The organism is Streptomyces sp. NPDC002018 (genome assembly GCF_042890865.1).
Classification (GTDB): Bacteria; Actinomycetota; Actinomycetes; order Streptomycetales; family Streptomycetaceae; genus Streptomyces.
Window position 1 is genome coordinate 1 of the sequence record NZ_JBIASO010000034.1, and the last position, 43,586, is coordinate 43,586.

Below are 43,586 nucleotides of genomic sequence, written 5' to 3' on the forward strand. Positions count from 1 at the left end.
GCGTTGACTTTTGGCACGCTGTTGAGTTCTCAAGGAACGGACGCTTCCTTTGTACTCACCCTCGCGGGCTTTCCTCCGGGCTTCCCTTCGGTCCTACTGTTCTACTTGTCTTGCTGTCTTGCGTCTCCGACTTTACCAGATCCATTCGGCGTGTTCCGCCTCGTGAATTCCAGTGACCTTTGGATTGGTCTTTTGCCTTTCGGCTTCCGCTACTTTAACCGAATCCCCGCCCGGCTCATAATCGAGCCGCCGGGACTGAATTTCGGCATGCCGAAATCACACCCGTCAGGGTTTGATCGTCAGTAGTGGGTGGCCGCTCCGGGGGCTGCTGAACAGCAGGACCCGTGTCAAGCGGCTCGGGCTACGTTAGGCGGATGAACGGTACGAGTCAAGTTCGGCGGCGCCGGGGCGCATGGGCCCGATAAGGGCTCACCGAAGGGTCGCCGTCGATCCAGAAGCGCCAGGGGTGGACCGCTCCGTCACCGCCCACCCCTGTGCGGGGGCCGCTGCGGACCTGGTCAGTCGCTACGGGGGTGCCGGCCAGTATCGCCAGCGGGGCGTCGGGGCCCGCGCAGACATCCGCGCCGTCCAGGGCACGGTCGACATCGAGTGCGGTGGCCAGGCGGGCCGGTCCTTTGGCGAGTTCTCTGTCGTGCCGGGCCGAGAATCGACGTTTGTGCGCCAGCTCGGCGCCCACCACGATCTCGCCCGCACGGAGCAGGACTCCGCTCGCCATGCCCTCGGGTCCGCACACCAGGTTGAGGCAGTGCCACATCCCGTAGGTGAAGTAGACATACGCGTGACCGGGCGGGCCGAACATCACCCCGTTACGGGCCGTCCGGCCGCGGAAGGCGTGCGATCCCGGGTCGATCTCGCCCGCGTACGCCTCCACTTCGGTCAGCCGGAGCTCGATCGGGCCGTCGTCCGTGGCGCGTACCAGCGTGCGGCCGAGGAGGTCGGGCGCGACCTCCAGGACCGGGCGGTCGAAGAAGTCCCGGGGCAGCGGCATACGGTCGGGGCTCTCCATGGCGTAGGAGCGTACCGGGGAACCGGCTACGGTCGGAGCGCGTATGTAGGGGTCAGGACCTAGAAGGAGTGAACATGGGCTTCAAGAAGCTGCTCGCGAGCCTCGGCGCCGGTGGTGCGTCCGTGGAGACGGAGCTGACCGAGCTGAACGTCGTGCCGGGCGGGGTCGTCCAGGGCGAGGTGCGGCTCCAGGGCGGCTCCGTCAACCAGCAGATCGAAGGGCTCTCGGTCGGCCTCCAGGCACGTGTCGAGGTCGAGGGGAACGACCAGGAGCTCAAGCAGGACATCGAGTTCACCAAGCAGAGCATCGGCGGCGCCTTCGAGGTGCAGGCCGGAGCGGTGCATGTGGTGCCGTTCGGTCTGGAGATCCCGTGGGAGACCCCGATCACGACCATCGACGGTCAGCAGCTGCGCGGGATGAACATCGGTGTGTCCACGGAGCTGGCGATCGCGCGGGCGGTGGACTCCGGCGATCTCGACCCGATCAATGTCCACCCGCTGCCGGCGCAGCAGGCCATCCTCGACGCCTTCATCCAGCTCGGGTTCCGCTTCAAGGCCGCGGACATGGAGCGTGGTCACATCCGCGGGACGCGGCAGCGGCTGCCGTTCTACCAGGAGATCGAGTTCTTCGCGCCGCAGCAGTACCGCGGGCTCAACCAGGTCGAGCTGACCTTCGTCGCGGACGACCGTGAGATGGACGTGATCCTGGAGATGGACAAGAAGCCGGGGCTCTTCACCGAGGGCAGCGACTCGTTCCGGGCCTTCCAGGTCGGGTTCGACAGCTTCCGGAGCACTGACTGGGCCGCCTATCTCAACCAGTGGCTCGCCGAGGTCGGTGGCCGTCGTAACTGGTTCTGAGCGGGGGTTCTAGGCTCGGAGTCACAGGGCGGATCCGCCGGCACACCGGCCGACGGGACACCCGATTCGGAGGTTCAGACGTTGACCGAGGGCAAGAGGGCTCCGCTCCCTCATGACTTCCATCCGCAGGTGCCGTCGTTCACGGTGGTGAGTGATGACCTCGCACCCGGGGCCGTACTGAAGGACGCGCAGGTGTACGCGGCCGGGAACACCTCGCCGCATCTGCGGTGGGAGGGTTTTCCCGCGGAGACCAAGAGCTTCGCCGTCACCTGCTTCGATCCCGACGCGCCGACCGGCAGCGGGTTCTGGCACTGGGTGCTCTTCGACATCCCCGCGTCGGTGACCGAGCTGCCGGCGGGCGCGGGCACCGGCTCGTTCGAGGGGCTGCCGAAGGGCGCCGTGCAGGCACGCAACGACTACGGTTCGAAGGACTTCGGGGGCGCCGCGCCGCCGGCCGGGGATCCGGCCCACCGCTATGTGTTCACCGTGTACGCGGTGGACACCGAGCGGCTGGGGCCCGAGAGTGACGCCTCGCCCGCGTTCGTCGGTTTCAATCTGCGGTTCCACGCGCTCGCTCGTGCGCAGCTCATCGGTGAGTACGCCGCCCCGGCCGGGAGCTGACCGTTTGCTTTTTGTTTGCCCTGCCCTGGTCTTGGAGAGACCAGGGCAGGGCACTTTTTATTGTGTTGTCCCCCTCGGCGTGCCCGGCCAGAGTTGATCCCAGCCCGCCAGGCGGTGGGCCGGGCACACGGGAGGTGGGCGGGATGCGGGACACGCTGGTGCTGAATGCGAGCTTCGAGCCGCTGTCGACGGTGACACTCAACCGCGCGGTGGTGCTGGTGCTCCAGGACAAGGCCGTCGTCGAGCAGGCCCACCCCGGTCTCCGTGTCCGTGCGGCCGCCGTGGAGCTTCCGGTGCCCCGGGTGATCAGGCTCTGCCGGTATGTGCGGGTGCCCTTCCGAAGACAGGCCCCGTGGTCGAGGCGGGGGGTTCTGGTGAGGGACCAGCACCGCTGCGCGTACTGCGGCAGACGGGCGACGACGGTGGACCATGTGGTGCCGAGGTCCCGGGGTGGCGCCGACAGTTGGCTGAATACGGTCGCCTCCTGCGCCGAGGACAACCACCGGAAGGCGGACCGTACACCGGAGCAGGCGGGAATGCCGCTGCTGCACGAGCCGTTCGTACCGTCTCCGGCGGACGCGATGCTGCTGTCGCTGCGGGCGGGTGAGCGTTCCGAGCTGCCGCAGTGGCTGATAGGCGTGCGGTCCGCCGCGTGACGGACCGGGCCGGTGACGGCGTACGGCGAGAGAGCCCGCTCCTGGGTCGGGGGCGGGCTCCTGTGTGTCTCCGTGCGGGCTCCTTTGTGTTTCGGTGCGGGCTTCTGTGCGTCTCGGTGCGGCGCTCTCCCCGTCAGCCGTAGCGGCGGATCAGTAGCTGTGCGATGGCGACCGCGCCGACCGTCACGATGAGCACGCGCAGCGCGGTCGGGGGAAGCCGGCGCCCGACCCTGGCGCCGAGCTGGCCGCCCAGCGCGGAGCCGACGGCGATCAGTACGACGGCCGTCCAGTCGAAATGGGCGACGAAGAGGAAGTAGAGCGCGGCGACGCTGTTGACGACGGCGGCGAGGATGTTCTTGACGGCGTTGAGGCGTTGCAGGCTGTCGTCGAGCAGCATGCCCATCAGGGAGAGGTAGATGATCCCCTGGGCCGCCGTGAAGTAGCCGCCGTAGACGCTGGCGAGCAGGAGTCCGGCGAACAGAGCCGGGCCGCCGTTGCGGCGGGTGCTGGTGCCTCTGCGGGCGCGGCGGGCCTGGACGGCCCTGGTGAGCCGGGGCTGGAGGATGACCAGGACGAGGGCGATGGTGACCAGGACGGGCACGATCGTCTCGAAGGCCGTCGAGGGCAGGACCAGCAGCAGGGTGGCGCCGCCGAGGCCCCCGAGGAGTGCGGCGACGGCCAGGCGCAGGACGCGGTCCCGCTGGCCGGCGAGTTCGGCGCGGTAGCCGATGGCTCCGCTGATCGATCCCGGTATCAGCCCGAGGGCGTTGGAGACGGTCGCGGTGACCGGGGGGAGGCCGGTCGCCAGCAGGACGGGAAAGGTGATGAGGGTGCCGGAACCGACGATGGTGTTGATGGTCCCGGCGCTGACCCCCGCCGCGAAGACGGCGAGCATCTCCCAGATGGTCACAGTGCGCTGCCCCTTCGGTGATCGGTGCGGGATGCACCGATCATGCACGAAGGGGCGGACGGTTCAGTCCAGCGGGGGGTCCTGTCGGCGCTCCTTGCCGGTGTCGAAGCCGGGTACACCGCCGCCGAGGTTGCCGAAGGCGCCACTGAGTCCCTTGAGCGCGTCGCCGATCTCGCTGGGCACGATCCAGAGCTTGTTGGCATCCCCCTCGGCGATCTTGGGGAGCATCTGGAGGTACTGGTAGGAGAGCAGCTTCTGGTCGGGGTCGCCCGCGTGGATCGACTCGAAGACCGTACGGATCGCCTGGGCCTCGCCCTCGGCGCGCAGGGCCGCGGCCTTGGCCTCGCCCTCCGCGCGGAGGATCGCGGACTGCTTCTCGCCCTCCGCGGTGAGGATCTGGGACTGGCGGATGCCCTCGGCGGTGAGGATCGCGGCGCGCTTGTCACGGTCGGCGCGCATCTGCTTCTCCATCGAGTCCTGGATGGAGGTCGGTGGCTCGATGGCCTTCAGCTCGACGCGGTTGACGCGGATGCCCCACTTGCCGGTGGCCTCGTCGAGGACGCCGCGCAGGGCCGCGTTGATCTCCTCGCGGGAGGTGAGGGTCCGTTCCAGGTCCATGCCACCGATGATGTTGCGCAGGGTGGTGACGGTGAGCTGTTCGATCGCCTGGATGTAGCTGGCGACCTCGTAGGTCGCCGCGCGGGCGTCGGTCACCTGGTAGTAGATGACGGTGTCGATGTTGACGACCAGGTTGTCCTGCGTGATCACCGGCTGCGGCGGGAAGGGGACGACCTGCTCGCGGAGGTCGATCCGGTTACGGATCGAGTCGATGAACGGGACCACGATGTTCAGGCCCGCGTTGAGCGTTCGGGTGTAGCGGCCGAACCGCTCCACGATGGCGGCGCTTGCCTGCGGGATGACCTGGATCGTTTTGATCAGGGCGATGAATACAAGCACCACCAGGATGACCAGGACGATGATGATTGATGGCATCGCGTATCTCGGGCCCTTCGCTGCCGGATGTTCTGATGATCGAGTTTCTCAGACCAGGAGCGTGCGTGGGGAGCGTTCCACAGGGTTGGTTCACATCACCACGGCTGTCGCTCCGTCGATTTCGACCACATCGACCTGCTGGCCGGGTTCGAACGACATCTGCTCGTCGAGGGCGCGTGCCGACCAGATCTCGCCGGCGAGCTTGATGCGGCCCCCTCGGCCGTCGACCCGTTCGAGGACGATGGCCTGACGGCCTCTCAGCGCGTCAATTCCCGTGGCCGCGCCGGGATTCGAGCCGCGTTGCCGGCTCGCGATACGCCGTACCACCGCGGTGAGCGCGACGGACACCACGACGAACACCAGGACTTGAGCCACCACCGTGCCGCCCAGCGCCGCGGTGACGGCGGCGGCGACCGCCCCGGCGGAGAACATTCCGAACTCGGGCATCGCGGTCAGAACAAGCGGAATTCCCAGACCGACGGCGCCGATCAGCCACCACACCCACGCTTCGATTTCCACCTGGTCATGGTAGGTCCGGCGGTCCCTGTCGGGACAGGGGTGATATCCGGTCAGCCGAGCGGCAGTCCCTGTGCCGTCCAGCGCTCGCCGGTGCGCTCGACGACGAGGGGGAGGCCGAAGCAGAGCGAGAGGTTGCGGGAGGTCAGTTCGGTCTCCATGGGGCCGGCGGCGAGCACCTTGCCCTGGCGGATCATGAGGACATGGGTGAAGCCGGGCGCGATCTCCTCGACATGGTGGGTCACCATGATCATGGAGGGGGCGTACGGGTCGCGGGCGAGGCGGCCGAGTCTGCGGACCAGGTCCTCGCGTCCGCCCAGATCGAGACCGGCGGCGGGCTCGTCCAGGAGCAGCAGTTCGGGGTCGGTCATCATGGCGCGGGCGATCAGGGTGCGCTTGCGCTCGCCCTCGGAGAGGGTGCCGAATTTGCGGTCGAGGTACTCGGTCATGCCGAGCCGGTCGAGGAAGGCTCGGGCGCGCTGCTCGTCGACCTCGTCGTAGTTCTCGTGCCAGGTCGCGGTCATGCCGTACGCGGCGGTGAGGACGGTCTGGAGCACGGTCTGGCGCCTGGGCAGCTTCTCGGCGAGGGCGATGCCCGCGATCCCGATGCGCGGGCGGAGGTCGAAGACGTCCACCTTGCCGAGCCGGTCGCCGAGGATCCGCACCGTCCCGCTGGTCGGGAAGAGATAGCTGGAGGCCAGATTGAGCAGGGTGGTCTTGCCGGCGCCGTTGGGGCCGAGGATCACCCAGCGCTCTCCCTCCTTGACCGACCAGGAGACATCGTCCACCAGAGCGCGTCCGTCGCGGACCACGGATACGTCCACCAGCTCCAGTACATCGCTCATGAGCGCGTTGTCTCCCCATGCAATCGTCTTGAGGTTCCGGGTGCGCCTGTAGGCGCAGCTCCCAGGAAAATCTACGCCACCGGTCGAGTGGTCCGGCCTTGAGGTCCGTTCCCTAGGCTGGGTCCATGCTTTCGCAACCACGCTCAGGACTGCTGGCCGCTTGGGGAAATGCCCTTCTGGCCGGGTTTGTATCGCCGGACGACGCCGTGCTCGCCATAGTCGGCGAGGACGCCCTGCACCGGGTGGAAGGGCTGCCGGGCGAGGCCGGGCCCGTCGGGCTCACGCTGGCACTGGGACGGCTGCGGGCGCTCGGGGTGACCGGGTACCGGGTGGCGCTGCCCGTACCGGGGCATCCGCTGGGACTCTGCGGACCGCCGGAGTTCAACGCCCGGGCGCTGGAGGCCGAGGAGGCCGTGATCGCCACGGGCGCCCCGTACGGTCTCGTGCCCGAGATCACCTCGGTGGGTCCGGAGGGGGACCGTCATACCGAGGTCCTCTGGCACTGTCTGCCGGTACGGCAGGCCCCGCCGGCGGACGTGCCCTCGCTCGGGGAGGCGGAGCGTGAGCTGGCCGAGGCGCTGCGGGAGGCGACGGAGGTGCTGTCACGGCTGGATGTGGCGGCGTCGGGCCCGGTGGCGGAGGCGGCGCTGGACGCGTACCGGGCACGGGCGGAACGGGGCCGCGAGGTGCTGGCGCCCGGCTATCCGCCGCGCGCGGTCCGGGTTCTCGAACTGGCGCAGCGGATCGGCCTGCTGGTCTCTCTGGCGTACGAGCACGGGCACGGTAGTGCGGTGAGCGCGTCGGAGATGGCGGCGCGGGGCGCGGCCCTGCGCCCGGTGGAGCGGGTGGCCCGCCGGGCGCAGGTCGCCTCGTACAACGCGTATGTGGAGGAGCGCCAGCGACAGGAGCCGCGCTTCTAGCTTTTTTTGGGGCGCGGTTCGCCTCCGGGGCGCTTTATGTCGGTGCCGACAGTCGACCGTGCTCGACCGCTCGTTCCTCACGGCCTCCGCGCGCTCTCCTTTTCGGCACCGACGCGCCCCTTCGGCTCACTCGCCTTCTTTTTCGGGGCTCGGTTCGCCTCCGGGCGCTGGATGCCACTGTCGACGGTCGACCGTGCTCGGGTCCCTCGTCCCTCGGAACCCTCCGCGCGCTCTCCCTCTCGACAGCGGCGCGCCCTTCGGCTCACTCGCCGGCGGCCGACAGCGGCCGGGGCGTCAGCGCGGCCCGGGGGGCCGGGCGGGCGCGGGCGGCGTGGGGATCAGTGGTTGATGGCGTGGTTGCCGAACGCCGGGTTCAGCAGGCCGATCACATTGACCGTGTTGCCGGTGACGTTCACCGGAATGTGCACCGGGACCTGGATGGCGTTGCCGGAGCCGACACCCGGGGAGTTCTTCGCCGTGCCGGCGGCGTGGGCGCCGCCGTCGGTGGCGAACGCGGCACCGGCGGAGGCACCCGCCGCGAGACCGGCGGTGACGAGGACCAGAGCGGCCTTCTTGGCAACCTTCATGGGATGTTCCTTAATCGTGTGATCAATGACCCCGGCAGTACGCCGTGGTTACGCCATGAAGAACGCCCGAGCGGCGATCAGGATGCGCCGTGTGGGTGACATACACACGACGGTATGAATCTCAGACCGGAGGACGACGGTCCGGTTCGGCCGCGTCAGCCCGCCGCCCCATGCCGTACGGCCCAGAGCGCCGCCTGCGTACGGTCCGAGAGGTCCAGCTTCATCAGGATGTTCGAGACATGCGTCTTGACAGTCTTCTCCGAGAGCACCAGCGCACGCGCGATCTCCCGGTTGGAGCGCCCGTCGGCGATCAGACCGAGCACCTCCCGCTCCCGTTCGGTGAGCGAGGTCCCCCTGCCCTGGCCGCCGCCCAGGTCGTCCTGGGCCAGCAGCGCGCCCGCGACCTCCGGCTGGAGCAGCACGTGGCCCGCGTGGACGGAACGGATCGCGCCCGCCAGCGCCTCGGGGTCGACGTCCTTGTACACATAGCCGGAGGCCCCGGCCCGCAGGGCGGGGACCACGGTGCGCTGCTCGGTGAAGCTGGTGACGATCAACACCCTGGCCGGATTGTCCAGTTCGCGGAGTTTGCGCAGCGCCTCGATACCGTCCATCCCCGGCATCTTGATGTCCATCAGCACGACGTCGGGGTGCAGTTCCCCGGCTCGGGCGACCCCCTCGCCGCCGTCGGACGCCTCGCCCACCACCTCGATGTCGTCCTGGATCTCCAGGAACGTGCGCAGTCCGCGGCGCACTACCTGGTGGTCGTCGACCAGCAGAACGCGGATCGTCCGGCCGCGACCGTCCGCCGTCCCGCCGCCGGAGCGTTCCGCGCCGCCTCTGCCCTCTTCAGCCACCGGGCACCTCCATCTCGATCGTGGTGCCCTGGCCGGGCGCCGATTCCACCGTGAGTCTGCCGCCCGCGCCGCTCGCCCGGTCGCGCATCGAGACCAGTCCGAGATGGCGGCCGGCCCTGCGGACCGTCCGGGGTTCGAAGCCCCTGCCGTTGTCGGTGACGCTGAGGACCGCGCCCTGCCCGCGGCGGGCGAGGGCGACCTCGACCCGGTCGGCCCCGGAGTGCCGCAGCGCGTTGTGCAGTGCCTCCTGGGCCACCCGCAGCAGCGCCTCCTCCTGGGCGGCGGGAAGAGCGCGCATGCCGGAGGTGTCGAAGGTGACCTTCGCCGAGTGGGCGCGGTCGAGCACCTGGACATGGGTGCGGAGCGTATGGACCAGGCCGTCCTCGTCGAGGGCCGCGGGGCGCAACTCGACGACGGCGGCGCGCAGTTCGTCGGCGGCGTCGGCGGCGAGCGCGGCGACCTGCTGGAGTTCGCCCTTGGCGCGGGCCGGGTCGCGGTCGACCAGGGCGGCCGCGGCCTGGGCGGTCAGCCGCAGCGAGAAGAGCTTCTGGCTGACGGCGTCGTGGAGTTCGTGTGCGAGGCGCGAGCGCTCCTCGGCGATGGTGAGTTCCCGGCTGCGCTCGTAGAGCCGGGCGTTGGTGAGGGCGATCGCGGCGTGCTGGGCGAGGATCGCGAGGAGTTCCTCGTCCTCCTCGGTGAACCCGCAGCGCTCGCCGCGGGCGGGCGCGGGCTCCGGGCAGCGCTTGTTGGCGAGGAAGAGCGTGGCGATCGTCTCGTCACCGTCCCTGACCGGCAGTCCGATGAAGTCGGACATCTCGGGATGGGCGGAGGGCCAGCCCTCGAAGCGCGGGTCCCGGCGCACATCGGCGAGGCGCTCGGCCTTCTCCTTGTGGAGCATCGCCGCGAGGATGCCGTGCTGGCGGGGCAGCGGGCCGATGGCCCGCCACTGTTCGTCGGTGACGCCGTCCACCACGAACTGGGCGAAGCCGCCGTGGTCGTCCGGCACACCGAGCGCCGCGTACTCGGCGTCGAGCAGTTCGCGGGCCGAGGCGACGATCGTCTTGAGGACGTCGCGCACCTCCAGACGCCTGCTCATCGCCAGAAGCGCGCTGCTCACGGCCGCGAGACCGGAGCGGGGTCGGTGACTCATCTTTTTACCGTACCGGCGGGCCGGACAGCCCGTATCCGCCTCGGGACCGCCTCCGACCGGGGCGGACGACCTAGGCCCTGTCCGGACGACCTAGGCCGAACTGCCCTCGGCGGACCGGTCCGCTGTCCGAGGCGGGGACGGGGGCGGCGTTCCTACGGTGGGCGGCATCGGCGGACGTCCTGGTGCGCCGGTACGGATGCGGAGGAGCGGATGTCATGCCGGTAGCGATCATCACGGGGGCTTCGAAGGGGCTGGGGCGTGCGCTGGCCGTGGCACTGGCCCGGCGCGGCTGGGATCTGGTGCTGGACGCCAGGACCGCGCGCGTACTGGAGGGGGCGGCCGGGGAGGCCAGGGCGTACGGGACCCGGGTGGTGGCGCTCGCGGGGGATGTCACCGACGCGGCGCACCGCGAGGAGCTGGTGACCGCGGCCGCCGGGCTGGGGGCGCTCGGTCTCGTGGTGAGCAATGCCAGCGCGCTGGGCGCGGAGCCGCTCGTACGGCTGGAGGCGCTGCCGCTCGACGGGCTGCGGACGGCGCTGGAGACCAATGTGGTCGCGGCGCTGGGCCTGGTGCAGCGGGCTCTGCCGTTGCTGCGCGCGGGTATGGCGGGCACGGTGATCATGGTGAGTTCGGACGCGGCGGCGGAGGCGTACGGGACCTGGGGCGGATACGGGGCGTCGAAGGCGGCGCTGGACCAGCTCGCAGCCGTGCTCGCGGTCGAGGAGCCGGAGCTGCGGGTGTGGGCCGTCGACCCTGGCGACATGGGGACCGACCTTTATACGGCGGCCGTGCCGGACGACCCGGATCCCCGGCCGGCTCCGGAGTCGGTGGTCCCCGGTTTTCTGCGGCTGCTGGAGCAGCGCCCGCCGAGCGGCCGGTACACGGTTGCCGCCCTGCGGGACGTGACCGTATGAGGTACCCGACGGCGGTGGGTACGGGGTCCGGGGCGCCGCGGGTGCCCGAGGAGCTGTCGGCGCGGGTCCCGGCGGAGCAGCGCGGATCGGGCCGGGACGATGTACGGCTGCTGGTCTCCCGGGGCACCGAGGTGACCCATCACACCTTCCGTGAGCTGCCGCGTCTGCTCCGGGCGGGGGATGTGCTCGTGGTCAACACGTCGGTGACGCTGCCGGCCGCGGTCAACGGGCGGCTGGGCGGCGCACGGGTCGTTGTGCACTTCTCGACGCGGGGTGACGACGGCCGGTGGGCGGTGGAGCTGCGGACACCGCGCGCGGCGGCCGGGGCGGGGGCCGGCGGACGGGTCGGCAGCACCGGACCGGGGGGCGCCACCGGACCGGCGGACGCCGCCGGGCCGGGAGGCGCGGGCACGACTCTGCCCCGGCGCGGGGGTCCGGTGGGGGCGGTCGTACGGCTGCCGGGCGGTGAGCATCTCGTGCTGGAGGATCCGCTGGACCCGGAGGGGGCCCGGCTGTGGTGGGCGCGGGTCTCCTGCCCCGATGTGCCGGGGCTGCTGCGGCGCCGCGGGCGGCCGATCCGGTACGGATACACGGACCGGGACCAGCCGCTGTCCGCGTACCAGACGGTCTTCGCGCTCCCCTCCCCCGACGGCTCGGGGTCGGCGGAGATGCCGAGCGCGGGCCGTCCCTTCACCGCCGTGATGGTCGCGGAGCTGGTGAGCCGCGGTGTGGGGTTCGCGCCGCTGACCCTGCATACGGGGGTGGCGTCGGCGGAGGCGCACGAGCCGCCGTACCCGGAGCGGTTCGCGGTGCCGGAGGCGACGGCCCGGCTGGTGAACGCCGCCGCGGCGGGGGGCGGGAGGATCATCGCGGTCGGCACCACGGCGGTGCGGGCCCTGGAGTCGGCGGCCGGGGCGGACGGTGTGGTGCGGGCCGCCTCGGGGTGGACGGATCTCGTGGTCACGCCCCGGCGGGGGGTGCGCGCCGTGGACGGGCTGCTGACCGGGCTGCACGAACCGGAGGCCTCGCATCTGCTGATGCTGGAGGCGATCGCCGGGCGGGCGGCGCTGGAGCGGGGGTACCAGGAGGCGGTGGACCGGCTCTACCTCTGGCACGAGTTCGGGGACGTCCATCTCGTCCTCCCGGACGAGAATGCTCACCCTTCGCATTGCTGAAGCAACGAGCGGTCATATCGCACCGCCCTCAATGTGAGCCCGCGCATAGGACGTGGATCACTTACGAACGTCTTTAGTCGCTGGACAAAGAGGTGTGAGCTTGGCGTAAACGGGCATTTGGGCGCCGCTGGGGCGCCCCGGTGCACTACCCGAAGTCGTAGGTCACACCTTTGCCAGCGCATTTTGCTGCCGCTAAGAATTGCGTTCGTCGCCGCCGAGCTGGCTGGCCACCCGGCCTTCGCGACTCCCCGCAATTCGAAGAGGTACGTCTTTCATGTTCTCGTCACGCATCGCTGATCTCCGTAGCCTGAACAGGACCACGACCCGCAAGGCTTCGATCGCAGGCATCGCCGCCGCCGGTTTCGCGGCCGTCACCTTCACCCTGGTTCCCGGTGGCAACACCGCCGCGGACGCCCATGTCGCCACCGCACCGGTGGCCTACAGCGCCCAGGCCTCGACCGTGAAGGCGAGCACGGCCAAGCAGGAGATCGCCACCGTCAAGACGGCCGACAGCAAGCCCGCCAAGGCCACCTACCCGAACAACCTGGACGGGTGGATCCGTGAGTCCCTGTCGATCATGAAGAAGAACGGCATCCCCGGCTCGTACGAGGGGCTGCACCGCAACATCATGCGCGAGTCCAGTGGTAACCCGAAGGCCATCAACCTCTGGGACATCAACGCCAAGAACGGCATACCGTCGAAGGGCCTGCTCCAGGTCATCCCGCCGACGTTCAAGGCGTACCACGTCAAGGGCACGCCGTTCGACATCTGGGACCCGGTCGCCAACATCGTGGCCGCCGCCAACTACGCGGCGGACAGGTACGGCTCGATGGACAACGTCAACAGCGCCTACTGAGCCGGGCCGCACCGACGCCCACCGGAGCGCGCCACAGCGCACCGAGCGCACCGAGCGCACGATGCCGGAGGGCGGCACCCCCACTGCGGGGTGCCGCCCTCCGGCGTACGTGTGTATGCGTGTACGTGTGTATCCGGGTACGTGTGCCGCGCTACTTGCGCATGACCTCGGGCTCATGACGGCGCAGCAGCCGCGACACCGCGAACCCGCACACCACACCGATGAGCAGCAGGATGCCGATGTTCATCCCCCACTGGCTCGCCGTGTGCTCCCACAGCGGGTCCAGATTGGTGGGGTTGTCCTGGTCCCACGGCGGCATGAGATGCGCGAGGTCGAGGGTCGAGCCGGCGCCCGCGATGGCCCAGCGGGACGGCATCAGCCAGGCGAACTGCTCCAGCCCCGGCGAGTCGTAGACCTGGAAGAGGATGCCGGTGAAGACGACCTGGACGATCGCGAACATCACCAGCAGCGGCATGGTCTTCTCGGCCGTCCTCACCAGCGAGGAGATGACCAGTCCGAACATCATCGAGGTGAAGCCGAGGGCGATCACCACCAGGCAGATCTCCACGGCCGGCGGCATGATCAGGCCCTCTTCGGGCAGCGCCCGGGTGGCGAAGCCGATGCCGCAGATGATGACGCCCTGGAAGGCCGTGATCACACCGAGCGTGATCACCTTCGACATCAGATAGGCGGAGCGGGACAGACCGGTGGCCCGTTCCCGTTCGTAGATCACCCGTTCCTTGATCAGTTCTCGTACGGAGTTGGCCGCGCCCGAGAAGCACATGCCGACCGCGAGGATCAGCATGATTGTGCCCGCGTCACCGTTGAACCGGGACGGCGCCTCCGGCGGGCCGAGGCCGAACTCCGCCGGAATGACGACGCTGACCACACCGAGAACGGCCGGCAGGATCACCATCAGCGCCAGGAAGCCCTTGTCGGACGCGATGACCGCGGAGTAGCGGCGGATCAGCGTGAGCAACTGGGCGAGCCAGCTCTGCGGCTTCGGCGGGCGCATCTGCTGCGGGGGCGGCATGTGTACGGACTGCGCGGCGACGGCGTCGATGTCCGCCGCGTACATCTGGTAGTGCTGCGAGCCGCGCCAGCGGCCGGCCCAGTCGTAGTCGCGGTAGTTCTCGAAGGCGGAGAAGACATCGGCCCATGTGGTGTAGCCGAAGAAGTTGAGCGCCTCCTCCGGAGGGCCGAAGTACGCCACGGAGCCGCCGGGCGCCATCACCAGCAGCTTGTCGCAGATCGCCAGTTCGGCCACGGAGTGGGTGACGACCAGGACCGTACGGCCGTCGTCGGCGAGACCGCGCAGAAGCTGCATGACATCGCGGTCCATACCCGGGTCGAGACCGGAGGTCGGCTCGTCCAGGAAGATCAGCGAAGGCTTGGTGAGCAGCTCCAGGGCGACGGAGACCCGCTTGCGCTGGCCACCGGAGAGCGAGGTGATCTTCTTGCCCTTGTGGATGTCGAGCTTCAGCTCGCGCAGCACCTCGTCGATACGGGCCTCGCGCTCGGCCTCGGCGGTGTCGCCGGGGAAGCGGAGCTTGGCCGCGTACTTGAGCGCCTTCCTGACGGTCAGCTCCTTGTGCAGGATGTCGTCCTGCGGGACCAGACCGATGCGCTGGCGCAGCTCCGCGAACTGCTTGTACAGATTGCGGTTGTCGTAGAGGACATCGCCCTGGTCGGCGGGGCGGTAGCCGGTGAGCGCCTTGAGCAGGGTGGACTTGCCGGAGCCCGACGGGCCGATGACCGCGATCAGCGACTTCTCCGGGACACCGAAGGAGACGTCCTTGAGGATCTGCTTGCCGCCGTCGACCGTGACCGTGAGATGACGGGCGGAGAAGGAGACGTCACCGGTGTCGACGAACTCCTCGAGCCGGTCGCCGACCAGACGGAACGTCGAGTGGCCGACACCGACGATGTCGTTGGGCCCGATGAGCACGGTGCCCGACTTGGCTATCGGCTGGCCGTTGACGTAGGTGCCGTTATGGGACCCGAGGTCACGGATCTCGAACCGGCCGTCGGGGGTCGCGGTGAACTGCGCGTGCAGCCGCGAGACCTGGAGGTCGGAGACGACCAGTTCGTTCTCCAACGCACGGCCGATGCGCATCACCCGGCCGAGGGAGAGCTGGTGGAACGTGGTCGGGCTGCGGTCCCCGTACACCGGCGGGGCCCCCGCGACACCGCCGGCGGCCGGGCCCTGCTGCGGGAAGGAGGCACCGGGACCGCTGCCCTGCCGCGGGCCCTGCTGGTGCGGAATCCGACCGTGCTGCTGGGATGCCTGCGGCTGCTGCCGGCCCTGCTGCCCCTGGACGGGCGCCTGCTGGTGAGGCTGCTGCCAGGCCTGCTCGGCCTGCTGCGCCTGGGCCGTTCCCTGTCCGCTGTACGCGCCCGCACCCGCGGCTCCGCCGTCGGTGAGGCTGAGCCGGGGTCCGTCGGTGGGGTTGCCGAGATACACGGCCGAGCCTGCACCGATGTCGAGCCGCTGAATACGCCTGCCCTGCGCATAGGTGCCGTTGGTGCTGCCGTGGTCCTCGATGACCCAGTTCCGGCCGCTCCAGCTGATCGTGGCGTGGCGCCACGAGACCCTGGCGTCGTCGATCACCAGGTCACCCTGGGGATCGCGGCCGAGGGCATACGACCTGGACGGATCGAGCGTCCAGGTTCTTCCGTTCAATTCCAGTACGAGTTCCGGCACTCCATGCCCCACTTGTTGTCCCCCGATTGTCCCCCGTCGCAGGGAGTCCGGGGATGGCGAACATCGTGAGGAACTATTTCAGGCTCGCTCCCACCAGGGAAAGCCGGGCCTCGCGAACGCCTGGTACAACCCCGTAACAGCCCGCGTGGCAGGATCGTTGACGGGGGGAGAAAGCCACCCGGAGAGTGGTAACCGCGTATGAGTGCCTACGGATCATGCGTGAACACGAGGAACGATCACAAGGCGGGCACGGCCGTCGGGGATCGGGGGGCCTGAATGAACGCGCGGGACGACGACTGCGGCGGTACGGGCGTGCTCGATGTGCTGCTGGCCTCGGTCGCCGCCGTGAGCTGGGCCCTGGCCGGGATGGCGGGGATCGCGGCGCTCGGTCTGGTTCTCCTGGACGCCGACGCGGCGGGCTCGTTGGGGCCGATGACCGCGGCGCTGGTGGTGCTGGGGGCGGGTGGATCGGTCACGCCTTCCGGTGATGTGTCCGTCTTCGGCATGGACAGTGTGGAGGCGCGCACCGCGGTGGACTTCACGCCCCTGGGCGTGGGGCTCACGGGGGCGTTGATCCTCGCGTTTCTGTTTCTGCGGTCCCTGCGGTCCCCGCGGCGCGCGGGCGCGTATGTCCCCGTCGCCGAACTCGCCCTGCGGGCGGGGACGGTGGCCGTGCTGTTCGTCGCTCTGGTCGGCGGGCTCGCGTGGGCCGGGCGCGATGTCGTCACGGTCGACGGGAGCGGGCTGGGGCCCGACGGGGTGCCGGGCACGGCCGGTGACGGCTCGGGGATCGAGGTACCGGGGCTGGGCGAGGTGCCGGGGCTCGGCGAGGTGCCGGGGCTCGGCGGCCTCGGTGAGCTGCCGGGCATCGGGGGGCTGCTGCCCGACCGGCTCGGGGATCTGATGGACGCCGAGGCGACGGTGGGGTTCCGGGTGAACACCGCCGGCTCACTGGCGGGTGCGCTGCTGTGGGTGCTCGGGGTACTGGCCGTGGCCCTGCTCGTCTCAGGACGTACGCCGCTGCCGCGCGGCTGGGAACGGGCGCACCGGATCGTGCGGCCGGCGGCCTCCGCCCTGGTCACCGTCGTGCTGATGGCGGTGGTCGCGGGGCTCGCGGCGGCCGGGTACGCGGCGATCGGCGACGAACACCCCCGGCGTGTCGCGGGCGCGGCCCTGCTCGGGGCGCCGAACGGTGTCTGGCTCGGCATTCCGCTCGGTCTGTTCGTGCCCTGGGACGGCAGCGCGTCGGGCCCCCTGGCCACGGTGCTTCCCGATCCGCTGGACCGGCTGCTCGGGCCGTCGGGCGGTGAGCCGCTGACGGTCGGCGGGCTCGCGGAACTGGACGGACGGATCTGGCTGCTGGTGGTGGCCGTCGCCGTGATGATGCTGTACGCCGGGGTGCTGACGGCGGTGCGTACGGTCCGGGCCGGTCAGGGCGCGGACCACGGCGGTCCGGCCGCCTTCGCCGGGCGGTGCGCCCTGAGGCTGGGCGCCGTCACGGCACTCACCCTGCCGGTCCTGGTGTGGCTCACGGATGTGTCGGCGGGCGCCTCGCTGTCCGTGCTCGGGATCAACGCGTTCGACGCGGGCGTCGAGCTGCACGGCGGAGCGGGTGCGGCCCTGCTGCTCGGGGCGGTCTGGGGCACGGGCGCGGGCGGTGCGGGAGCGCTGCTCGCGTACGCGGCGGGCAGGGGTACGGCCGCGGCGGGGCCGATGCCCGGAACGGACGTACGGCCGGGCCCCGTCCCTGGGACGGACGCATGGCCGGCAACGGACGTACCGCCGCCGCGCGGTCCGGGGCCCCGGACCGCGGAGCTGCCGCCGGCCGGTCCGGGCGCGCCGCCGGACCCGGGGCGGGCGCCCGGACCGTACGCCCCGTCCGTGCCCTGCCGGCCCGCCGGCCCCGGCACCCGTCCGTATCTGCGCCTGCCCGAGGACGAGCCGGGACCGCCGCCGCCGGGGTCGCCGCCGGACGGCCGCTGACAGAGACTGGTACCGCTGTCCGGTACGCGGGACGGCCGGTCACCGCCCATGCCCCGCCCGATACGGTGGAACCACCATGAGTGCATCGCAGCCCCCTCGGACCGCCGACGTCCCCACTCTTCTCGTCAAGATCTTCGGGAAGGACCGTCCCGGGATCACCGCCGGGCTCTTCGACACCCTCGCCGCCTACTCCGTCGATGTGATCGACATCGAGCAGGTCGTCACCCGTGGCCGTATCGTCCTCTGCGCGCTGATCACCGCTCCGGCCCCCGGCGGCGCCACCGAGGGCGAGCTGCGGGCGACCGTGCACACCTGGACCGAATCCCTCAAACTCCAGGCGGAGATCATCTCCGGTGTCGGTGACAACAGGCCGCGCGGCAGCGGCCGTTCCCATGTCACCGTGCTCGGCAATCCGCTGACCGCCGAGTCGACGTCGGCCATAGCGGCCCGTATCACCGCGACCGGTGGCAATATCGACCGGATCTTCCGGCTGGCGAAGTACCCGGTCACCGCTGTGGAGTTCGCGGTCTCCGGGGTGGAGACCGAGCCGCTGCGCACCGCGCTGGCCACCGAGGGCGCGGAGATCGGGGTGGATGTCGCGGTCGTCTCGGCCGGACTGCACCGCCGGGCCCAGCGGCTGGTGGTCATGGACGTGGACTCCACCCTGATCCAGGACGAGGTCATCGAGCTCTTCGCGGCCCACGCGGGCTGTGAGGCCGAGGTCGCCGAGGTGACCTCCAGGGCCATGCGCGGGGAGCTGGACTTCGAGCAGTCCCTGCACGCGCGGGTGGCGCTGCTCGCCGGGCTCGACGAGTCGGTGGTGGAGAAGGTACGGGCCGAGGTACGGCTCACCCCCGGTGCCCGCACCCTGATCCGTACGCTCAAGCGCCTCGGCTATCAAGTAGGGGTCGTCTCGGGCGGATTCACCCAGGTCACCGATGCCCTCCAGGAGCAGCTCGGGCTGGACTTCGCCGCCGCCAACACCCTGGAGATCGTGGACGGCAAGCTCACCGGGCGGGTGGTGGGCGAGATCGTGGACCGCGCGGGGAAGGCCAGGCTGCTGCGCAGGTTCGCCGCCGAGGCGGGGGTGCCGCTGGCGCAGACCGTCGCGATCGGCGACGGTGCCAACGATCTCGACATGCTGAACGCCGCGGGACTGGGTGTCGCCTTCAACGCGAAGCCGGTGGTCCGCAAGGCGGCGCACACGGCGGTGAACGTACCGTTCCTGGACACCGTGCTGTATCTCCTGGGCATCACCCGCGAAGAGGTGGAGACCGCCGACGGCGGGAACTGACCCCCGGACCCCACAACAGAAGAAAGGTCCCGGCACGGGCTCCGTGCCGGGACCTTTCCGCCGTCCTGGGCCCGGTCAGTCGCGCGGGGTCCAGAAGTCGACGAGCCTGCCCACTCCGTGCTCCACCGACTTCCAGCTCCCGTTGAAAGCGATCACGGCCAGCGAGGCGGTCGGGAATCCCGTCCGGGTCATCCGGGCGATGGCGTCCCCCTCCCCCGCACCGGAGAGGGCGTCGGCCAGCGCGTGCATTCCGGGGTTGTGACCGACCAGCAGCAGATCGTTCACATCGTCGGAGGTCTCGTTGACCAGCGCGAAGAGATCACCGAGGGTGGCATCGTAGAGCCGGTCCTCATAGACGGTCCTGGGCCGCACGGGCAGCTCGTGCACCGCCAGCTTCCAGGTCTCACGCGTCCTGGCGGCCGTCGAGCAGAGAGCCAGATCGGCGACGAGTCCGCTGTCGGCGAGCCTGCGGCCGGCGATGGGCGCGTCCGACCGGCCACGATCGGCGAGCGGCCGCTCATGGTCGGGCACGTCCGGCCAGTCCGCCTTCGCATGTCGGAGGAGGACGATCCTGCGAGGTGTATCGACGCTCATGCATCCCAGCTTCGCATGAAATGAGCCAGCGGGCAGAGGGTGTTGGCGCGCTGTCCCGGCACGGGTGAACCGCGCTGGCGACTGCTCGCCGTCAGCGCACCAACGTCAGATGGATCTGCTCCAGGATGCGGCCCACCGCGGGATCACTCGTCGCGGCACGGGCCTGGCCGGAGCCCGTCATCAGCAGAAGCAGCGCGGCGAAGGCCAGGGCGGGAAGGGCGACGGACCACCACGGCAGCCGGATCTCGATGCTGTCGGAGGCGGCACGCCGAGGGGACCGGGAGTGGGTTCGGACCGGCATGGCCGCCTCCGTGGGTCTGCGGTTTCTGGTACCCCAGAACCTACGGATCATGAGCCCCCGGGCACATCCGGTGACCCACCCACTTGACCCTGACCCTGCCCCCCTAGGGGACGGTGGTGCTAGCCCCCCTCTTTTTTTGGGCTCGGTTCGCCTCCGGGCGCTGGATGCCACTGTCGACGGTCGACCGTGCTCGGGTCCCTCGTCCCTCGGAACCCTCCGCGCGCTCTCCCTTTCGGCACCGGCGCGCCCTTCGGCTCACACACCTTCTTTTTGAGGGCTCGGTTCGCCTCCGGGGCGCCTCATGTCGATGCCGACAGTCGACCGTGCTCGGTTCGCTCGTACCTCACGAACCTCCGCGCGCTCTCCTTTTCGGCACCGACGCGCCCCTTCGGCTCACTCGCCGGCGGCCGACAGCAGCCGGAGAATGTCCGCACCCAGAAGCGGCCGGGGTGATCCGGAACCCGAACGGGACCCACCGGCAGGAGGCCACCCACCCCCTGCGGCCCGGATCCGCGGAAAGCGTGGTGCCCTGCCAGCGGTGTCAGACTTTCTGCGGGGCGATGGCCCGGGAGGGGCCCGTAATCGTCCCCGTAGTGCAGAGCGGGGGCAGGGCGCAGGTCACGCCCGTAGTGCGGAACAGAGCCCAGGTCTCCGCGGTCACCGGCGCGCTGGGCGCTCGGCTTGATCGCGGGGCGCGCTCAACAGGGCTCGCCAGCGCGGTAGCTCGGTAAACGGCACGACCAGGCACAGGACAGTCACCGTCGTGGCGATCCACGTCCCCCACAGCGCCCACGCAGACGCTGCGGCCGCCACCAGCTGGAGCACGACCAGCAAGATGGTGACGATGCCCGGCACCGCGACGGGCGCGTCTCCGCCGGGCCGGTCGCCCGGGGTGCTGAAGACGGCAGGCAGCACGATCAGCAGCAGGACGGCGCCGATCGCCAGCGGGATCGAGTGCGACCACAGGGCCCAGGGGGTGCACACCCAGGCGGTCACCTCGGCGGCGAAGCGCATGCCGCCTCGGACGTAGTCGTGCCCCGGCCGTTGCGTCTTGGTCCTCAGGGAGGGATCGGTGGCGGCCATGTCATCCTTCGGAGGCGTGATCAGGAGGGTCGGCCTGGAAGCCGGCGATCAGGGTGTCGATGAGGAAGTGGAAACTCCGCGTGACGTCGCGGGGCATCCCGAAGCCGCCGGCGCCCTCAAGGGTGACGAACCCGTGAAGTGCTGATCGCAGCGCCCGTGCGGAGTCGACTACGCGCGCGTCGGGCAGGCCGAAACCGGCGAGGACGTCGAGCAGAACCTGCAACGCCTCCTCGCTGACGCGGCGGTCCTCCTCGTCACCGGCCGCCGGAGCGGGGATGGTGGCGGCGTAGCGGCCGGGATGCTCCAGGGCCCAGTGGCGGTAGCTGTCGGCGAACGTCCGGACCGCGTCCGGACCGGAACGGCCGACGGACTCCCGGGCCAGCTGATGGGCGAATTCGCGCTTGGCCTGGACGGAGATGCCGTGCCGCAGTTCGTGCAGGGAGCCGACGTGCTTGTACAGGGACGGCGGCCGTACGCCGAGCCTGTCGGCCAGCAGACCCATGGTCAGGCCCGCCAGACCGACCTCGTCGGCGAGCGCCGCTCCCGCCGCGACGACGGCGCTCGTATCGAGGCCCGCCCTAGGCAAGGGCGTGTGCTTCCAGGAAGGCCAGCATCAGGGACACCGTCTCCTCGGGGTACTGGTCGTGCGGGTAGTGGCCGGCTCCCTCGACCACCGCGAGCTCTCCGACACCGGCCGGCATCGCAGCCACGATCGCCTCGCCCTCGGCGCGCGGATCGACCCAGTCGGGGTCGAGCGAGCCCTGCACGATCAGGGCAGGGCACCGTACGTTGCCCAACTGGGCGCCGGCGTCGGTCGGCGCCGACTGCCCCATCTTCTGCATCGCCCGCATCCGGCCGGGCTCGCCCAGCATCGCCTCGATGCGGGCCAGCCGGTCGGTCCAGTCGGCCGGCTTGCGGCCCGGGTAGGCGTGGTCGAGATAGCGGGACCACAGTCCCACGCTGCCGAACAGGCCGGCGCCGAGCAGTCGGAAGGCACCCTTGCGGTAGCTCTTCGAGCGGAAGTCGCCGAGCTTGATCGACTGCGCGCGTGTGAAGGGGCCCAGCTCGATAATGCCCCTGACCAGGCCGGAATCCTGGGCCGCCGCGATGGTGGCGGCGCCGCCGGAGATCGAGTGGCCGACCAGGACGGCCGGGCCGCTGTCGATGTGGCGGATCACCGCGAGCAGATCGCCCGCGATATCGGTGCGCGAGTAGGAAGGCCATCGCGCGCTCGACTCGCCACAGCCCCGCAGGTCGACCGCGGCCACTCGATACCCCGCCGCCACCAGACGCGGCAGGACGAACCTGTACGCCGCGCGGCTGTCCCCCATGCCGTGGGCCAGGACGACCGGCGGGCCTTCTCCAGCGACCTCGTAGGCGATGGTGCCGCCCGGGACGGAGACAAACTCAGCCATGACATCTCCCTGCTCGTTAAGTGCAATAGCCGTAAGCTAATGCGACTAGCCAGAAGCTAATGTCCATAGCCAAGGGTGTCAACCCAGCCGGGTGCCAAGTGAGGGCGAGGGGGAAGGTCCACGTAGTACGTACATGATCCCGGCGAGTGCCCGCCGGGAGGCGACCCGCCTCAGGGCGAGGCGATCGACGCGATGATGCCGATGAGCACCAGGATGCCGATGATCGTGCCGAACACGATGAGCAGCTTCTGCTGGCCGTTCTGGGGATTCGGGTCAAGGACTGGCATGCGTTCAGTCTCGCATTCGCGCCTCGTCCTCGATCGTCCGGTCCCGCCCCGCGATCACCCCCGCCACCATCTGCGGCACCAGGAACCCCGCCATCAGCGCGATCGGCAGCCCCCAGCCGCCCGTGTGCTGGTACAACACCCCCACCAGCAGCGGGCCGGGGATCGAGATCAGATAGCCGGTGCTCTGGGCGAACGCGGAGAGCCGTACGACGCCCGCGCCGGACCTCGACCGCATGCCGATCATGGTGAGGGCGAGCGGGAACGAGCAGTTCGAGATGCCCAGCAGCACCACCCAGACCCAGGCGCCCTCGGCGGGGGCGACGTACAGGCCCGAGTAGGCGGTCAGCCCGCAGAGACCGAGAGCGACGACGATCGGCCCCTGGTTCCTCATCCGCGCGGCCAGCCCCGGGATCACGAAGGCGAGGGGCACCCCCATCACCATGGTCACGGCGAGCAGCAGCCCCGCCGTGCCGGCCGGGACCCCCGCGTCACGGAAGACCTGGGGCATCCAGCCCATGGTGATGTACGCGCCGGTGGCCTGGAGACCGAAGAAACAGGCCAGCGCCCAGGCGGTACGGCTGCGCCCGAGCCTGAGCCCGGGGATCGGCCCCGCCGGTCCCCCCGACGCCGCCGGCCCCGCCGGTCCAGGAGCAACCGCGGCCGTGGACACACCGGCCGGCGCCCCCGTGGCGCCCGTGGACACACCGGCCCCCGCCCCCGTGACGCCCCGGTCGCGCACCAGGCCGGTCCAGGGCAGCACGGCGACGGCCGCGAGCACGGCCCAGACACCGAGTCCCGTGCGCCAACTGCCGCCCAGCGCCTCGGTCATGGGGACGGTCACGGCTGCGGCGACGGCCGTGCCGAGCGCCAGTGCCATCGAGTACAGCCCGGTCATGGTGCCGACCCGGTCGGGGAAGTACCGCTTGACGATCACCGGCATCAGCACATTGCTGACGGCGATGCCCATCAGCGCGAACGCGCTCGCCGCGAGGAAACCCGCCGTACCGCCGGCGAACGGCCGGATCAGCAGTCCCGCCGTGATCGCCACCATGCTCGCGCAGACGACGGCTCCGGGGCCGTACCGCCGGGCCAGGCGCGGGGCGGTGAAGCCGAAGACCGCGAAGCAGAAGGGCGGTACGGAGGTGAGGACACCCGCGACGCTGCCGCTCATGTGCAGCCCGTCCCGTACCTCTTCGAGCAGCGCGCCGAGGCTGGTGATGGCGGGGCGGAGGTTCAGCGCGGCGAGAACGAGCCCGACGACGAGCAGCCGGGTGAGCCGAACCGCCCCGGACGCCCCGGGCGGCACGGGCGCCGCGGGCGGTGCCGACGCTGCTGGCCGTGCGGGAGCCGCGGGCCGTGCGGGAGAATCGCCGGGTGCGGATACGGACGCGGCCGACCGGCTCAGAGTCCGGGTGTCCGTGGGCGTGGGTATCTGCGGCTGCGGCTCGTCGGGCATGAGGCCATCATAGAATCATAGGATGATTGACTGTCCAGCCGCCCGCCTGCCCCTCTTCGGCCCTTCCACGAGACTTGGAGCACCATGGCGCTGACCTCTCCCCGGCGTTCCGCCCTCTCCGATCAGGTGATCACCGAGCTGCGGAGCCAGATCACCTCGGGCGCGTGGCCGGTGGGTTCCCGTATCCCCACCGAGCCCGAGCTGGTGGAACAGCTCGGGGTGGCCCGTAACACCGTCCGCGAGGCGGTCCGCGCGCTCGCCCACAACGGGCTCCTGGACATCCGCCAGGGCTCGGGCACCTATGTGATCGCGACCAGTGAACTGGCCGGGGTGATGCACCGAAGATTCGCCGGCGCCGAACGGCGCGACATCGCCGAGGTGCGCTCCACCCTGGAGTCCTCGGCCGCCAGGCTGGCGGCCGAGCGGCGTACGGACCGGGAGCTGCGGCAACTGGAGACCCTGCTCGCACGGCGCGAGGAGGCCTGGGCCGCGCGTGATCTGGACGCGTTCGTCGCGGCGGACGCCACCCTCCACATGGCGGTCGTCTCGGCCTCGCACAACGATGTGCTGACCGCGCTCTACGCGGACCTCAATCATCTGCTGCGCGACTGGCTCCGCGACGACGTGGGGCAGGAGCTGCGCCCGGAGAACCATATGGACCACGCGCGGCTGGTGGCCGCGATCCGGGCGGGCGATGTGGAGACGGCGGGCACCGAGGCGGCCAGCTACACCCTCCACTGTCTGGGCGAACGGGTCTGAGGGACAGCCGACATCCAGGGGAAACGGCGTGACGGGGCCGAGGGGGGACGGAACCGGCTCGGCACGGCGGGCTCAGAAGGCCACGCGCTCATGGGTGATCCACACATGGCGGATCTCCATCCAGCAGCGCTCGGCGAGTTCCCCGTACCGCGCGGCGGCGATCTCCACCGGCGCGCTGTCGGCGTCGATGTCCCACCAGCGTTCGCACTCGACGTGCAGCCGCACCCGGTCGGTCTCCGGGTACGGGTTGTGGCACGAGGCGGTGGCGCGCGAGCCCTCGATCTTCGTACGGCAGGTGGCTCCGAATCGGTCGGGCCGGCCGCGCGCCCCCTCCCCTCGCGGCGGGGCGGAGACCTCGACGGGCCCGGGCGCGCCCCGCGTCCGCGAGAAGAGTTCCGAGGAGACGGCCAGCCCGCTCGTGATCAGCAGAGCCGCGGCGAGGGCGGCGGCCGCACGGCGCAGCGACGAACGCATGCGTACACCTCCTCCCCCATGACGAACCCTGGCGGGGAGTCACGCAGCCATCCGTACGGCATCCGGTATGCCCCGATGCGCCCAGTGTGGGGCTACTTGTCCTTCTTTTCGAATCGAAGGGACACGGTCCGTCACCCCGCCGGATCCCCGGGCCTCCGGGCCCGGACGCACCGAAGCCGCGCACCGTCCGGCTGGACAGGGCGCGGCTTCCGGAACGGGAGTACGCGGTGCGGCGGGAAGGGTCAGGCGCCCATCATGTGCACGCCGCCGTCGACATGCACGATCTCACCGGTCGTCTTCGGGAAGAAGTCCGACAGCAGACCGACGACACCCCGGCCGGCCGGCTCGGGGTCGGCCAGGTCCCAGCCGATGGGCGCGCGGTGGTTCCACACGTCCGCCAGTTCCTCGAAGCCGGGGATGGACTTGGCGGCCATGGACTTGATCGGGCCGGCCGAGATCAGATTGCAGCGGATGTTCCGCGCGCCCAGGTCACGGGCGAGATAGCGGTTGGTGGACTCCAGCGCCGCCTTGGCGACACCCATCCAGTCGTACTTGGGCCAGGCGACCTGCGCGTCGAAGGTGAGACCGACCACCGAGCCGCCGCGCTCCATCAGCGGCAGACAGGCCGTGGTGAGCGACTTCAGGGAGTACGCCGAGACATGCACCGCGGTCGAGACGTCGTCCCAGCTTCCCTCCAGGAAGTTGAACGCGCCCTGCGGGCCGAAGGCGATCGAGTGCACGACGCCGTCGAGCCCGGCGCCGGCGTCGCCCTGAATCTCCCGGATCCTGCCGTCGAGCCGGTCCAGGTGCTCCTGGTCGGTGACATCCAGTTCGATGACCGGGGCGGGCTTGGGCAGCCGCTTGGCGATGCGCTCGACGAGGGTGAGCCGGCCGAAGCCGGTGAGGATGACATCGGCGCCCTCCTCCTGCGCCACCTTGGCGGCGTGGAAGGCGATGGAGCCCTCGGTGAGGACACCCGTCACGAGAATGCGCTTGCCGGCGAGGATTCCACTCATGTGATCAGTGACCCATGCCCAATCCGCCGTCAACGGGAATGACGGCTCCAGTGATGTACGAGGCGTCGTCGGAGGCGAGGAACCGCACCGTCGCGGCGATCTCCTCCGGCTGCGCGTAGCGGCCGAGCGGCACCTGCGAGACGATGCCCGCGCGCTGCTCGTCCGTGAGCACCTTGGTCATGTCGGTGTCGACGAAGCCCGGTGCGACGACGTTGAAGGTGATGTTCCGCGAGCCGAGTTCACGGGCGAGGGAGCGCGCGAAGCCGACCAGACCGGCCTTGGACGCGGCGTAGTTCGCCTGGCCCGCCGAGCCGAGCAGCCCGACCACCGAGGAGATCAGCACGACCCGGCCCTTCTTGGCCCGCAGCATCGCGCGGTTGGCGCGCTTGACGACACGGAAGGTGCCGGTGAGGTTGGTGTCGAGGACGGAGGTGAAGTCCTCCTCGGACATCCGCATCAGCAACTGGTCCTTGGTGACACCGGCGTTGGCCACCAGCACCTCCACGGGACCCTGCTTCTCCTCGATCTCCTTGTAGGCCTGCTCCACCTGCTCGGTGTCCGTGATGTCACAGCGGACCGCCAGGCAGCCCAGCTCCAGCAGGGCCGCCGGGGGCTCGCCGGAGCGGTAGGTGATGGCGACCTTGTCGCCGTTTTCGGCGAACACACGGGCGATGGCGAGGCCGATGCCCCGGTTTCCTCCGGTGACGAGAACCGAGCGGCTCAACGGATCAGCCTTTCCTTGGCGGTCTGGTACATCGAAAACCTATCGGTACCGTCCCACCGCCGGAGAATCGGCCCCTGACAGCGCCTCGCCACGGTCCCTGTTGGATTCCTACAGAAACGGGCGGACCGGGCGGACCGGAACCGGGCGGGCTAACCCCCGGCGATCCTCCGCACGACACGCAGCAGGTACTCCTTTCGGTGGAGTGGATCGTGGTCCGTGCGGGGCCGGGACGGGGCGGTCCCGGTGACCGGCCGGTAGTGGTCGAAGCATGATTCGAGCACCCCCTCGCCACGGGTGAGGGTCGGCAGCCGCTGTTCCAGTTCATGCACCTGGGCCGCCGGGATCTCGCCCTCCAGGACGTACGCGTCCCCCTGTGTGGACGGTGTCCGGGGTACGGCGCGCAGCCGCGCCAGTACGGGCAGGAGCGACCCGTACACATCCGCCGGGAGTTCCAGCCGGAAGCGGTGCATCGGCTCGTGCACCGTGGTGCCCGCCCGCTTCAGCGCGGTCATCAGGACGAGTGGAGTGAGATTGCGGAAGTCCCCCGCGGTGCTCGACATGCTCTTGTCGAAGACCCCGTGGGAATGGCTCTGCCGCGCCGCGTACCCGGAATGGGTGAGGGTGACCACGCAGTCGGGGACCCGCCATCCGTGAATTCCCTGGAGCAGGGTTTCCCGCACTGTTTCCTCGACCGCCTTCATGAACGCGAAGGGCATCGAGCCGAGTTCGACCTCCAGCCGGAATTCCACCCCCGAATCGACCGGCGCCGGATCAATACGCAGTCCGACGGTGGCGAGAAAGGGATTGGGATCCTTTCCCATGATCTCGGCGGCCGCGCCGGAACCGGTCAGCCGTTCCACACAGATGGTGGTCGTCCCCCGGAAGGTGACCTCCACGCCGAAGTCATTCGCCAGCGTCGCCTGGATGACCTCTTTCTGCACTTCTCCGTAGAGAGAAACGGAAATCTCCTGCCGGAGTTCGTCCTGCCGCAGATTGATCAGCGGATCCTGCTCGACGAGCTGGGCGAGCGCCGCGTGGAGCGCGCCCCGGTCCGCCGGGCGGCAGGGGACGACGACCGTCTCCAGCGTCGGCGGGGCGAAGTGACCGTCCGCCGGGGCCGCCGCCGTCGGCGCGGTGCCGTCCGGGTCCCCGACGGTGTCGCCGATCCGGACGCCGGCCAGTCCCCGGAGGATCCCGATCCGCCCGGCCTCGACCGATCCCCGGGGGACGGCCGACCCCTGGTCGAAGACGCTGATGGCGGTGACCTTCCCGGCACGGTCGGGGCCGAACGCCAGCCGGTCGCGGGTCCGTACGGTCCCGGAGAGCATGCGGACGTAGGCGACCTTCTCCCCCGCCGGGCCGCGGTCGATCTTGAAGACCGTACCGAGGACGGCGCCCCCGGCGTCCCGCTCGGACGCGGGCAGCAGCTCCTTGACCCCGGTGATCAGCGCGTCCACACCCGCGCCCGTGATGGCGGAGCCGAAGTACAGGGGATGCGCCACCGCCCGCCGGGTCTGCGCCGCCAGCTCACGGTGGAGCCGGTGGTGCGGAAGGCGGACCGCGCCGTCCAGATAGGCGGCCATGAGGGTGTCGTCCTGGTCGGCCAGCTTCTCCGCGAGCCTGGTGAGGAAGGCGGTGTCGGTCCCGTCGCAGGGGGTGAAGCCGGCGCCGCGTGTGCCGAGGCCATGGGCCGTCCCCATCGGGACGATCGCCGGGCTGAGCCGCTCGGACACCGCCCGGAGCACGCGTGCCTCGTGCGCGCCACGGCGGTCGATCTTGTTCACGAAAAGGAGCGTGGGAATGCGCAGCCGCCGCAGCGTCCGCATCAGTACGCGGGTCTGCGCCTGCACCCCCTCGACGGCGGAGATCACCAGGACGGCGCCGTCGAGCACGTTCAGGGAACGTTCCACCTCGGCGATGAAATCCGGGTGTCCCGGCGTATCGATCAGATTGACAGCGATGTCGTCGATCATGAACGACACGACGGCCGACTTGATCGTGATGCCGCGCTGCCGTTCCAGCGCCAGGGAATCGGTCTGGGTACTGCCGTCATCGACACGGCCGATCTCGTCGATGACTCCGGCGGCGTGCAGCAGCCGCTCGGTCAGGCTGGTCTTACCGGCGTCGACATGCGCCAGGATTCCAAGGTTCAGCGTTCGCACGAAGCGTCAGGTCCTCTGTGTAGACGGCAATTTCCCGCTGGCTGGACACAGAAGTTCCGCGCACGACGATCTCCTTGATCGATCCGGTGTTGCGGGGAGTACAGCAGAGCGCCCCACCGGCCGCAACCGGTTTGTCCGGGGCGGGGCGGGGCGCCGCGCCCGCATGATTCACTGCGGGCACATGACCCACAGGTGTGGAGAAGGGGAGGCCGACGTGCCCCATGAGGTAGATCAGTCGTTCCTGGCACTGCCGCTGCGGGCGCTCGCCGACGCCGCGCTCGCGCGGGCGCGGGCGCTCGGCGCGGAGCACGCGGACTTCCGGTTCGAGCGGGTGCGCGGCGCGTCGTGGCGGCTGCGGGACGGGAAACCCGCCGGGTCGTCGGACACCACGGACCTCGGGTACGCGGTCCGGGTGGTGCACGGGGGCGCCTGGGGCTTCGCGTCCGGCGTCGATCTCTCCATGGACGCGGCGGCACGGGTCGCGGGGCAGGCCGTGGCGATGGCCAGGCTCTCCGCGAAGGTGATCTCCGCCGCGGGCTCCGACGAGCGTGTCGAGTTGGCCGAGGAGCCGGTGCACGCCGAGCGGACCTGGGTGTCGTCGTACGAGATCGACCCGTTCGACGTGCCCGACGAGGAGAAGAGCGGGCTGCTCGCGGAGTGGAGCGGACGGCTGCTGCGGGCGGAGGGCGTCGCGCATGTGGACGCGTCGCTGCTCACCGTCCACGAGAACAAGTTCTACGCGGACACCGCGGGTACGGTCACCACCCAGCAGCGGATCCGGCTGCACCCGCAGCTCACCGCCACCGCGGTGGACGGCGAGAGCGGTGAGTTCGACTCGATGCGCACGATCGCGCCGCCGGCCGGGCGGGGCTGGGAGTACCTCACCGGGACCGGCTGGGACTGGGACGCGGAGCTGGAGCGTATCCCCGGGCTGCTCGCCGAGAAGATGCGGGCGCCGAGCGTCGAGGCCGGGACGTACGACCTGGTCGTCGACCCGTCCAACCTCTGGCTGACCATCCACGAGTCGATCGGCCATGCCACGGAGCTGGACCGGGCGCTGGGCTACGAGGCGGCGTACGCGGGGACCTCGTTCGCGACGTTCGACCAGCTCGGGAAGCTGGCGTACGGCTCCTCGGTGATGAATGTGACGGGCGACAGGACCGCCGAGCACGGTCTGGCGACCATCGGGTACGACGACGAGGGCGTCGAGGCGCAGTCGTGGGACCTGGTCAAGGAGGGCACGCTCGTCGGCTACCAGCTCGACCGCCGGATCGCGAAGCTCACCGGCCTCGGCCGCTCCAACGGCTGCGCCTACGCGGACTCGCCGGGGCATGTGCCCGTCCAGCGCATGGCGAACGTGTCGCTGCGGCCGGATCCCGGCGGGCTGAGCACGGAGGATCTGATCGGCGGGGTCGAGCGCGGGATCTATGTGGTCGGCGACCGGTCGTGGTCGATCGACATGCAGCGCTACAACTTCCAGTTCACCGGGCAGCGGTTCTTCCGTATCGAGAACGGCAAGCTCACGGGTCAGCTCCGCGATGTCGCGTACCAGGCGACGACAACGGACTTCTGGGGGTCCATGGAGGCGGTCGGCGGACCGCAGACCTATGTGCTGGGCGGCGCCTTCAACTGCGGCAAGGCCCAGCCGGGACAGGTGGCGGCGGTCTCCCACGGCTGCCCCTCCGCCCTGTTCCGCGGCGTCAACATCCTTAACACCACTCAGGAGGCCGGACGATGACGGGGACGACCACCGTCGGCCGGGGGTCCGGGGGTCGTCCCCCGGGACAGCACCGTCTCAACACCACTCAGGAGGCCGGACGATGACGGGGACCACCACCGTCGGCCGGGGGTCCGGGGGTCGCCCCCCGGGACAGCACCGTCTCAACACCACGCAGGAGGCCGGACGATGAGCACCAGCCGTGTCAGCAAGCCGCACGAGATCGTCGAGCGCGCCCTCGAACTGTCCACCGCCGACGGCTGTGTGGTCATCGCCGACGAGCGGTCCTCCGCCAATCTGCGCTGGGCGGGCAACGCGCTGACCACCAACGGCGTCACCCGGGGCAGGACGCTGACCGTCATCGCCACCGTCGACGGCGCGCGGGGCACCGCGTCCGGTGTGGTGTCGCGCTCCGCCGTCACCGCCGACGAGCTGGAGCCGCTGGTCCGGGCCGCCGAGGCCGCCGCGCGCGCGGCCGGTCCCGCCGAGGACGCCCAGCCGCTGGTCGGTCCCGACCAGGCGGGCCGGCCGTCGGGCGACTTCACGGACGCGCCCGTCGAGACGACCTCCGCGGTCTTCGCCGACTTCGCTCCGGCGCTCGGCGAGTCCTTCGCCCGTGCCCGTGCCGGCGGCCGTGAGCTGTACGGATTCGCCAACCACGAGCTGACCTCGACCTATCTCGGTACGTCGACGGGGGTACGGCTCCGCCACGACCAGCCCAACGGCACCCTCGAGCTGAACGCCAAGTCCCCCGACCGCACCCGCTCGGCCTGGGCGGGCCGTGCCACCCGTGACTTCAAGGACGTGGACCCGGCGGTCCTCGACGCCGGCCTGGCACAGCGGCTGGCCTGGGCCGAGCACAGGATCGACCTGCCCGCCGGACGGTACGAGACGCTGCTGCCGTCCACCGCCGTGGCCGATCTGCTGATCTACCAGCTCTGGTCCTCGACCGCCCGTGACGCGGCGGAGGGCCGTACGGTCTTCTCCCGCCCCGGCGGCGGCACCCGTCTCGGCGAGAAGCTCTCCGAGCTGCCGCTCACGCTCCGCAGCGACCCGAACGAGCCGGGTCTGGAGTCCGCGCCGTTCGTGATCGCGCACTCCTCCGGCGACGACGCCTCGGTGTTCGACAACGGTCTGCCGCTCACGGCCACGGACTGGGTACGGGAGGGCGAGCTGGCCCAGCTCATCACCACCCGGCACACCGCCGCGCTGACCGGCCTCCCGGTCGCCTCGGGCACCGGCAATCTGATCCTGGAGGGCGGCGGGGACCGGTCGCTGGAGGAGATGGTCTCCGCCACCGCGCGCGGACTGCTGCTGACCTGCCTGTGGTACATCCGTGAGGTGGACCCGGCGACCCTGCTGCTCACGGGGCTGACCAGGGACGGGGTGTATCTCGTCGAGAACGGCGAGGTCGTCGGCGAGGTGAACAACTTCCGGTTCAACGAGTCGCCCGTCGATCTGCTGTCACGGGCCACCGAGGCCGGGCGCACGGAGAAGACACTGCCGCGCGAGTGGGGCGACTGGTTCACCCGGGCCGCGATGCCCGCGCTGCGCGTCCCCGACTTCAATATGAGCTCGGTCAGCCGGGGCGTTTAACGCCTGGACGGCGCCCATAGACTGGGGGCCGGCCACAGGACCATCCAAGGAGAGACACGACCGTGACGGATATCGTCGACGAGCTGAAGTGGCGCGGGCTGTTCGCCCAGTCCACCGACGAGGACGCTTTGCGCAAGGCTCTCGCGAACGGTCCCGTGACGTTCTATTGCGGCTTCGATCCCACCGCGCCCAGCCTGCACGTGGGGCATCTCGTGCAGGTGCTGACCGTACGGCGGCTCCAGCGGGCCGGACACCGGCCGCTGGCGCTGGTGGGCGGCGCCACCGGTCAGATCGGTGATCCCCGGCCGACCGCCGAGCGGACACTGAACGACCCGGAGACGGTCGCGGGCTGGGTGCGCCGGCTGCGGTCCCAGATCGAGCCGTTCCTCTCCTTCGAGGGCCCGAACGCGGCGGTCGTGGTCAACAATCTGGACTGGACCGCGGGCCTGTCCGCGATCGAGTTCCTGCGGGACGTCGGCAAGCACTTCCGGGTGAACAAGATGCTCACCAAGGACTCCATCGCCCGCAGGCTGGAGTCGGACGAGGGCATCAGCTACACCGAGTTCAGCTACCAGTTGCTCCAGAGCATGGACTTCCTGGAGCTGTACCGGCGGTACGGCTGTGTCCTCCAGCAGGGCGGCAGCGACCAGTGGGGCAATCTCACCGCCGGTCTGGATCTGATCCACCGGCTGGAGCCGGGCGCCACCGTGCACGCGCTGGCCACACCGCTGATGACCAAGGCCGACGGGACCAAGTTCGGCAAGTCGGAGAGCGGCGCGGTCTGGCTCGACCCGGAGATGACCACACCGTACGCGTTCTACCAGTTCTGGCTGAATGTGGACGACCGGGACATCTCCTCGTACAGCCGCATTCTCAGCTTCAGGAGCCGCGCGGAGCTGGAGGAGCTGGAGCGGAGCACCGCGGAGCGCCCGCAGGCCCGTGCGGCCCAGCGGGCCCTGGCCGAGGAGCTGACGACGCTCATCCATGGCGCGGAGCAGTGCGCGGCGGTCGTCGCCGCGTCCCGGGCGCTGTTCGGCCAGGGTGAGCTGACCGAGCTGGACGAGGCGACGCTGGGCGCGGCGCTCGCCGAGGTGCCCCGCGCCGAGGTCGCCGAGCTGGGCCCCGTGGTGGATCTCCTGGCCGAGACCGGTCTCGCGCCGAGCAAGTCGGCGGCGCGGCGCACGGTCAAGGAGGGCGGGGCGTATGTGAACAACGCCAAGGTCACGGACGCGGACTCCGTACCGGGCCCCGAGGAGCTGCTGCACGGCCGCTGGCTGGTGCTGCGCCGGGGCAAGAAGAATCTGGCCGCGGTCGAGGTCACGGCCGGCTGACCCGCGTATCCGGCGTATCCGGCCGGTCCGGGGTGGGCGAGAGGTCTCGCGCGCCCCGGACCAGCCGTTTCACCGCACGCGCGCCGCCGTTCCGTGTGCACCCCGGTTCCGTGTGCGCCGCCGTTGTGCGCGCGCCGCCGTTCCGTTTGAGCTGGCGTTGCGTGCGCCGTCTCACATGCGCTGCCGGGCGCGTCTGCCGCGCATCCTGGTCCGGAGCAGGTCGACCACGAAGACCACGAGAACGGCCCCGACGAGCTGGAGCACATGGCGGGTCCAGTCGATGCCCCTGGTGTGGGCGACACCGAGCCAGCCCGCGACCGCGTTGCCCAGGATCCCGCCGAGGATGCCGCACAGGACCGTCAGCCAGAGGGGGATGTGCTGCTTGCCCGGAAGGACCGCCCTGGCGATGAGCCCCAGTACCAGCCCGACGATGATCGCCCACAACCAGTTCATGTCGCCTCCCGGAGCGGCGCGCTCTGCGCATGTGCGCCCAGTCTGTGTCGGTCGCCCATACGGCGCATGTCGGACGGCTCCGTACGTGGCGCGACCAGAACCGTCGGTCAGGATGGGGGGTGGCCCGCACTCGTGGTGGCGGGAGCGTCGGCGTACCGTGGTGTGCGGTCCGGTCCGGGAGTGTCCGGCACAGAATCGGGTGGTGGAACGTGATGCGGAAGCGCAGCGGCACCGAGGTCTTCCGGATCACGGGAGCGCGGCAGGGGCTCGCGGACGATGTGCGCGGCCGGCAGCGCCGTTATGTGATCTCGATGTCCGTACGGACGCTCGCGGTGGTCGCCACCGTGGCCCTGTGGAACGTGGAACGGCCGGTGGCGATCGTGACACTGGTCGTCGGCACGCTCCTGCCGTATGTGGCCGTGGTGATCGCCAACGCCGGCCGGGAGAATGCGCCGTCACTGCCCACGACCTTTGTGACCGCTCCCACACCGCCAATGATCGCGCCTCCTTCCGTGCCTCTCGCGGCGGAATCCGGAGCCGAGGGGACGGACCGCGAAACGCACGGGAATTGATCTCGGGCGCCACGCAAAGCTCAAGAAAAGCTCAGATCAATCGTGAAGTTCCGGTGCCGGGCACCCCATTGCCCGTGACATACTTTGTAGGCGCTCCGCATCCCCCGTCGGAGCGACGGACCGACGCCGGGCAGCTCCCCCCGTGGCTGCTCGGCGTCGCCATTTCGGGTTACCGGATGTGTCCTAGGGTGGTCGGGTGAACTTCCCCGGCAATTCCGATTCCGACGCCGACGCCGCGCCGATCTGCTCCGCGAAGGGCTGCCGTACGCCCGCGGTCTGGGTGCTCGCCTGGAACAACCCCAAGCTGCATACACCGGAGCGGCGCAAGACCTGGCTGGCGTGCGACGAGCACCGTGAGCACCTCTCCTCGTTCCTCGGTGTGCGCGGCTTTCTCAAGGACGTGGTGGAACTGGCGCGGTGGCAGCAGCGGCCGGACTCCGGTCACTGAATCAGCCCCCGATGGCCGACATCGGACGGTCCGGCTGGAGGAAGGCGGGGTCGTCCAGACCGGAGCCGGCCTTCTTGCCCCACATCGCCAGCCTCCAGAGCGTGGCGATCTCCTCGTCGGGCGCCCCGGAGCGCAGCGCGGCCCGCAGATCCGTCTCCTCCCGGGCGAACAGGCAGGTGCGCACCTGTCCGTCCGCGGTCAGCCGGGTGCGGTCGCAGGCATGGCAGAAGGGGCGGGTGACGGAGGCGATCACACCGACGCGGTGCGGCCCGCCGTCCACGAGCCAGCGCTCGGCGGGCGCGGAGCCACGGACCGTCTCGCCCTCGGGGGTCAGCCGGAAGCGCGTACGCAGCGATTCCAGGATCTCACCGGCCGTGATCATGCCCTCGCGCTTCCACCCGTGCTGGGCGTCGAGCGGCATCTGCTCGATGAAGCGCAGCTCGTAGCCCTCCTCGATGGCCCAGGCGAGCAACTCGGGGGCCTCGTCGTCATTGAGGCCCGGCATCAGGACCGCGTTGATCTTGACGGGGACGAGCCCGGCCTCACGGGCCGCGCGCAGCCCGGCGATCACATCCGCGTGCCGGTCGCGGCGGGTGAGGGCCTTGAAGACCTCGGGCCGCAGGGTGTCGAGCGAGACATTGACCCGGTCGAGGCCCGCGGCACTGAGCGCGGCGGCGGTGCGCCGGAGTCCGAGGCCGTTGGTGGTCACCGACATCCTGGGGCGCGGCTCCAGCGCGGCGCACCGCTCCACGATCCCCACCAGACCGGGCCTGATCAGCGGCTCACCGCCGGTGAAGCGGACCTCGGTGATCCCGAGCCGGGTGACCGCGATACGGACCAGACGGACGATTTCGTCGTCGCTGAGCAGCTCCGACTTGCCGAGCCATTGCAGGCCTTCTTCCGGCATGCAGTACGTGCACCGCAGGTTGCACCGGTCTGTGAGCGAGACGCGCAGGTCAGTGGCCACCCGGCCATAAGTGTCGACAAGCACTGTGGGCCCCCTCCCTGTGATCGGAATCCGACAGGGTCGAGCCTACGTCAGGCCACTGACAACGCCAGAGGGACATTTGCGGCGGGCAGCGGCGTGGCCGCGTCGCGGATGTCTACGACGCGGCCACGGAAGGGGGTTCGGGAAGGTCCCGCCCGTTCGGCTCAGTGGGCCCCGGTTCCGGTGAGGGACTTGACCTCCAGCTCGGCGTACTTGCCCCGGTCGGGCTCCTCCTTGGACAGCACGGTGCCCAGCCAGCCGAGCAGGAAGCCCAGCGGGATGGAGATCAGGCCCGGGTTCTCCAGCGGGAAGAAGTGGAAGTCGACGCCGGGGAACATCGAGGTGGGCTTCCCCGAGACGACCGGTGAGAACAGCACCAGCAGCACGGAGGAGGCCAGACCGCCGTAGATCGACCACAGGGCGCCCTGGGTGGTGAACCGCTTCCAGAACAGGCTGTAGAGGAGGGTCGGCAGATTGGCCGAGGCGGCGACGGCGAAGGCGAGCGCGACGAGACCGGCCACGTTCAGATCGCGGGCGAGCGCCCCGAGCGCGATGGAGACGATGCCGATGGCGACGGTCGCCCAGCGGGCCGCGCGGACCTCCTCCTTCTCGGTCGCCTGGCCCTTGCGGATGACATTGGCGTAGATGTCGTGCGCGAACGACGACGAGGACGCCAGGGTCAGTCCCGCGACCACCGCGAGGATGGTCGCGAAGGCCACCGCCGAGATCACGGCGAGCAGAATCGCTCCTCCGGTCGAACCGGCACCACCGCCGATTTCCAGCGCGGCCAGGGGTGCCGCGGTGTTGCCCGCCTTGTTGGAGGCGATGATGTCATCGGCCTTGAGCAGCGCGGCGGCGCCGAAGCCGAGCACGATCGTCATCAGATAGAACGCGCCGATGATCCCGATGGCCCAGATCACCGACTTGCGGGCGGCCTTGGCGGTCGGCACGGTGTAGAAGCGGATCAGGATGTGCGGCAGGCCCGCGGTTCCGAGGACGAGCGCGATACCGAGCGAGATGAAGTCCAGCTTGGAGGTCGCGGTGGCCCCGTACTTGAGACCGGGCTCCAGGAAGGCGGCGCCCTTGCCGCTGTTGCTCGCCGCCGTGCCCAGCAGGTCGGACAGGTTGAAGTTGAACTTCAGCAGGATGAGGAAGGTGATGAGCAGGGTGCCCGCGATCAGGAGCACCGCCTTGACCATCTGCACCCAGGTGGTGCCCTTCATACCGCCGATGGTCACGTACACGATCATCAGCAGACCGACCAGGGCGACGATGGCGATCTTCCCGGCGTCGCTGGTGATGCCGAGCAGCAGCGAGACCAGAACGCCCGCGCCGGCCATCTGCGCGAGCAGATAGAAGATCGAGACGACGATGGTGGAGGTGCCCGCCGCGGTGCGGACCGGGCGCTGGCGCATCCGGTAGGCGAGGACGTCACCCATCGTGTAGCGGCCGGAGTTGCGCAGCGGTTCGGCGACGAGCAGCAGCGCCACCAGCCAGGCGACCAGGAATCCGATCGAGTACAGGAAGCCGTCGTAGCCGAAGAGGGCGATGGCGCCGGCGATACCGAGGAAGGAGGCGGCCGACATGTAGTCACCGGAGACGGCGAGGCCGTTCTGGAAGCCGGAGAACTGCCGTCCGCCCGCGTAGAAGTCGGAGGCGTTCTTGGTCTGCCGGCCGGCCCAGACGGTGATGACCAGGGTCGCGACGACGAAGAGCGCGAAGAGGGTGATGATCAGCGGCCGGTGCTCACTGGCGTCCGAGGCGGCGGCGAGCTGGACCGGGCCCTGGTGGCCGACGAGCTGGATCGAGTGGCTCACGCGTCCGCCTCCATACGGGACTTGATGACATCCGCCTTCGGGTCGAGCTTGCGGGCGGCGTGCCGCGCGTAGTACCAGGCGATGAGGAACGTGGTGGCGAACTGCGCCAGACCGAGGACGAGCGCGACATTGATGTTGCCGAAGACCTTGGTGCCCATGAAGCCGCCCGCGTAGTTGGACAGCAGGACGTACAGCAGGTACCAGGCGATGAAGGCGACGGTCAGCGGGAAGGCGAAGGAGCGGTAGGTACGGCGCAGTTCGCCGAATTCCGGGCTCTCCTGCACCTCGACGAACTGGGCCGTCGTGGGCTGGGCCGTCGTGGACGGGTCCGGTGTGGACGGGGCTGGGCTGGTGTCCGTACCGCCCTCGGGCGGCGGTGCGTCGGTAGCCACGGAATCTCCTCGTGACGCGGGTGCGGTGGGCTGGGCCATAAGGACCTCTCGGGGACGGGCGGTTACTCGTCCCCCTGACAACGGCACGGGGGGCATGGCGAAGCGGTTCAACCCGGGTCTTTTTCTTCCGGAAATGATTCAGGAAATGATTGAAGAGCAGTGATGATCAGCGATAACTTCGCTCGTCATGTACCCGTTCACGCGCAGCCTGCGCGGGGGCGGTCTCACGGATGATGTGGAGAACCCATGGCTCATCTGGGATCCAGACGGCGGCGCGCACTCGCGCTGCCCGTAGGTCTGGCGCTCACCGTCTCACTCGGTTTCCTGCCCGCCGCGACGGCCACGGCCGCGCCGGCCGGCGGTGGCACCGACGCGGTCGCCACGGACGGCCCGAAGCTGTCGTACGTCGTCAACACCCGCGGTGGGCACTCCACCGTCACCTCGGTCAAGAGGGCGATCGACCGGGCCGGCGGCACTGTGGTCACCAGCTATGACCAGATAGGTGTCATCGTCGTCACCTCGCAGAACCCGGGCTTCGCCACGACCGTGCGCAAGGTCAGGGGTGTCGAGTCGGCCGGTGCCACCCGCACCGCGCCGCTGCCCGCGCAGTCCACGACGGACATCGGCGCGCCCCGCGCCCTCACCGCCGAGGAGGTCGCGGTCGCGGCCGCCGCGGCGAAGAAGAAGGCGCACCCCTCGAAGGGCGGCGGCACCGCCCTTCCCCCGGACCCGCTGGAGCCGTTGCAGTGGGACCTGCCCGCCATCAAGGCGGACAAGGCGCACGAGAAGACCCTGGGCAGCAGAAACGTCACGGTCGCCGTGATCGACACCGGCGTCGACGACACGCACCCGGACATCGCGCCGAACTTCGACCGCCGGGCGTCGGTCAACTGCGTGACGGGCAAGCCCGACACGGCCGAGGGCGCCTGGCGTCCGAACGCCGGCGAGAGCCCGCACGGCACGCATGTCGCCGGTGAGATCGCGGCCGCCAAGAACGGCGTGGGCATGACCGGTGTCGCCCCGGGTGTGAAGGTCTCCGGCATCAAGGTCTCCACGCCGGCCGGGCTCTTCTACACCGAGGCCGTCGTCTGCGGCTTCGTCTGGGCGGCCGAGCACGGCGTCGATGTGACCAACAACAGCTACTACACCGACCCGTGGTACTTCAACTGCAAGAACGACCCGGACCAGAAGGCCCTGGTCGAGGCGATCACCCGCGCCACGCGGTACGCCGAGAGCAAGGGCACGGTCAATGTGGCCGCGGCGGGCAACGAGAACTACGATCTCGCGTCCGACTCGATCACCGACCCGACCAGCCCGAACGACACCACCCCGGGTGAGCGGGTCATCGACCCGTCCGAGTGCCTGGACATCCCGACCCAGCTCCCGGGCGTCGTCACCGTCGCCTCCACCGGTGCCAAGGGCGTGAAGTCCTCGTTCTCCAACCACGGTCTCGGCATCATCGACATCGCGGCCCCGGGCGGCGACTCCACCAGCTACCAGACGCCGGCGCCCCCGGCGACCAGCGGTCTGATCCTCGGCCCGCTGCCGGGCGGAAACTGGGGCTACATGGCCGGTACGTCGATGGCCTCCCCGCATGTCGCGGGTGTCGCGGCGCTGCTGAAGTCCACGCATCCGCACGCCTCGCCGTGGGCCATCAAGGCGCTCCTGACGGCGCAGGCCGACGATGTGGCGTGCCCGACGGCGTACGACATCGACGGCGACGGCGTGGTCGACGCCGTCTGTGAGGGCGGCAAGCGGCACAACGGCTTCTACGGGGCGGGTCTGGTCGACGCCCTGGACGCGGTGCGCAGGTAGGCACCGCTCGCCAGTCAGCCGGTGCGCGGGCCGTCCTTCGGGGCGGCCCGCGTCCGTGTCGCCGGCGGCTTCCTGTGACATCCGCCGGCCCCGGGCACCGTACGATCCTGTGCACCGATTCGTGCGCACGGGGGAGGAACGGCAGTCGTGAGCCTGGACATGGTGGTGGTGCGTCTCGCCGGTACGGTCGCGGGGGCGGTCGCCAAGTCGGTACTCCTGCCGAAGCCGGGCGCGGGCCTGGTGGCCTCCCCCGTGCGCCCCCTCCCGAAGCCCGCGTCACCCGACCGGCTGGCGAAGGTGCTGGCGGGCCGGCTCGCGGCCGCGCACGGCCACGCGCGGCTGCCGGAGAACGAGCGGCTGGCGGCTCTCGAAGCCGTACGGTCCGCCTTCGCGGCGGCGGGCGCGCTGACGCCCGAGCGGCTGTTCGCCCTGGACCTGGATCCGGCGAGGCTGGCGGCGGAGTTACGCGGCCCGCATCCGGGACCCGCCGAGGACCTCTACGACGAGCTGCTGGGCCTGTGCTGCGCGCATGTGGTGGAACAGCTCACGGCGCACCCGTCGTTCGCGGCGCGCGCCGCCGTCGAGCAGACCCGGGCCGCGGGCCGGACGCGGGAGCTGGTCGAGGACGTACGGGAAAGGGTCGGGCCGCGACGGGACGCGGCGGCACTCGCGTTCGAGGAACGCTACGGCGCCTATGTGGCCCGCACCCATGGGCGGCTGGAGCTGTTCGGGCTGACGCTGGGACGCTCGCGGCGGGACTGGCCGCTGGACACGGCGTACATCAGTCTGTCGGTGAGCGGGGAGCGCGGCAGGGGCCCCGGGCTGCCGCACACGGGCCCCACGACGGTCACCGCCGAGCAGGCGCTGACGACCACGGACCGGCTGCTGCTGCGCGGCCCGGCCGGGTCGGGCAAGAGCACCCTGGTGCAGTGGCTGGCGCTGAACGCGGCCCGGCGCACCTTCCGTCCCGAACTCGCCGACTGGAACCGCTGTGTGCCCTTCGTGCTGCGTCTGCGGGCGTTCACGGCCTCCGAGTCGCTGCCGATGCCGGAGGACTTCCTGCGGGCGTCGGGGGTCCCGCTGTCGGCGGCGCCCGGGTGGGCGGAGGAGCTGCTGACGGAGGGCCGCGCGCTGGTCCTGGTCGACGGGGTGGACGAGGTTCCGACCCGGCTGCGGGCCCGTACCGAGGCCTGGCTGAAGTCTCTGGTGGCGGCGTTCCCCCGGGCCCGTTACGTGGTGACGACCCGGCCGTCCGCCGTACCGGAGGACTGGCTGTCGGGCCAGGGTTTCGAGGCGCACTCGCTGCTGCCGATGGACCGCGACGACATCAGGTCGTTCGTGGAGCACTGGCACGGCGCGGCCCGGCACGAATGCCCCTCCGACGCGGAGCGGACCCAGCTCGACACCTACGAGAGGTCCCTCCTCCACGCGGTGACGACCCGCAGGGACCTGGGGCGGCTGGCGACGAATCCGCTGATGTGCGCGCTGCTGTGCGCCCTGAACCGGGACCGCAGGATGCAACTTCCCCGGGCCAGGAAGGAGTTGTACGACGCGGCCCTGGAGATGCTGCTCGTACGGCGGGACACGGAGCGGGAGATCCTGGGGGTCGAGGGCGTCACACTGACCCGGGACGAGCAGACCGCGCTGCTGCAACGGCTGGCGTACTGGCTGATCCGCAACGGGCAGGCGGAGGCCGGGCACGAGGACGTCGTGGAGATGCTCGCGGAGTGGCTCACCGCGATGCCCCAGATCGACGGCGACGCCGGCCAGGTCTTCACCCACCTCCTGATCCGCAGCGGCCTCCTGCGCGAACCGGTGCCGGGCGCGGTCAACTTCGTCCACCGGACCTTCCAGGACTACCTGGGCGCGAAGGCGGCCGTCGAGAGCCGTGACTTCGGCGTACTGGTCAGGAACGCGCACGACGACCAGTGGGACGACGTGGTCCGGATGGCGGTGGGCCACGCGCGGGTGGACGAACGGGGCCGGCTGCTGCGGCAGTTGCTGCGCCGCGCCGACCGCGCGCCGAGGCTGAGGCACCGGCTGGTGCTGGTCGCGGCGGCCTGTCTGGAGCACGCGCCGGAGCTGGATCCGGAGGTACGGGCGGAGGTGGAGGCGAGGGCGAAGGAGCTGGTGCCGCCGCGCGACCGGGCGGACGCGGAGGCGCTCGCGAAGTTCGGGGAACTGGTGCTGGAGCTGCTGCCGGGCCCGGAGGGGCTGGACGAGAGAACAGCGGCAGCGGTGGTCAGGACGGCGGCGCTCATCGAGGGGGACGCCGCTTTCGAGGTGATCTCGCGGTTCCGGCAGGACGCGCGTCTGTCGGTCGCCTCCGAGGTGGCCGGCGCGTGGAAGTCGTTCGACACGGAGTCCTACGCGACGACGGTCCTGTCCGGCCACGAGTGGACGAGTTCCTACCTGTACGTGCGGACCCGGGAGCAGCTCGACGCCCTGCGGCACGTCCCCCAGGCCCGTCGCGTCCATGTGAACGGCGACCACGCCGACCTGACACCGCTGCTCGCCCTGGAGAACCCGGACTGGCTCTCCCTCTTCAACAACCACGTGCTGACGGATCTCTCCGTCCTCTCGCCCTTCACCCAGCTCTCCGATGTGACCCTCTGCCGCTGCTCGGCGGTACGGGACCTGTCCCCGCTGGCCGGACTCGGGCTCGCGGAACTCAATCTGGAGGACATGCACCACGAGATCTCGCTGGAGCCGCTGCGCGACATGCCCGATCTCCAGTGCGTCGTGCTGTCCTACCCCTTGCTCATGGAGAGCGTGGGCGAACTTCCCGTCGGCCCGCAGCTCAGGGATCTCTCCCTGCTGCGGGCCACGCGCCATGTGAGCCTGGACGGCATCGAGCGGTGGCCGGGGCTGGAGCGTCTCGCGCTGTCGGGGGCGACACAGATCGGCCAGCTCGTGAAGATCCCCTCCCTGGACGGGCTGACCGGGCTGGACCTCCGTGACCAGAGGTCACTGGACCTGAGGTCCATCAGCCATCTCACGGAGCTGGAGTGGCTCTTCCTGCACCAGTGCGGACTGCCGGGAGGGCTCGGTCCGCTCCGTGAACTGACCGCTCTCAAGTACCTGGACCTCTCGTCGTGCGCCCGGTCCGGAACTCCCCTCGACCTGAGCCCGCTGGCCGATCTGGAGGACCTCACCATCACACTCGTGGGGAACGACACGGCCGTCACCGGCGAAGAGCTGTTCCCGCCCGACCGGATCGTCCGGGACGACTAGGACTTGTCCGGTCGATCATGTGACTGCTTCGTGTGCGGGTCGTTGGTGTGGGCATGGGGCGGGGTGATCTGAGCGATGCTGAGTGGGAGC

General features: G+C 70.3%; 42 protein-coding genes. 18 read left to right on the forward strand and 24 right to left on the reverse strand.

Annotation, left to right across the window (positions count from 1 at the left end; all coding sequences use genetic code 11):
* A partial coding sequence (locus ACFYYH_RS32875) for a hypothetical protein (RefSeq protein WP_388559046.1) occupies positions 1-306 on the forward strand: 306 nt, incomplete at its 5' end.
* An 82-nt stretch (positions 307-388) separates the two neighbouring features.
* On the opposite strand, the gene ACFYYH_RS32880 is transcribed toward ACFYYH_RS32875, so the two are convergent.
* Positions 389-1,027 (reverse strand): DNA-3-methyladenine glycosylase, encoded by a 639-nt coding sequence (locus tag ACFYYH_RS32880; protein WP_388559049.1) that lies wholly within the window; start codon positions 1,025-1,027, stop codon positions 389-391.
* 74 nt (positions 1,028-1,101) lie between these two features.
* On the opposite strand from ACFYYH_RS32880, the gene ACFYYH_RS32885 reads away from it, so the two are divergent.
* The 3 genes from ACFYYH_RS32885 to ACFYYH_RS32895 all read left to right on the forward strand — a co-directional run bounded on the left by ACFYYH_RS32885 (position 1,102) and on the right by ACFYYH_RS32895 (position 3,161).
* Complete coding sequence (locus ACFYYH_RS32885) at positions 1,102-1,884, forward strand: sporulation protein (RefSeq protein WP_388559052.1); 783 nt, start codon at positions 1,102-1,104, stop codon at positions 1,882-1,884.
* Between the two features lie 81 nt (positions 1,885-1,965).
* Positions 1,966-2,505, forward strand: coding sequence for a YbhB/YbcL family Raf kinase inhibitor-like protein (locus ACFYYH_RS32890; protein WP_388559055.1), 540 nt, complete (start codon positions 1,966-1,968; stop codon positions 2,503-2,505).
* A 143-nt stretch (positions 2,506-2,648) separates the two neighbouring features.
* Positions 2,649-3,161 carry an HNH endonuclease gene (locus ACFYYH_RS32895; protein ID WP_093598450.1) on the forward strand — a complete coding sequence of 171 codons (513 nt, stop codon included), beginning with the start codon at positions 2,649-2,651 and terminating at the stop codon, positions 3,159-3,161.
* Positions 3,162-3,294: 133 nt separating this feature from the next.
* On the opposite strand, the gene ACFYYH_RS32900 is transcribed toward ACFYYH_RS32895, so the two are convergent.
* From ACFYYH_RS32900 to ACFYYH_RS32915, 4 genes are all read right to left on the reverse strand, one after another.
* Complete coding sequence (locus tag ACFYYH_RS32900) at positions 3,295-4,071, reverse strand: sulfite exporter TauE/SafE family protein (RefSeq protein ID WP_388559058.1); 777 nt, start codon at positions 4,069-4,071, stop codon at positions 3,295-3,297.
* Positions 4,072-4,134: 63 nt separating this feature from the next.
* On the reverse strand, positions 4,135-5,064 hold the full coding sequence (locus tag ACFYYH_RS32905) for an SPFH domain-containing protein (protein WP_388559061.1): 930 nt from the start codon (positions 5,062-5,064) through the stop codon (positions 4,135-4,137).
* 90 nt (positions 5,065-5,154) lie between these two features.
* On the reverse strand, positions 5,155-5,583 hold the full coding sequence (locus ACFYYH_RS32910; RefSeq protein WP_388559064.1) for an NfeD family protein: 429 nt from the start codon (positions 5,581-5,583) through the stop codon (positions 5,155-5,157).
* A gap of 50 nt (positions 5,584-5,633) precedes the next feature.
* On the reverse strand, positions 5,634-6,425 hold the full coding sequence (locus ACFYYH_RS32915; protein ID WP_388559067.1) for an ABC transporter ATP-binding protein: 792 nt from the start codon (positions 6,423-6,425) through the stop codon (positions 5,634-5,636).
* Positions 6,426-6,550: 125 nt separating this feature from the next.
* On the opposite strand from ACFYYH_RS32915, the gene ACFYYH_RS32920 reads away from it, so the two are divergent.
* Positions 6,551-7,345, forward strand: coding sequence for a hypothetical protein (locus ACFYYH_RS32920; RefSeq protein WP_388559070.1), 795 nt, complete (start codon positions 6,551-6,553; stop codon positions 7,343-7,345).
* Positions 7,346-7,683: 338 nt separating this feature from the next.
* On the opposite strand, the gene ACFYYH_RS32925 is transcribed toward ACFYYH_RS32920, so the two are convergent.
* The 3 genes from ACFYYH_RS32925 to ACFYYH_RS32935 form a co-directional block, all read right to left on the reverse strand.
* Complete coding sequence (locus ACFYYH_RS32925) at positions 7,684-7,932, reverse strand: chaplin (protein ID WP_388559073.1); 249 nt, start codon at positions 7,930-7,932, stop codon at positions 7,684-7,686.
* A gap of 155 nt (positions 7,933-8,087) precedes the next feature.
* Entirely contained in the window at positions 8,088-8,717 is a 630-nt protein-coding gene (locus tag ACFYYH_RS32930) for a response regulator (protein ID WP_388559161.1), read from the reverse strand.
* A 61-nt stretch (positions 8,718-8,778) separates the two neighbouring features.
* Positions 8,779-9,936 (reverse strand): GAF domain-containing sensor histidine kinase, encoded by a 1,158-nt coding sequence (locus ACFYYH_RS32935; protein ID WP_388559076.1) that lies wholly within the window; start codon positions 9,934-9,936, stop codon positions 8,779-8,781.
* A gap of 215 nt (positions 9,937-10,151) precedes the next feature.
* Between ACFYYH_RS32935 and ACFYYH_RS32940 the strand changes: the two genes are divergently transcribed.
* From ACFYYH_RS32940 to ACFYYH_RS32950, 3 genes are all read left to right on the forward strand, one after another.
* A complete protein-coding gene (locus tag ACFYYH_RS32940; protein WP_388559079.1) occupies positions 10,152-10,850 on the forward strand; it encodes an SDR family NAD(P)-dependent oxidoreductase in 699 nt (232 codons plus the stop codon).
* Entirely contained in the window at positions 10,847-12,025 is a 1,179-nt protein-coding gene (locus ACFYYH_RS32945) for an S-adenosylmethionine:tRNA ribosyltransferase-isomerase (RefSeq protein ID WP_388559082.1), read from the forward strand. Before ACFYYH_RS32940 ends, ACFYYH_RS32945 begins: the two co-directional genes overlap by 4 nt.
* Before the next feature lie 274 nt (positions 12,026-12,299).
* Positions 12,300-12,881, forward strand: a complete 582-nt coding sequence (locus tag ACFYYH_RS32950; RefSeq protein ID WP_388559085.1) for a transglycosylase SLT domain-containing protein — start codon at positions 12,300-12,302, stop codon at positions 12,879-12,881.
* A gap of 151 nt (positions 12,882-13,032) precedes the next feature.
* On the opposite strand, the gene ACFYYH_RS32955 is transcribed toward ACFYYH_RS32950, so the two are convergent.
* A complete protein-coding gene (locus ACFYYH_RS32955) occupies positions 13,033-15,597 on the reverse strand; it encodes an FHA domain-containing protein (protein WP_388559088.1) in 2,565 nt (854 codons plus the stop codon).
* 264 nt (positions 15,598-15,861) lie between these two features.
* Here ACFYYH_RS32955 and ACFYYH_RS32960 point away from each other — a divergent pair, with 264 nt between their 5' ends.
* A complete protein-coding gene (locus tag ACFYYH_RS32960) occupies positions 15,862-17,568 on the forward strand; it encodes a streptophobe family protein (RefSeq protein ID WP_388559091.1) in 1,707 nt (568 codons plus the stop codon).
* Positions 17,569-17,644: 76 nt separating this feature from the next.
* Positions 17,645-18,862, forward strand: coding sequence for a phosphoserine phosphatase SerB (gene serB, locus ACFYYH_RS32965; protein WP_388559094.1), 1,218 nt, complete (start codon positions 17,645-17,647; stop codon positions 18,860-18,862).
* 75 nt (positions 18,863-18,937) lie between these two features.
* Here the strand turns inward: serB and ACFYYH_RS32970 are convergent, their stop codons facing one another.
* The 7 genes from ACFYYH_RS32970 to ACFYYH_RS33000 form a co-directional block, all read right to left on the reverse strand.
* Complete coding sequence (locus tag ACFYYH_RS32970) at positions 18,938-19,456, reverse strand: SixA phosphatase family protein (RefSeq protein WP_388559096.1); 519 nt, start codon at positions 19,454-19,456, stop codon at positions 18,938-18,940.
* A 91-nt stretch (positions 19,457-19,547) separates the two neighbouring features.
* Positions 19,548-19,757, reverse strand: coding sequence for a hypothetical protein (locus tag ACFYYH_RS32975; RefSeq protein ID WP_388559099.1), 210 nt, complete (start codon positions 19,755-19,757; stop codon positions 19,548-19,550).
* A gap of 657 nt (positions 19,758-20,414) precedes the next feature.
* The gene (locus tag ACFYYH_RS32980) at positions 20,415-20,840 is read right to left on the reverse strand and encodes a hypothetical protein (RefSeq protein ID WP_388559102.1); all 426 of its coding nucleotides are present in this window, start codon (positions 20,838-20,840) and stop codon (positions 20,415-20,417) included.
* A 1-nt stretch (position 20,841) separates the two neighbouring features.
* The gene (locus ACFYYH_RS32985; RefSeq protein ID WP_388559105.1) at positions 20,842-21,426 is read right to left on the reverse strand and encodes a WHG domain-containing protein; all 585 of its coding nucleotides are present in this window, start codon (positions 21,424-21,426) and stop codon (positions 20,842-20,844) included.
* On the reverse strand, positions 21,419-22,255 hold the full coding sequence (locus tag ACFYYH_RS32990) for an alpha/beta fold hydrolase (RefSeq protein ID WP_388559108.1): 837 nt from the start codon (positions 22,253-22,255) through the stop codon (positions 21,419-21,421). The genes ACFYYH_RS32985 and ACFYYH_RS32990 overlap by 8 nt, the downstream gene beginning before the upstream one ends.
* Positions 22,256-22,425: 170 nt before the next feature.
* Positions 22,426-22,542, reverse strand: a complete 117-nt coding sequence (locus ACFYYH_RS32995) for an SGM_5486 family transporter-associated protein (protein ID WP_388559111.1) — start codon at positions 22,540-22,542, stop codon at positions 22,426-22,428.
* Positions 22,543-22,546: 4 nt separating this feature from the next.
* Positions 22,547-23,998 carry a CynX/NimT family MFS transporter gene (locus ACFYYH_RS33000; RefSeq protein ID WP_388559114.1) on the reverse strand — a complete coding sequence of 484 codons (1,452 nt, stop codon included), beginning with the start codon at positions 23,996-23,998 and terminating at the stop codon, positions 22,547-22,549.
* Between the two features lie 84 nt (positions 23,999-24,082).
* Between ACFYYH_RS33000 and ACFYYH_RS33005 the strand changes: the two genes are divergently transcribed.
* Positions 24,083-24,757 carry a FadR/GntR family transcriptional regulator gene (locus ACFYYH_RS33005; protein WP_388559117.1) on the forward strand — a complete coding sequence of 225 codons (675 nt, stop codon included), beginning with the start codon at positions 24,083-24,085 and terminating at the stop codon, positions 24,755-24,757.
* Between the two features lie 72 nt (positions 24,758-24,829).
* On the opposite strand, the gene ACFYYH_RS33010 is transcribed toward ACFYYH_RS33005, so the two are convergent.
* The 4 genes from ACFYYH_RS33010 to ACFYYH_RS33025 all read right to left on the reverse strand — a co-directional run bounded on the left by ACFYYH_RS33010 (position 24,830) and on the right by ACFYYH_RS33025 (position 29,133).
* A complete protein-coding gene (locus ACFYYH_RS33010; protein WP_388559120.1) occupies positions 24,830-25,231 on the reverse strand; it encodes a hypothetical protein in 402 nt (133 codons plus the stop codon).
* Between the two features lie 242 nt (positions 25,232-25,473).
* Positions 25,474-26,247: an enoyl-ACP reductase FabI gene (gene fabI / locus ACFYYH_RS33015; protein WP_388559123.1), complete on the reverse strand. Its 774-nt coding sequence runs from the start codon at positions 26,245-26,247 to the stop codon at positions 25,474-25,476.
* A 4-nt stretch (positions 26,248-26,251) separates the two neighbouring features.
* Positions 26,252-26,971, reverse strand: a complete 720-nt coding sequence (fabG, locus tag ACFYYH_RS33020) for a 3-oxoacyl-[acyl-carrier-protein] reductase (protein ID WP_388559126.1) — start codon at positions 26,969-26,971, stop codon at positions 26,252-26,254.
* Positions 26,972-27,120: 149 nt separating this feature from the next.
* A complete protein-coding gene (locus tag ACFYYH_RS33025) occupies positions 27,121-29,133 on the reverse strand; it encodes a GTP-binding protein (RefSeq protein ID WP_388559129.1) in 2,013 nt (670 codons plus the stop codon).
* A 214-nt stretch (positions 29,134-29,347) separates the two neighbouring features.
* On the opposite strand from ACFYYH_RS33025, the gene ACFYYH_RS33030 reads away from it, so the two are divergent.
* The 3 genes from ACFYYH_RS33030 (at position 29,348) to tyrS (ending at position 33,777) form a co-directional block, all read left to right on the forward strand.
* Entirely contained in the window at positions 29,348-30,871 is a 1,524-nt protein-coding gene (locus tag ACFYYH_RS33030) for a TldD/PmbA family protein (protein ID WP_388559132.1), read from the forward strand.
* Between the two features lie 168 nt (positions 30,872-31,039).
* Positions 31,040-32,446 (forward strand): metallopeptidase TldD-related protein, encoded by a 1,407-nt coding sequence (locus ACFYYH_RS33035; RefSeq protein WP_388559135.1) that lies wholly within the window; start codon positions 31,040-31,042, stop codon positions 32,444-32,446.
* Between the two features lie 62 nt (positions 32,447-32,508).
* Positions 32,509-33,777 carry a tyrosine--tRNA ligase gene (tyrS, locus tag ACFYYH_RS33040; protein ID WP_388559138.1) on the forward strand — a complete coding sequence of 423 codons (1,269 nt, stop codon included), beginning with the start codon at positions 32,509-32,511 and terminating at the stop codon, positions 33,775-33,777.
* Between the two features lie 171 nt (positions 33,778-33,948).
* Here tyrS and ACFYYH_RS33045 read toward each other — a convergent pair whose 3' ends face one another.
* Complete coding sequence (locus tag ACFYYH_RS33045; RefSeq protein WP_388559141.1) at positions 33,949-34,230, reverse strand: GlsB/YeaQ/YmgE family stress response membrane protein; 282 nt, start codon at positions 34,228-34,230, stop codon at positions 33,949-33,951.
* Positions 34,231-34,442: 212 nt separating this feature from the next.
* Between ACFYYH_RS33045 and ACFYYH_RS33050 the strand changes: the two genes are divergently transcribed.
* Positions 34,443-34,802 (forward strand): DUF3099 domain-containing protein, encoded by a 360-nt coding sequence (locus tag ACFYYH_RS33050; protein WP_388559144.1) that lies wholly within the window; start codon positions 34,443-34,445, stop codon positions 34,800-34,802.
* A 196-nt stretch (positions 34,803-34,998) separates the two neighbouring features.
* Entirely contained in the window at positions 34,999-35,250 is a 252-nt protein-coding gene (locus ACFYYH_RS33055) for a hypothetical protein (protein WP_388559147.1), read from the forward strand.
* A 1-nt stretch (position 35,251) separates the two neighbouring features.
* On the opposite strand, the gene moaA is transcribed toward ACFYYH_RS33055, so the two are convergent.
* The 3 genes from moaA to ACFYYH_RS33070 form a co-directional block, all read right to left on the reverse strand.
* A complete protein-coding gene (gene moaA, locus ACFYYH_RS33060) occupies positions 35,252-36,241 on the reverse strand; it encodes a GTP 3',8-cyclase MoaA (RefSeq protein WP_388559150.1) in 990 nt (329 codons plus the stop codon).
* A gap of 161 nt (positions 36,242-36,402) precedes the next feature.
* Entirely contained in the window at positions 36,403-38,055 is a 1,653-nt protein-coding gene (locus ACFYYH_RS33065) for a cation acetate symporter (protein ID WP_388559153.1), read from the reverse strand.
* Entirely contained in the window at positions 38,052-38,447 is a 396-nt protein-coding gene (locus ACFYYH_RS33070; protein ID WP_388559156.1) for a DUF485 domain-containing protein, read from the reverse strand. The genes ACFYYH_RS33065 and ACFYYH_RS33070 overlap by 4 nt, the downstream gene beginning before the upstream one ends.
* Positions 38,448-38,693: 246 nt before the next feature.
* On the opposite strand from ACFYYH_RS33070, the gene ACFYYH_RS33075 reads away from it, so the two are divergent.
* Positions 38,694-40,262 (forward strand): S8 family serine peptidase, encoded by a 1,569-nt coding sequence (locus tag ACFYYH_RS33075; RefSeq protein WP_388559158.1) that lies wholly within the window; start codon positions 38,694-38,696, stop codon positions 40,260-40,262.
* A gap of 159 nt (positions 40,263-40,421) precedes the next feature.
* Positions 40,422-43,496 carry an NACHT domain-containing protein gene (locus tag ACFYYH_RS33080; RefSeq protein WP_388559164.1) on the forward strand — a complete coding sequence of 1,025 codons (3,075 nt, stop codon included), beginning with the start codon at positions 40,422-40,424 and terminating at the stop codon, positions 43,494-43,496.
* The last annotated feature ends 90 nt before the right edge of the window (positions 43,497-43,586 follow it).

Excerpts from the sequence above, each read along its gene's own strand:
- ACFYYH_RS33075 (WP_388559158.1), top strand. The coding sequence starts at position 38,694 with ATGGCTCATCTGGGATCCAGACGGCGGCGCGCACTCGCGCTGCCCGTA.
- ACFYYH_RS33010 (WP_388559120.1), bottom strand. The coding sequence starts at position 25,231 with ATGCGTTCGTCGCTGCGCCGTGCGGCCGCCGCCCTCGCCGCGGCTCTG.
- ACFYYH_RS33005 (WP_388559117.1), top strand. The coding sequence starts at position 24,083 with ATGGCGCTGACCTCTCCCCGGCGTTCCGCCCTCTCCGATCAGGTGATC.
- ACFYYH_RS33080 (WP_388559164.1), top strand. The coding sequence starts at position 40,422 with ATGGTGGTGGTGCGTCTCGCCGGTACGGTCGCGGGGGCGGTCGCCAAG.
- ACFYYH_RS33045 (WP_388559141.1), bottom strand. The coding sequence starts at position 34,230 with ATGAACTGGTTGTGGGCGATCATCGTCGGGCTGGTACTGGGGCTCATC.
- ACFYYH_RS32885 (WP_388559052.1), top strand. The coding sequence starts at position 1,102 with ATGGGCTTCAAGAAGCTGCTCGCGAGCCTCGGCGCCGGTGGTGCGTCC.
- ACFYYH_RS32880 (WP_388559049.1), bottom strand. The coding sequence starts at position 1,027 with ATGGAGAGCCCCGACCGTATGCCGCTGCCCCGGGACTTCTTCGACCGC.
- ACFYYH_RS33000 (WP_388559114.1), bottom strand. The coding sequence starts at position 23,998 with ATGCCCGACGAGCCGCAGCCGCAGATACCCACGCCCACGGACACCCGG.
- ACFYYH_RS32980 (WP_388559102.1), bottom strand. The coding sequence starts at position 20,840 with ATGGCCGCCACCGATCCCTCCCTGAGGACCAAGACGCAACGGCCGGGG.
- serB (WP_388559094.1), top strand. The coding sequence starts at position 17,645 with ATGAGTGCATCGCAGCCCCCTCGGACCGCCGACGTCCCCACTCTTCTC.
- ACFYYH_RS32915 (WP_388559067.1), bottom strand. The coding sequence starts at position 6,425 with ATGAGCGATGTACTGGAGCTGGTGGACGTATCCGTGGTCCGCGACGGA.
- ACFYYH_RS32895 (WP_093598450.1), top strand. The coding sequence starts at position 2,649 with ATGCGGGACACGCTGGTGCTGAATGCGAGCTTCGAGCCGCTGTCGACG.
- ACFYYH_RS32960 (WP_388559091.1), top strand. The coding sequence starts at position 15,862 with ATGAACGCGCGGGACGACGACTGCGGCGGTACGGGCGTGCTCGATGTG.
- ACFYYH_RS32945 (WP_388559082.1), top strand. The coding sequence starts at position 10,847 with ATGAGGTACCCGACGGCGGTGGGTACGGGGTCCGGGGCGCCGCGGGTG.
- ACFYYH_RS32940 (WP_388559079.1), top strand. The coding sequence starts at position 10,152 with ATGCCGGTAGCGATCATCACGGGGGCTTCGAAGGGGCTGGGGCGTGCG.
- ACFYYH_RS32905 (WP_388559061.1), bottom strand. The coding sequence starts at position 5,064 with ATGCCATCAATCATCATCGTCCTGGTCATCCTGGTGGTGCTTGTATTC.
- ACFYYH_RS32925 (WP_388559073.1), bottom strand. The coding sequence starts at position 7,932 with ATGAAGGTTGCCAAGAAGGCCGCTCTGGTCCTCGTCACCGCCGGTCTC.
- fabI (WP_388559123.1), bottom strand. The coding sequence starts at position 26,247 with ATGAGTGGAATCCTCGCCGGCAAGCGCATTCTCGTGACGGGTGTCCTC.
- ACFYYH_RS32990 (WP_388559108.1), bottom strand. The coding sequence starts at position 22,255 with ATGGCTGAGTTTGTCTCCGTCCCGGGCGGCACCATCGCCTACGAGGTC.
- ACFYYH_RS32950 (WP_388559085.1), top strand. The coding sequence starts at position 12,300 with ATGTTCTCGTCACGCATCGCTGATCTCCGTAGCCTGAACAGGACCACG.
- ACFYYH_RS32935 (WP_388559076.1), bottom strand. The coding sequence starts at position 9,936 with ATGAGTCACCGACCCCGCTCCGGTCTCGCGGCCGTGAGCAGCGCGCTT.
- ACFYYH_RS32970 (WP_388559096.1), bottom strand. The coding sequence starts at position 19,456 with ATGAGCGTCGATACACCTCGCAGGATCGTCCTCCTCCGACATGCGAAG.
- ACFYYH_RS32920 (WP_388559070.1), top strand. The coding sequence starts at position 6,551 with ATGCTTTCGCAACCACGCTCAGGACTGCTGGCCGCTTGGGGAAATGCC.
- ACFYYH_RS33035 (WP_388559135.1), top strand. The coding sequence starts at position 31,040 with ATGAGCACCAGCCGTGTCAGCAAGCCGCACGAGATCGTCGAGCGCGCC.
- ACFYYH_RS32995 (WP_388559111.1), bottom strand. The coding sequence starts at position 22,542 with ATGCCAGTCCTTGACCCGAATCCCCAGAACGGCCAGCAGAAGCTGCTC.
- ACFYYH_RS33050 (WP_388559144.1), top strand. The coding sequence starts at position 34,443 with ATGCGGAAGCGCAGCGGCACCGAGGTCTTCCGGATCACGGGAGCGCGG.
- ACFYYH_RS32975 (WP_388559099.1), bottom strand. The coding sequence starts at position 19,757 with ATGCCGGTCCGAACCCACTCCCGGTCCCCTCGGCGTGCCGCCTCCGAC.